This is a genomic window from Aureimonas sp. Leaf454 (genome assembly GCF_001424685.1).
In the GTDB taxonomy this organism is placed as follows: Bacteria; Pseudomonadota; Alphaproteobacteria; order Rhizobiales; family Rhizobiaceae; genus Plantimonas.
Window position 1 is genome coordinate 114,180 of record NZ_LMQT01000001.1, and the last position, 55,219, is coordinate 169,398.

The following is a 55,219-nucleotide window of genomic DNA, read 5'->3' on the forward strand; positions in this document are numbered from 1 at the left end:
CTCGCGCCGCGCGATCATCGCCGCCATCGCGGCCTTGCCGCCGCCGAAGCTCTTGGCGAGCGCGGTGACGTCGGGGATGACCCCGTGGCGCTCGAAGGCGTAGAACGTGCCGGTCCGACCGTAGCCGCACTGCACCTCGTCCGCGACCCACAGGACCTTGTGCTTGTCGCAGAGCGCGCGCACGCCCTGCCAGTAATCGGTCGAGGCCTCGATGATGCCGCCGCCGCCCTGCACCGTCTCGAGGACGACGACGCCGATCTCCGGATCGCTCTCGACGCAGCGGGTCAGGGCTTCGAGGTCCCCGAACGGCACCTTGTAGCGGTTCTCGACGAGCTTGAACTCACCCTGGTAGAGCGGCGAGTCGGTGATCGAGAGAACGCCCTTGGTCTTGCCGTGAAACGAATTCTCGGCATGGACGATCTTGCAGTTTTTCCTTCCCGAAGCGCGTTCGGCGACCTTGATGGCGGCCTCCATGGCTTCCGAGCCCGACGAGCCGAGAAAGACCATGTCGAGATCGCCGGGGCTGATCGTGGCGAGGTTCTTGGCGAGCGCGGCCGCATATTGCGACAGGAACGCGATCGCGATCTCATGGCGCTTCTCGTCCTGGAACTGCTTGCGCGCGCCGGTGATCCGCGGATGGTTGTGGCCGAAGGCCAGCGAGCCGAAACCGCCGAAGAAGTCGAGGATCTTCCGGCCGTTCTGGTCGATGTAGTACATGCCTTCGGCGCGCTCGACCTTGACCTTGTGGAAGCCGAGCAGCTTCATGAAGTGGAACTGGCCGGGATTGATGTGGTCCTTGAAGAGGTCCGCCATCGTCGTGACGTCCATGGCCTTGGCATCGTCGACGGTGAGAAGCGCCGGCTTGGCCGGGCCGTGGCGCACGCCGTCGTCGAGGCGCGGCGCAGAGAGGTTCGGGCGATCGAGCATGGCGTCGGTTCCTTATTCGGCGGCTTCGGCGAAGGCGGACGACGACACCGCCCCGTCCTTCATGGCCCGGTATTCGCGATAGGCGGCGATCAGCATGTCCTCGTCGCGGTGCTGCGGAACCCAGCCGAGCTGCAGCCTGCCCTTGGTGACGTCGAGGACGCAGTTCTCGTCGGCGATGAGATATTGCTCGGGATCCATCAGCGGCTTGTTCAGCGCATCGAGGAAGTCGAGCGTCTTCTTCACCGCCCAGCCCGGCGTCGGCAGGAGGATCGACTTCGAGCCGGCATGGCGGATGAGGTCGCCGAGGAGCTTTCGGACCGGCGGCGGATTCAGCGATCCGAGATTGTAGGCCTCGTTCGGAACGCCCGCCTTCCAGCCGAGACGCGCGGCCTCGGCGCAGTCGAAGACCGAGATGAACTGGTAGGGGTTCTTGCCCGAGCCGATCATCGGCACCGGCAGGTTCGCATCGATCAGCTTGAAGAGCTTCTCCAGAATGCCGAGGCGGCCGGGCCCGATGATCAGCCGGGGGCGGAAGAGCGAGATGTTCATGCCCCGCGCGCGCCAGTCGTGCGCCAGTTCCTCCGTCCGCCATTTCGACAGGCCGTACTCGCCGAGCGGAGCGACCGGGTGCTCCTCCGTCATGGGATAGACGACGGTGTGGCCGTAGATCATGTCGGTCGTGAAATGCACCAGCCGGTTCGCGCCGGCCTTGTCCATCGCCTCGATGATGTTCTTCGTTCCGTCGTAGTTCACGGGGAAGAAGAAGTCGTGGCGCTTGGCACGAACCTGCAGCGGCGACAGCATCTTGGCCGAGAGGTTGTAGACCATGTCCTCCGGGGCGATCGGCACGGCGCGGACGGCGGCGGGATCGGTGACGTCGGTCTGAATGTGACGGGCCTGCGCGTAATGCGGCAGCGGGCTCCGGGCGATGTCGGCCACGACGACCTCCTCGCCGTCGGACACGAGCCGGGCGGCCAGATGACGTCCGACGAAACCGTCGCCGCCGAAGATCACATGTTTCATCGGGAAACCTCACCGTTCGAGGGATGGAGCGAAGCGAGGTCGTCCTCGCCGTGGATCGTGGAGCCGCCCTGGGCGATGAACACCGTGCCGAGGCAGATCAGGGCGATGCCGCCGACGCGATAGGCGTTCAGATCCTCGTGGAAGAGGAAGTAGGCGAACGCCGCGACCGCGACGTAGGCGAGCGACAGGAAGGGATAGGCGTAGGACAGCTCGACCTTCGACAGCACGAAGAGATGCGAGGCCATCGAGATGACGAACGTGCAGAGCCCGAGGAAGACGAAGGGACTGAAGACGATCTGAAGGATCTTCAGCACCGGATTGACGCCCGCGAAGGACAGGGGTCCCAATTGCATCATGCCGTATTTCAGCATGATCTGGGCGGCCGCATTGGTGAAGACCGTGAAGAGGATGAAAGGCAGGAACTTCGACATGCGAGACCTCTCGAGGCGTCGGCGAGCTCATTTCGTCTACAGAGGAAAGGCGCGCATCGCGTGAATGGAGCCGACCTCCCGCCGCATCCGGCGGGAAAATCTGAGGGGACGGTAAAGCGGGTGCTAAGCGCCCCGCTCCACGTCGCGGGCATCGACCGGCTGAGACCTCGGCCGGTCCGGACGTCGGTCGGGTCAGACGACCGCCGCGACGCCGAAGAGGGCCACGCCGGCGGCGATCATCATCTGGCTGCGCCAATCGTGGAGGATGAAGACGACGGGGTCCTCGTGCATCTGGTTGCGGCGGGCGAGGATCCAGATCCGCGTGACGATGTACAGAACGAGCGGGCAGAGCGGCCAGAGCAGCCACGGCATGTCGTAGAGCTGCCGCACCTCCGCGCTGTCGATGTAGAGCGCCAAGACGAGAACCGATGCGAAACCCGAGGCGATGCCGGCCTGGCCGAGCATGTCGAGATCGACGTCGAGATAGCCCCGTCCCGTCTGCTGGCGCTCCGCGCCAGCGCCGAATTCGAGGAGTTCGGTGAAGCGCTTCACCAAGGCCAGCGACAGGAAGAAGAAGACGGAGAAGGCCATCAGCCAGAACGAGGCCTCGACATCGGCCGCCGCCGAACCCGCCACGATCCGCGTCGTGTAGAGGGCGGCCAGCATCAGGACGTCGATGAGCAGCATGCGCTTGAGGAAGAAGGAGTAGAGCGTCGTCGCGACCATGTAGCCGCCGAGCACCCAGCCGAACGGAAACGGCAAGGTCGCGGCGAGACCGAACGAGGCGGCTAGAAGACCGGCCCCGAGGAGGAGGCCCACCGGGATCGGGACCTGTCCCGAGGCGAAGGGCCGCCTGCGCTTGGTCTTGTGACGCCGATCGGCGGTCAGATCGAGAAGGTCGTTCAGAATGTAGACGGAGGACGCCGCGAAGGAGAAGGCGAAGAAGGCGATCAGGCCGTGGACGACCATGGCGAGGTCGAGAAACTCGTGCGTCAGGACGACCGGCACGAAGACGAGGACGTTTTTCGCCCACTGATGCAGCCGCATCGCCTTGAGGCAGCCCTTGAGGATGCCATGCGCCGGCGCCGGAACGAGCTGGGCACCGGTCCTGCGCTGCCACTTGCCGGCCAGGCGATCCGGCGCGACCACCGTTGCCTCCCGCGCCGCTTCGAGGAGGCACACATCCTCGTGCGAATTGCCGAAATACTCGAAACCGTCGACGTCCTGCGCCGCCACGATGCGGTCGAGCTTGCGCGATGCCGTGAGATTGACGTCGTCGCAACTCGCCATCACGCCGTCGAAGAGCCCGAGATGCTCGGCGATCGCGTGGGCGAACCGCTCGTTGGCGCCCGTCGCCAGAATGACGCGGCGACCGCTCGCCTTGGCCATTCTCAATTCGTGAACGACCTCCTCCCTGTAGGGAAGAAGGGAGGGATCGAGTTGCACGCGCTTGGCGATCTCGGCCTTCAGGCAGGCCTTGCCCCGCGCGGCCCAGAGGGGGACCTGCCAAAGCGAGCCCGGCGACTGCCGCGCCAGCAGGAACAGCGACTCCCAGAGCAGGTCGGTCTTGATCAGCGTTCCGTCGAGGTCGACGTAGATTGGCCGGTCGGCGTGTAAGACGCGGGCGTCCATCGATGGTTTCCTCCGCTGCGGCCTATCGGTAAGGCTGACCTTGCTTCAGGCGACCATGGCCGGCGCACGTTTAAACCTCCTAAAGCTCCCCGCCGTTGGGCCATGTGGAAAGCAAGTATCGGGCATCATGGTTATGCGTGCGTAAGGACCTCCGTTAAATGTCGAGACAAACGGGAGGGCTTGAGCCGCACCGGTTGCTTGCGGCCCCTGGAAAGCGCGCCGCCATCCGCTTCGGCGGCGGTTTCGCTCGCTCGAACGAATGTCGGACGTGACGTTCGGACAAGCCGGCCCGGCGGGTGGGCGGTTCTTGCCGCATCGGTATCGTCAGGGTCTTGCCTGCCACGCTTGCATTGACACCGTGCGCGCCGGCGGTTGATAGCTGCACCCATGAACCAAGGCTCGCTCCTGCAGCGGGCGCCTCGACGCGGGAGTCTGAGTTTGAAGGGCATCATCCTCGCCGGCGGAAGCGGCACGCGCCTGCATCCCATGACCTTGACGGCATCCAAGCAATTGCTGCCGGTCTACGACAAACCGATGATCTACTATCCTCTGTCGACGCTGATGCTGGCGGGGATCGACGACGTCCTCATCATCTCGACACCGCACGACCTGCCGCGCTTCCGCGCCCTGCTCGGCGACGGCCAGCGCTGGGGCATGCACTTCACCTATGCCGAACAGCCGACGCCCGATGGTCTGGCGCAGGCCTATCTCATCGGGGAGGAGTTCGTGAACGGAGAGCCTTCCGTCCTGATCCTCGGCGACAACCTCTTCTATGGTCATGGCCTGCCGGAAATGCTCCAGCGTGCGGCGAGCCGAACCGCGGGCGCCAGCGTCTTCGCCTATCATGTCAGCGATCCCGAACGGTATGGCGTCGTGTCCTTCGACAAGGACGGCATCGCCACCACGATCGAGGAAAAGCCGGTCAAGCCGGCGTCCAACTGGGCCGTGACCGGCCTCTATTTCTACGACGGTCGCGCCTCGGAGATCGCCCGGAGCCTCAAGCCCTCGCCGCGTGGCGAGCTCGAGATCACCGATCTCAACCGCGTCTATCTCGAGGCGGGAACGCTCAGCGTCGAGACCATGGGGCGCGGCTTCGCCTGGCTCGACACCGGCACGCCGGACTCGCTGCTGGAGGCCGCCGAATTCGTGCGCACGCTCGAACACCGGCAGGGCTTCAAGATCTCCTGCCCCGAAGAAATCGCCTTCAACCTCGGCTTCATCGACGCCGCCCAGCTGATGGATCTCGGCAAGACACTCGGAAAGAGCCAGTACGGTCTCTATCTCCAGAAGCTGGCCAGCGGCGACCTCTGACCGGCAGGGGCCGCACGAAGCGGGCCGAGGATCGGACGCCGGCGGGGACCTTCGGGTCGCGAGCCCTTGCCCGCGGCGCCGCGATTGCGCAAAAGGCGCTCCGACAGGACCAAAGGATCTCGCCCATGCTGGACGTCAGACCGCTCGACATTCCCGACGTCTTGGAGTTGATCCCGCGCCGCTTCGGCGACGATCGCGGATTCTTTTCCGAGACCTTCAAGCGCGAGCGCCTTCACGAGGCCGGCCTGACGCAGGACTGGATGCAGGACAACCAGTCCTATTCCAAGGATGTCTTCACGCTCCGGGGGCTGCATTACCAGGAGCCCCCCTTCGCGCAGGCCAAGCTCGTGCGCGTCCTGCGGGGCCGCATTCTCGACGTGGCGGTCGATATTCGTCGCGGCTCGCCCACCTTCGGACGCTGGGTGTCGCTGGAACTCTCCGCCGAGGCCTTCAATCAGATCCTCGTTCCCGTCGGCTTCGCCCATGGTTTCCTGACGTTGGAGCCGGACACCGAGGTCTTCTACAAGGTCTCCGCTCCCTATTCCGGCGCGCACGACCGCTCGATCCGCTACGACGATCCCGCCTTCGCCATCGACTGGCCGCTCGGCAAAGAAGAGCCGGTGCTCTCGGCCAAGGACAAGGCCGCCCCCTCGCTCGCCGAGGCCAATCCCCCCTTCGACTATGAGGAACCTGCCTCGTGAAGATCCTCGTCACCGGCGGCGCCGGCTTCATCGGCTCGGCCGTCTGCCGCCATCTCATCGCAAAGACCGAGCATTCCGTCGTCAATCTCGACAAGCTGACCTACGCGGCGAGCCTCACCTCGCTGGCCGACATCGAGGCCGATCCGCGCTATCGCTTCGTGAAGGGCGACATCCTCGACCGGCCCTTCGTCTCGGCTCTGCTGGCGGAGGAACAGCCGGACGCGATCATGCATCTGGCCGCAGAAAGCCATGTCGACCGGTCGATCGACGGGCCCGGCGACTTCATCCGCACCAACATCGTCGGCACCTACGAATTGCTGGAGGCCGCACGCGCCTATTGGATGGGGCTCGACGAGGCCGGCAAGGCGAGCTTCCGCTTCCACCACGTCTCGACGGACGAGGTGTTCGGCGACCTGCCGCTCGATTTCGGCCTCTTCACCGAAGACACGCCCTATGCGCCCTCCTCGCCCTATTCGGCGTCGAAGGCCGGCTCCGACCATTTGGCCATGGCCTGGTTCCACACCTATCACATGCCGGTCGTGCTCTCGAACTGCTCCAACAATTACGGCCCCTACCACTTTCCGGAAAAGCTGATTCCGCTGATCATTCTCAACGGCCTGGAGGGCAAGCGACTGCCGGTCTACGGCCGTGGCGAGAACGTGCGCGACTGGCTCTACGTGGACGATCACGCCCGCGCTCTGACATTGGTCGCGACCAAGGGCGAGCCCGGCCGGTCCTACAACATCGGCGGACGGAACGAGCGCTCCAATCTCGCGGTCGTCGAGACGATCTGCGACACGCTCGACCGGCTGTCGCCGATGGCGGACGGTCTGAAGCGCCGCTCGCTGATCGACTTCGTCACCGACCGCCCCGGGCACGACCTGCGCTATGCGATCGATGCGTCGCGGATCGAGACCGAACTCGGCTGGCGCGCGGAAGAAACCTTCGACAGCGGGTTGGAGAAGACCATCCGCTGGTATCTCGACAACGAGGCCTGGTGGGGACCGATCCGCGCCGAACGCTATGCGGGCCAGCGCCTCGGCGCCACGGGGAAGGCGTCGTGAAACTCCTGGTGACGGGACGGGACGGTCAGGTCGCCCGCTCCCTCCAGGCGCTTTCGGGTCCCGATATCGACGTCGTGGCGCTCGGACGCCCGCTCCTCGACATCACGGACCGCGCCAGCGTCGAACGCGCCATCGCCGAGCATCGGCCCGATGTCGTCGTGTCGGCGGCGGCCTATACGGCCGTCGACAAGGCTGAGAGCGATGTCGAAGCTGCCTTTGCCGTCAACCGCGACGGAGCGGCCCATGTCGCGGCGGTCGCAGCCGCGGCGAACCTGCCTCTCCTGCACCTGTCGACGGATTACGTCTTTCCCGGCATCAAGTCCGATCCCTATGTGGAATCCGACGCGACGGGGCCTAGCAGCATCTATGGACGCTCCAAGCTCGAAGGTGAGGAGGCGGTCCTTCGGGCCCATTCCGAGGCCGTCGTGCTGCGCACGGCCTGGGTCTACAGCCCCTACGGCAACAATTTCCTGAAGACCATGCTGCGTCTTGCCGGCGACCGCGACCGGCTGCGCGTCGTCGGCGACCAGATGGGAACGCCCACCTACGCGCCCGACATCGCGCAGGCCCTCGTCGTCGTCGCGCGACAGGTTCTCGCCCGTTCCGGCAGAGCCGCGGACGCCGGCATCTTTCACATGGTCGCGACGGGCGCGACGAACTGGGCGGGTTTTGCGACCGAGATCTTTCGCCAATCCGCCGAACGAGGTGGTCCGAGCGCCGAGGTCGAGGCGATCACGACCGCCGACTATCCGACGCCGGCACGGCGCCCCCCGAACTCGCGGCTCGACACCACGAAGTTCGAGACGACCTTCGCTCACGCGCTCCCGCACTGGCAGGACGGGATCCGTCGCTGCCTGGATGCGCTCGCCGCGTCGTGACGGCCGCGAGCTGAGCTCGGCCGTCGAAACGCCCCTCTCGCCGACGATGAGGACCGCATCGCCGGCAAGACGCGCCGCTCAGCCGTTGAGCACGGCCCGGACGGCGTCCAGTTCGTCCAAACGCGAGAAGGACCGGGGCCCGATCTGCTCGATGATCCGGCCGGCAGCGATCGCGCCGAGACGCGCGCTGACCTCATGCGAACGACCGGCCGTGTAGCCGCGCAGGAATCCGGCGGCGAAGAGGTCGCCGGCGCCCGTCGTGTCGACGACCGCGGAGACCGGATCGGCCGGAACCGCGATGCGGCGATCGCCCTCGACGACGATGCAGCCCTTCTCGCTGAGCGTCACCACGGCAAATCGCCGGGTTTCGGCGCCGATGCGAGAGAGGGCGTGGTCGAGATCCGCCGTCTCGTAGAGCGCCAGCGCCTCCGCCTCGTTGGCGAAGACGATGTCGACCGTGCCCGAGCGCAGGAGTTCGAGGAACTCGTCGCGATAGCGATGGACGCAGAAGCTGTCGGAGAGGCTCATGGCCACTTCGTGCCCGGCGCGATGGGTGATCTCGGCGGCGAGCCGGATCGCGTCCTTGGCGAGCGGCGGATCCCAGAGATAGCCCTCGAAATAGGTGACGCGCGCCGCCGCGACGAGGTCTTCGTCGATATCGGAAGGGGATAGCTCGACGCAGGCGCCGAGATAGGTGTTCATCGATCGCTCGCCGTCGGGCGTGACGAGGATCATGGAACGCGCGGTCGGCGGATCGCCGGCGAGAGGCGCCGTCCGGTAGACGACGCCGAGGGCCTGGATGTCGTGCGTGAAGATCGTGCCGAGCTGATCGTGCGAGACCTTGCCGATATAGGCGCTGGTGCCGCCGAGGCTGAGGACGCCGGCGGCCGTGTTCGCGGCGCTGCCTCCGGACATCTCGATGGCCGGCCCCATCGCGCCGTAGAGCGCCGTCGCCCGCGCGGTGTCGATCAGCGTCATCGAGCCCTTCTGGATGCCGGCCTCCGCCAGGAAGGCGTCGTCGGTCCGCGCGATGATGTCCACGATGGCATTGCCGATCGCCAGAACGTCGTACTCGGTCATGTCGGGATCTTTCGGGAGGAGAAGCCAGGAAGGCCGCTGCGCCGCCGAAGGGTCCGCGACCGACAGCCGATGCGTGGCGGTCGCGGTTCCAGCGATAGGGAAACCGCGACCTCGATGAACTCGGATCGAAGGGTCAGGCCGCTTTCGCGGGGCGGGCGGAAACGGCCGCCTTCAACTTGGCGACGAGGTCGGTCTTCTCCCAGGAGAACGAGCCGTCGCGACCGGGCTTGCGCCCGAAATGCCCGTAGGCGGAGGTCTGCGCGTAGATCGGCTTGGACAGGCCGAGATGCTCGCGGATGCCGCGCGGCGTCAGGCTCATCACCTCGCGCAGCGCCCCTTCGAGCGTCGCCTCGTCGACCTTGCCGGTATCGTGGAGATCGACATAGACCGAAAGCGGTTCGGCGACGCCGATCGCATAGGAGAGCTGGATCGAGCAACGGTCGGCGAGACCGGCTGCGACGACGTTCTTGGCGAGATAGCGGGCGGCATAGGCGGCGGAGCGGTCGACCTTCGTCGGGTCCTTGCCCGAGAACGCGCCCCCGCCATGCGCCGAGGCGCCGCCATAGGTGTCGACGATGATCTTGCGTCCGGTGAGGCCCGTGTCGCCGTCCGGTCCGCCGATGATGAACTTGCCGGTCGGATTGACGTGCCACTGGCATCCATCCTCGATCACGAGGCCGTCCAGCGCCTCGCGGATCACCGGCTCGACGATCTGGCGCACATCCGCCGAGGTCAGGCTTTCGTCGAGATGCTGCGTGGAAAGGACGATCTGCGTCACGCCGACCGGCTTGCCCTCGACATAGCGAACCGTCACCTGGCTCTTGGCATCGGGGCCGAGCACGCCGCAGCCCTTCTCGCCCGCCTTGCGATAGCGCGTGACGAGTTCGAGGATCTTGTGCGCGTAGTAGATTGGAGCCGGCATCAATTCCGGCGTCTCGCGGCAGGCATAGCCGAACATGATGCCCTGGTCGCCCGCGCCGACATCCTTGTTGCCGCTCTCGTCGACCCCGGCCGCGATGTCGACCGACTGGGGATGAAGGCGGATGTCGATCTTGGCGGTCTTCCAGTGGAAGCCCTCCTGCTCGTATCCGATATCGCGGATCGCGCGTCGCGCCGCCGACTTCACCTTGGAGCGCATGGACTTCTCGTCCAGCGACGTGCGCACTTCACCGGCGATGCAGACGTAATTCGTGGTGGCGAGCACCTCGGCCGCGACACGGACCTGCGAGGCGTCCATGCCGGACTTCTTGGCCTCTCGGAACAGCAGATCCACGATCTCGTCGGAGATCCGATCGCAGACCTTATCCGGATGGCCTTCCGAAACGCTCTCGCTCGTGAAGAAGTACTCGCTGCGCATTCTGCCAAGGCCTCTGTCATGGTCCGCCGGACCGCTTCTAGGCATAGGGCCTGTCGAGGGTCAAGGTACGGTTAACCTCGCGCCAGGACTTCTCTGCGACACCGAACTTGCCCGATTCCGACGAAATTCTGCTTGTTCGCGACTTGAAGATTAGATCCGGGCGTCGCTGTCCTCCACCGCAAGCACTTGCTTCATGTCGTAGAGAAGACCGTCCTCGCGCAGCCGGGACCGAAGGCCGGAAGCGCCCGCACGCCGGAAGGATTCGTGCCCGACGGCCAGAACGACGGCGTCGAAGGGCCCGTCCGGCATGTCCGTGCGAAGTCGGAGCCCGTAGGCCTCCTCCACCGCGACGGCGTCGGCCTCGGGATCGTGCACCACGACCTCGCCGACCACCGCGGCCAGCTCCGCCACGAGATCGGCGATCTTGGTGTTGCGGATGTCCGGACAATCCTCCTTGAAGGTGATGCCGAGAACGAGGACCCGCGCGGCCGACACGTCGATCTTTCGCCGCAACATGGCCTTGACGATGTCGAGGGCCACCCAGCCGGCCATGCGATCGTTGATGCGCCGTCCCGCCAGGATCATCTCGGGATGGAAGCCGATCGATTGGGCCTTGTGCGTGAGGTAATAGGGATCCACGCCGATGCAGTGACCGCCGACGAGTCCGGGCACATAGGGATGGAAGTTCCACTTCGTTCCGGCGGCGGCGAGAATGTCGCGCGTTTCGAGGCCCATGCGCTTGAAGAGCTGGGCCAGTTCGTTGACGAGCGCGATGTTGACGTCGCGCTGGATGTTCTCGATGACCTTGGCCGCTTCCGCGACCTTGATCGAGGCCGCCTTGTGCGTGCCAGCGGAAACGACACGCCGATAGATCGCATCCACGAGCTCCGCCGCTTCCGGCGTCGATCCCGACGTCACCTTCACGATGTCGGCGAATCCGCGCTGGCGGTCCCCGGGATTGATGCGCTCCGGCGAATAGCCCGCGAAGAAGTCGACGTTGAAGACGAGTCCGGAGACGCGCGCGAGGATCGGAACGCAGACATCCTCGGTCATGCCGGGATAGACGGTCGACTCGTAGACGACGAGGCTGCCCGGCCGCAGCGCCCGGCCGACCGTTTCCGAAGCGCGCTCGAGCGCCGTGAGATCCGGCTGCAAGGCGCCGTTGATCGGCGTCGGAACGGCGACGATGAAGACGCTGACCGCCTCGAGATCGGTCTCCGCGGCGGAAAACCGCAGGCGTGGCGTCGCGGCGAGACGCTCCGCCCTCACCTCTCCAGTCCGATCGAGCCCCGCCTCCAGTTCGCGGACCCGCCCGGCATCGATGTCGAAGGCGACGACGTCGAAGGCCTCGGACAGCGCCACGGCGAGCGGAAGGCCGACATAGCCGAGCCCGATCACGCCGATGCGGACGGCGTCCCATGCGATCAGGGCCATGGCGTCAGACTCCTCTGCGACGACTCTGCGGCGACGCCCGTCTCATGTTCGAACGCGAACGCCCTGGCAAGATCGCCCCGGCGAAGCGGGTCGACGTAGATCATTTCTGTTGATCGATGACATCAATCGATGGAATGGCGTCTTGCGTCGGCTTCTCCGCTATGAAACTGATCATACCCACGGATTGGTGATGGAAGAGGCGAACTGCGAGGATGCGGTTTGCTGGGGGCCTTCGACACGTCCGGATTTTCTCATTGGGGGTACCGCGCGGCTTCGTGATCCGAGCGCGCGGCGAAGCAAGGGCGCTTCATGGATACTTTTTTCCAACAGCTGATCAACGGCGTAACGCTGGGCTCGATCTACGGATTGATTGCGATCGGCTATACGATGGTCTTCGGCATCATCGGCATGGTGAACTTCTCCCATGGCGACGTGTTCATGGTGTCGTCCTTCTTCGCGCTGATCCTGTTCCTCGTGCTGACCACGTGGCTCGGGGTCTCCTCGGTGGCCCTGGCGCTGATCCTGGTCATGGTCGCGTCGATGATCCTCACCTCGATCCTCAGCTGGGCGATCGAGCGCGTGGCCTACAGGCCGCTGCGCGGATCGTTCCGCCTCGCGCCTCTGATCTCGGCGATCGGCATGTCCATCGTCCTCTCCAATTTCGTCCAGATCGCGCAGGGTCCGCGCAACAAGGCGACGCCGCCGATGCTGCGCGAGAGCTACGAGGTGTTCGGCGCGACGATCTCGCTGAAGCAGATCGTGATCTGGCTGGTGACCGCCGTGCTGCTGACCGTCTTCTGGTACATCGTGCAGAAGACCTCGCTCGGCCGGGCGCAGCGCGCCTGCGAGCAGGACCGCAAGATGGCGGGCCTTCTCGGCATCAATGTCGACTTCACGATCTCCCTGACCTTCGTGATGGGCGCCGCGCTCGCCGCCGTCGCCGGAACGCTCTTCCTCATGTATTACGGCGTCATCAACTTCGCGGACGGCTTCACGCCGGGCGTGAAGGCCTTCACGGCGGCGGTGCTCGGCGGCATCGGCTCGCTGCCGGGCGCCGTGATCGGCGGGCTGCTGATCGGCCTCATCGAGACCTTCTGGTCGCAATACGTCTCCGCCGACTACCAGAACGTCGCCGCCTTCTCGATCCTCATCGTGGTTCTGATCTTCATGCCGCAAGGCATCCTGGGTCGCCCGGAAATCGAGAAGGTCTGAGGATGACGGCACAGGTGACTTCACGGGCGGCGACGGCCTCCGGTCCCGATTTCGGCAGCGCCCTCAAGGATGCGGCCATCGCGGGGATCGTCGCACTCGCCATCTTCGGCCCCCTGGTCGGTCTGCGCACCAACCAGAACATGTCGAACGAGCTGATCGTCGAGAACAATTTCGGCGCGGCCCTGATCATGGTCGCGATGGTCGCGATCGGTCGTTTCGTTCTCTCCGCCTTCGTCTTCCCGGCGCTGGCGGCGCGCAAGGAACGCGGCAAGCCGGCGGCCGCCGTTCAAGTCGATGCCGAGGCGCGGCGCATCCGCCACCAGCGGATGTTCCGGACCGGCATTCTGCTTCTCCTCCTCTACCCCGTCATCGTCGTGCTCCTGACCGGCGTGCAGGGCTCGATCAAATGGGTCGACAATCTCGGCGTCCAGATCCTGATCTACGTGATGCTGGGCTGGGGTCTCAACATCGTGGTCGGCCTCGCCGGACTTCTCGATCTCGGCTACGTCGCCTTCTACGCGGTCGGCGCCTATAGCTACGCACTGCTGGCGATCAACTTCGATCTGTCCTTCTGGGTGCTGCTGCCCGTCGCCGGCATCCTGGCCGCGAGCTTCGGCATCATGCTCGGCTTCCCGGTCCTGCGACTGCGCGGCGACTACCTCGCCATCGTGACCCTCGCCTTCGGCGAGATCATCCGCCTCGTCCTCATCAACTGGCGCGAGTTCACGGGCGGCGCGGCGGGCATCTCCTCCATCCCGAAGGTGACGTTCTTCGGCCTCTACTCGTTCGACGTCGGCGCCGCGAACAACTTCGCCAAGGTCTTCGAACTTCCGATGTCCTCGGCCTATTACAAGATCTTCCTCTATTACCTGATCCTCGCCCTCGCCCTCCTCACCGCCTTCGTCACCGTCCGGCTGCGTCGTCTACCGATCGGCCGGGCCTGGGAAGCGCTCCGCGAAGACGAGGTCGCTTGCCGCTCCCTCGGCATCAACACCACGACGACGAAGCTGACCGCGTTTGCGATCGGCGCGATGTTCGCCGGCTTCGCCGGCTCCTTCTTCGCGGCCCGCCAGGGCTTCGTCTCGCCGGAATCCTTCGTCTTCCTGGAATCGGTGGTCATCGTCGCCATCGTCGTCCTCGGCGGCATGGGTTCGATGGTCGGCGTCGCGGTCGCGGCGGTCGTGATGATCGGCGGCTCCGAGATGCTGCGCGAGCTTTCCTTCCTCAAGGCCGTCTTCGGCAACGACTTCAACCCGGATCACTATCGCATGCTCATCTTCGGCCTCGTCATGGTCGCCATCATGCTCTGGCGTCCGCGCGGCTTCGTCTCCGCCCGCCAGCCGACCGCCTTCCTCAAGGAACGCAAGGCGATCTCGTCCGATCTCGTGACGGAAGGTCACGGCTGATGAGCAACGCCTGGGACAAGGACCCCGTCCTCAAGGTCGAACACGTGACCATGCGCTTCGGCGGGCTGACCGCGGTGAAGGACCTTTCCTTCGTCGCCGGCCGCGGCGAGGTGACCGCCCTGATCGGACCGAACGGAGCGGGAAAGACCACGGTCTTCAACTGCATCACCGGCTTCTACAAGCCGACGTCCGGCATGTTCGCGCTCCATCACAAGGATGGCACGAAGCATCTCCTGGAGCGGATGCCCGACTTCAAGATCGCGCGGGTCGCCAAGGTCGCCCGCACCTTCCAGAACATCCGGCTCTTCGGCGGCATGACGGTTCTCGAGAACCTTCTCGTCGCCCAGCACACGCCCCTCATGCGCGCTTCGGGCATGACCGTTCTCGGCATTCTCGGGTTCAAGGGCTATCGCCGGGCCGAGCGCGAGGCGGTGGAGCGGGCGAGCTACTGGCTGGAGCAGACGCGCCTGATCGACCGGGCCGACGACCCCGCGGCCGATCTCCCCTACGGTGCCCAGCGGCGTCTGGAAATCGCCCGCGCCATGTGCACCGAGCCGGCGCTTCTCTGCCTCGACGAGCCCGCCGCAGGCCTCAACCCGCGCGAATCGGCCGAGTTGAACACGCTCCTCCTCGGCATCCGCAAGGAGCACGGAACCTCGATCCTCCTGATCGAGCACGACATGTCCGTGGTCATGGAGATTTCCGACCATGTCGTCGTGCTCGAATATGGCACGAAGATCTCGGACGGAACGCCCAACGAGGTGAAGAACGATCCGCGCGTGATCGCCGCCTATCTCGGCGTCGACGACGAAGAGGTGGAACAGGTGGAGAAGCAGCTCGACGTCCTGACCGGGGAGGCCGTTCGATGAGCGCGGTGGCCGCAGCGCCCCTGCTCCAGGTCCGGGGCGTCAAGACCTTCTACGGCAAGATCATCGCGCTGAAGGGCATCGATGTCGACGTTCGGCCGGGCGAGATCGTCACCCTGATCGGCGCCAACGGCGCCGGCAAATCGACGCTGATGATGACGATCTTCGGCAACCCGCAGGCGCGCGAGGGCTCCATCGTCTACGACGGCGCCGACATAACCCGCATGCCGCCGCACGAGATCGCGCGGCTGCGCGTCGCGCAGTCTCCCGAGGGTCGGCGCATCTTCCCGCGCATGACCGTTCTCGAAAACCTGCAGATGGGCGCATCGCTCGACAACAACCGCTTCTTCGCCGAGGACGTGGAGAAGATGTTCACGCTCTTCCCGCGGCTGAAAGAACGGATCGGGCAGCGCGGCGGCACGCTGTCCGGCGGCGAGCAGCAGATGCTGGCGATCGCACGCGCCCTGATGGCGCGCCCCAAGCTCCTCATGCTGGACGAGCCCTCTCTCGGCCTCGCCCCGCTCATCGTGAAGCAGATCTTCGATGCGATCCGTCTGCTCAACAAGGAAGAAGGCTTGACCGTCTTCCTCGTGGAGCAGAACGCCTATCATGCGCTGAAGCTCGCCCATCGCGGCTACGTCATGGTGAACGGCGTCATCACCATGAGCGGAACGGGCCGCGAACTCCTGGAAAACCCCGAGGTCAGGGCAGCCTATCTCGAAGGCGGGCATCACTGAGGACCGATATGCAGGGATTGTTCTTCGAAGACTCGTCCATCATCCCGTTTCTGCTCGTCACCGTCGTTCTCGGCGGCGGCGCGGCGTGGATGACGGGACGCAGCTGCGCACTGACATGGCGACCGCTGGTCGTCCTTTTCTTCTACCTGCTGATTCTCGGACTCGCCGTGCGCTTCGTGCATGTGACGGTCCTGGGAGGAACGCTGGCGTCCTTCTACTACTATCTCACCGATACGATCGTGCTTCTGGTGATCGGCTTCATCGGCTTCCGGCATACGCGGACGACGCAGATGGTCAACCAGTATCACTGGCTGAACGAGCGGACGGGGCCGCTCTCCTGGCGCGAGATCGCCTAAGGAATCGCGCCGGATCGGCTGCGCTTCGGCGCGTGGGCCCGGCGTGTGACGGAGCCGGCGGCGATATCGCCGCCAGGCCGACGTCCGTTGAAACGACATCGAACGATAGGATGACGTTTCAGCAAAAGAATCAGGGTGACAAGGCCGGTAAAGTGATGAAATCTCACCTCCGGCAGCGTCGTCCGATAACCGGTTCCCGTCCGGCGGAACCAGCCTCCTCCTTCAACATCAGCGGAGTCCCGAATGCGTAAGTATCTTCTGTCCAGCGCGGCAATGATCGCCAGCGTTCTTCTCACCGGCTCCGCCCTCGCCGAGATCAAGCTCGGCGTCGCCGGCCCGCTGACCGGCCCGAACGCGGCTTTCGGCGCTCAGCTCCAGAAGGGTGCCGAGCAGGCCGTCGCCGACATCAACGCCGCCGGCGGCATCAACGGCGAGCAGATCGTCCTGACGCTCGGCGACGACGTCTCCGATCCCAAGCAGGGCGTCTCGGTGGCCAACAAGTTCGTCGGCGACGGCGTCACCTTCGTGGTCGGCAACTTCAACTCCTCCGTCTCGATCCCCTCCTCCGAGGTGTTCGCCGAGAACGGCATCCTGCAGGTCACCCCGGCCTCGACGAACCCCACCTTCACCGAGCGCAGCCTCTGGAACACGTTCCGCACCTGCGGCCGTGACGACCAGCAGGGTGCCGTCGCGGGCGGCTACATCGCCTCCAACCTGAAGGACAAGAAGGTCGCCGTCATTCACGACAAGACGACCTACGGCCAGGGCCTTGCGGACGAGACCAAGAAGGCGATGAACGCGGCCGGCGTGACGGAAGTCATGTACGAAGGTGTGAACGTCGGCGACAAGGACTTCTCGTCGCTGATCTCCAAGATGAAGGCGGCCGGAGTCGAGGTCGTCTACTGGGGCGGTCTTCACACTGAAGGCGGCCTGATCATCCGTCAGTCGGCCGACGCCGGCTTCAAGCCCGTCGTCATGTCCGGCGACGGCATCACCTCGGACGAGTTCGCCTCGATCGGCGGCCCGGCCGTCGAAGGCACGCTGATGACGTTCGGCCCGGATCCGCGCAAGAACCCCGCTTCGGCCGACGCCGTCGCGAAGTTCCGCGCCGCCGGTTTCGAGCCGGAAGCCTACACGCTCTATTCCTACGCGGCCGTCCAGGTCATCGCGGAAGGCATCAAGCGCGCCGGCTCCACGGATGCCCAGGCCGTTGCCGCCAAGCTCCACGAGGGTGAGCCGATCACCACCGTCATCGGATCGCTCGCCTACGACGCCAAGGGCGACCGTAAGGATGCCGACTACACGATGTATGTCTGGAAGCCGAACGCCGACGGCAAGATCACCTACGCCCAGATGGATTGATCCGCTTTCAGCGGATCGACCATTCGCCTAACGTCTCGCCCGCTCCGGACCATCCGGAGCGGGCGATTTCGTTCGAGAGACGACCCTGACGCATCGCACACGATGTGAGCCGCAGCCGCTTCTCGTGCGATCGGCCCCGATCCTGCAGCTTTCGCCGCTGAATGTCGCGCCGCGATGGCTCGCCCGACTGCCTCGACGGTCGAACCGGCTTCCCTCCGTCCGGACGGCGTCGTCGATAGGGTCGCGATGCTCCGGTCGACGTTTGCGCCTCGGGCTCTTCGTGGACAAGTGACAGCCGACGCTTCGCCCGTCGTCGGCAAGCGCAGGATCGCCTGCGATCGCGGCCAGCAGCGTCTTAGGGACCCGGAATCTTGTCGAATTCGACGACGGTCTTCAACTCGGCGGAATGGCCGGAATCGCAGTCGATCAGCGCCTGGATCTCGCGGCTCGGCACGAAATCGGGGATCGTCGACTTCAGGAGCCGCAGCGCCCTGGGAGCATCGCCAAGTTCGATCAGCCGCTTCATCTCGTCGATGATGCGCTGGAGCACAGCCCATTCGATCGTTCGGGGAAAGGCCGAGAAGATGCCGTCGACACGCGTCGGGGCGAGGCGCTCCTGTGTGTCGAACAGCTCCTCGTAGAGCTTTTCGCCGGGCCGAAGCCCCGTGAAGACGATCTGGATGTCAATTTCGGGTTTGAGGCCCGACAGCTTGATGACGTTGCGGGCGAGATCGATGATCTTCACCGGCTTGCCCATGTCGAGCACGAAGATCTGGCCTCGACCCCAGCCGTCGCTGAGACTGTGCGCGGCCGAATGGAGGATCAGGAGGCAGGCCTCCGGGATCGTCATGAAGTAGCGCTCGACGTCGGGATGGGTGACGGTGAGCGGCCCGCCGGCCTTCAACTGCTTCTCGAACAGCGGAATGACCGAGCCCGCCGAACCCAGCACGTTGCCGAAGCGCACGGTGACGAAATGGGTGCCGCCGGTCTCGTGGCTGAGATCCATCGTCTGGCAGCACATTTCGGCCAGCCGCTTGCTCGCGCCCATGACGTTGGTCGGGTTGACCGCCTTGTCGGTCGAAACCATGACCATCAGCTCGACCTTGGCGGCGACAGCCGCCTCGGCGACGTTCCGTGTGCCGATCGTGTTCGTGAACAGCCCTTCCAGCGGCTGAGCCTCCACGATCGGCACATGCTTCAACGCGGCCGCATGGAAGACGACGGAGGGTCGATGCGTCTGCATGATGCGCGAGACGCTGGCCTTCTCCCGCACGTTGCAAAGCGCGGCATGGAGGTCGAGCTCGGGATGGGCGCGACGCAGGTCGCTCTCGATCGTGTAGAGCAGGAACTCGCTGGCATCGACGAGCACCATCCGGGCGGGGCCGAGCTGCGCGATCTGCCGCGTCAGCTCCGAACCGATCGAGCCGCCCGCCCCGGTGATGAGCACGGTGTGCCCGCCGATGAGATGGGCGACGTCGTCCGTATCGAGCTTTCGCTCCTTGCGCTCGAGAAGATCCTCAAGCTCGATCGGCTGGAGATCCGAGACGGTGGTGATGTCGCGAAAGTCGAACATGTCGGGCAGCGAGAGCAGTTCCAGCCCCTGCTCGGCCGCCAGTTCCACCAGCTCGCCGAGCAGGGCGTGACGCGCGTAATCGTCCCGCGTGCGCGTCAGGATCAGCGCCTCCGGGCGCTTGCCGAGCGCCTCGTAGCGTTTCACCGTCTCGGCCAGCCGATCGAGCGTGCCGACGACGGGCACGCCGCGGATGAAGCGGCCGGAGCGCCGTCCGCGCTCGTCGATGATCGCGAGAACGTCGAAATTGCGTCGGTCGCGCTCCGCGACGGCCTTGATGAAGGCCTCCGCATTGTCCGTCGCGCCGACGAGGATCACCCGCCGGGCCGCATGCGTGTCCCCCGGCCGGCGGCGGCGGTCGCGGTGGTTGCGATAGGTGCGGTAGGCGGCGCGAGGGCCGGCGAGAAGAAAGACGAGGAACGACCATGCGATCACCGGCACCGAGCGGGGGATAAGATCGAGACGCGTGATCAGGAAGTTCGCGACGACGAAGAGACAGGCCGCGATGGTCGCCGTCTTGCAGATGTAGACGAAGTCCGGCAGCGAGGCGTAGCGCCAGACACCCTTGTTGGTGCCGATGAAATAGCCGACGACCCCGACGAGCAGGCCGAAAATGGCGGCGGCGGACAGATAGACGTCCGCATTCAAGGCGAAGAGATCGGTGTCGAGCCGCAGGAGCACGGCCAGCAGGAAGGCCGCGGAACCCATGAGGCTGTCATGGACCCAGACGGCCGTTCGGGAGATGAGGGCACGGAGGCGATCTCGAACCATGTTTCAGCCTTCGTCATTCGTCGTCAGCTGCGGCGGACCGCCGTTCGCAGCGGGCGGACCATAGCATTCAATGCTTGCCCTGCATCCCTCGGATGCGGTCATGCCCCTGGAAGCTCCACCCCGCTCACGTCCGGGCGACGGTCCGCAGAATGAGCGCGAGATCGCCGAAGAAGCTGCGTTCTGCGACATAGGCGGCGTCGATCTCGGCGAGCCGCTCGGGCTCGGTCATGTCGACGCCCATCACCTGCGCCTTGCCCGTGATGCCCGGCCGGACGGCCAGCACGCCACGCCGACGCCGCGCCTCGACCAGCGCGGTCTGCACGGGCAGGCAGGGACGCGGTCCCACAAGGCTCATCTCGCCCTTCAGCACGTTCCACAATTGCGGAAGCTCGTCGAGCTTGGAGCGTCGCAGAAATCGTCCGAGACCGGTGATGTGCGCGGCGCCGGAATGCTCGTGCGTTCCGACGACGGCCGTCCCCACAAACATGGTGCGCAGCTTGTAGCAGACGAAGACGCGCCCCTCCCGGCCGACGCGCTGCTGCGCGAGAATGCCCGGCCCCGGCGAATTGCGCCGCACCGCGATCGCGATAAGGACGATCAGCCAGCCGAGGAGAACCAGCCCGGCCAAGCTCGCCACGAGGTCGAAGATGCGCTTCATCTCGAACGTGCTATGCGCGGGAAGCGCCGATCGCGGCGCGCAGATGAGGACGACAGCATGCGGATCTTGGTCACGGGCGCCAGCGGGTTCGTCGGGCGGCATCTCGTAGCGAGTTTGCGCGGCGAAGACAAATCCGTGATGGTCCTGTCGCGCGGCGGTGGCGAAGGGTCGGACGCCACGACCGTCGTCGGGCCGGCCGATCTCGCCGACATCGCGGCGGGACCGCCTTGGCCGACCGGGATCGACGCGGTCGTCCATCTCGCCGCCGTCAATCCCGGCCGCGGCGGTCCCGTGGACGGAGACGCGATGCGACGGGCGAACGTGGATGGGACCGCGGCGCTCGCGCGCAAGGCCGTCAGCGAGGGCGTGCGCCGCATGATCTTCGTCTCGACGGCGAACGTCCATGGCGCCGGCCCATCGACGGTCCGTGAGGCGGACGACCTCCATCCCGGCAGTGCCTATGCCCGCTCGAAGGCCGAAGCCGAACGCGCCTTTCGCCGGACGCTCGAAGGCACCGGCATGCAGGGCTGCATTCTCCGGCCGGCGCCCGTGTTCGGGCAAGGCGGCCGCGGCAACGTCGCCTCGCTGGCGAGGCTCGCCCGGCTGCCCGTCCCGCTGCCGATCGCGGGTCTGGGGGGACGGCGAAGCCTGGTCTCGATCGATACGCTCGTCGAGGTCATCGGCCTCTGCCTGCGATCGGACGGCGCGGACGGCCAGACGTTTCTCGTCGCCGATGACGGCCCCGTCACGCCAGCCGAGATCGTGCGGGCCCTGCGGCGCGGCTGGCGACGGCGGGAGGGCGTCTTCACGCTGCCGGCCGGCCTCCGATCCCCCCTGTCGAAGGCTCTGGCCGACCGGGGCCCGATGGCCGATTTCGCGCTGGACACCGGCCATCTCGTCCGGTGCACCGGCTGGAGGCCCGGCCCGGGCAGCGAACGTCGATTGGAGGACATGGCGGCGGCCGGACGTCTCTGAGACGCGGCACGATTCGATGAACCGCCCCGCCGGCTTCGGCCGATAAACTAAACCGCCGCCGACAGCGTCGCGCGTGTTCCGATGGCGAGCGGCTCGTAGACGATTTCGGTCTTCAGGCTGTGCGCCATCGCGCCCATGAGGCGGCGGCCGAGCCCGGTTCCCCTCGCCGGCGCTGCCGACACGAATCCGCAGCCGTCGTCCTCCACCACGAGGCGGAAACGGTCGGCATCCTCTCGCCGCAACGAGATGCGGATCTCGCCGGCTTCGCTCGGCGCATAGGCGTATTTGCAGGCGTTGCTGACGAGCTCGTTGACGATGACGCCGAGCGACACCGCGCGGTCGGTGTCGAGCCGGATCGGATCGGACTCGAGGCGCAGGGAGCGGGGAGCGACCGGCGTCGACCAGGTCTCCTCCAGTTCGGCGATCAGCGCGGCGAGATAATCGGTCATGTCGACGAGGTCGACATCGTCCGACGTGTAGAGACGACGATGGACCTGGGCGATGGCGAGGATGCGCCGCTGCGTGTCGCGCAGCGCGACGCGCGCGCTCTCGTCGGAGACCGTTCCGGCCTGCAGCTGCACGAAGCTCGAAACTAGCTGCAGACTGTTGGCGACGCGGTGATTCACCTCTTTCAGCAAAGCCTGCAGCCGACCGTTCGATTCGCGCAGGGCGCGCTCGGCGTCCTCCTTGTCGCGGCGGAGTTGGCGGCGCTCGAGCGCCTGGTGCAGACTGCCGGCGAGAAGATCGAAGAAGTCGTCGCCGATCGATTTCACGACGTAGTCGCTGGCGCCGGCCTTCATCGCCGCGATGGCGATGCGGCTCTCCTCCGAACCGGTCACGTAGACGACCGGCGGCGCGTCGACGCGTTGCAGAAGATGCGTCAGCGTCTCCAGCCCGTCCTGGCCGGGCATATAATGGTCGACCGCGACCACATCGAACCGTCCGCGAACCGCAGCGGAGACGCCCTCGCCGCCCGAAGCCGCCGTCACGACCTCGAATCCACGTCGCGCGAGCGCGCGCGACGTCAGTCGGCACAGACCCTCGTCGTCGTCGATGTAGAGAACGCGCGGCGCCGGTGTCATCCGGCTTCGTCCTCGACGTCCGGCACCTGGATCACGCTGAGGAACAGGCCGAGCTGCCGGATCGCCTGGGCGAAGCTCTCGTAGTTGACCGGCTTGGTGATGTAGACGTTGGCCCCGAGATCGTAGCAGCGCTGGATCTCGACCTTGTCGTCGGTCGTTGTGAGAACCACGACGGGCGTGCGCTTCAGCGGACCCTCGCTCTTCATGCGCGCGAGAATATCGGTGCCGCTCATGTCGGGAAGGTTGAGATCGAGGAGCACCAGCGCCGGACCATTCTTGGCGGGCCCTTCCGGCGCGTTGAACAGATAGTCCATCGCCGAGGTGCCATCGGTGAAATGGCGGATGGCGTTCGTGACGCCCGCGCGCCGAATGTTCTTCTCGATCAGGCGGGCATGACCCTCGTCGTCCTCGATCATGACGATGTTCACGGTCTGATGCGCGCTCATCGGCTCTGCTCCTTGTTCGCAAGGTATCGCGGCGGCATGAGAATGCCGAACGTCGCCCCTTGATCCAGCTGCGACTCGCAGCTGACCATACCCCCCAGCCTGTAAGCCAGCGCGCGCACGTGAGCCAGCCCGATCCCCTCGCCCGGCTGGTCCTGCGTGCCCGATCGACGGAAGAGATCGAAGATGCGCTCGTGGTCCTTCGGATCGATTCCGCGTCCGTTGTCCACGATCTCGTAGAGGAGGCGCCCGCCTTGCTTGCGCCCGCGCACGACGATGCGGCCCGGCCGGCCGGGTTTCAGGTACTTCACCGCATTCTCCACGAGGTTGGAGAAGATCTGCTCGACGGCGACCCGATCGCTGACGAGGGCCGGCAAGGGACGCACCACCTCGACCTCCGCGCCGATCTCGTCGAGCCGGTGGCGCAGGCTGTCGACGATTCCGTCGACCATCTCGCCGACGTCGAGCGGCTCCGGCGTGATGATGCGGCGCCCCTCGCGCGACAGGCGAAGGATCGCGTTGATCAGCCGGTCCATCTTCTGCGTCGAGGACCGGATGAAGCCGATCGCCTCCGGGAGGTCCTCGCGGACGGCAAGCCGGGCGTCCGGCGAGACGAGCGCCGGCGCCTCGGCCTCGACGCGGTCGAGCATGTCGGCTAGCGGTTTCGTCGCCGCGTCGAGTTCGGAGGTGAAGCCCATGACGTTGACGAGCGGCGAGCGCAGGTCATGGCTCACGATATAGGCGAAGCGCTGGATCTCGTCGTTGGCGCGCTGGAGATCGGCCGTGCGGGCGGCGACGGCGCCTTCGAGATTCTCGTTGAGGCCGCGAAGCGTGTCGCGGGAACGCTTGAGGTCGCGCAGGTTGCGTCGGATCGCCCAGACCGTGCCGGCGGCGAGACAGACCACGAGCACGCCGCAGGCGGCGAGGATGACATAGGCCGTCCGGACGCTCGCCTCCTGGTGTTCGCGCCGTTCGGCGAGAAGCCGTTGCTCTTCCAGGGTCATGCGCCGCGCCGCGTCGCGAATGTCGCGCACGACGTCGGCGCTCCCGCTTTCGACGAAATGCAATCGCGCCGCTTCGGCATCGTCCTGTCGGCGCAGAGCGATCGATCGCTCGACATTGGCGATCTGCAGGCCGCTGAGGCGGCGCAGTTCGACGATATGGGGCGCCTGCGCGGGGTTGTCGCTCGTGAGCCGGGCGATGTGGTCGACCGTCCGGGTCGCGGCTTCGGCCGTCTGCTTCGCGCCCTGGACGAAGCGCTCGTCCGGCTGGAGCAGGAAACCCCGGCGGGCGGTCTCGATCCGTTCGGTCAGGCCCCGGAATTCGGCCAGCGACAGTTCCACCTCGAGCGTGTGCGCGACGAGATCGCCGATCTCGAAGGAGCGCACCACCCCCCAGACGGCCGCGCCGCCGCCGAGGCCGACCCCGAGAAAGCCCAGCACGATTCCCAGAACGATGAACCGGTCGAAGAAACGATCGGAAATGGTCATCGCCAGCGTTCGTCCTTTCGCCACGTCCAGACGCGACCGCACACCGTCCGCGCCGTGGCTTCGGACGGGCATCGGCACCGTTCCGCCGGATGCCTCCGACGACGCCCGCAAGCATCAGCCGCAAGCCATCCTCGGCACCCTTCGCCGATCGTTCTGCTACATGGCTTTTCTGCCGACGGCCATCGCGAAATGTGTCGCCGGATCCGATCAGGCGAGCGCGGATCGAATGGCGGGGTAGAGCGCGCGATAACGCCGATATGCCGCCTCGAAAGCCTCGGCATGCTCGTTCTCGGGCTGGAACGCGCGGGCGGCCGGCGGCTCGCCCATGACCTCGACCGGATCGGCGCCGGTGGCGGCGCAGAGACCGAGACGCGCCGCGCCGAGCGCCGCGCCGAAATCACCGGCGGCCGGCAGCACGATCTCGGCGCCGAGAACGGTCGCCATCCTCTGCAGCCAGGCCGGGGACCGCGAGCCGGCGCCGACCGCGATGAGCCTCGAAATTCCCCCGCGCCCGACGCCCGCTTCCAGGCAGTCGCGCATCGAGAAGGCAACGCCCTCCATCACGGCGCGCACCATCGCCGTCCGGTCGCTGCTGGCTTCGAGGCCGACGAAGGCGCCACGCATGGCGGCATCGTTGTGCGGCGTGCGCTCGCCGGAAAGATACGGCAGGAAGAGCAGCCGCCCCGGCCCGCCTGTCGTCTCGCCGACCGAGCCGGCCAGCGCGGCCGGCGTCTCTCCGACGACGGAGGACAGCCATTCGAGCGAACCGGCCGCCGACAGGGTCACGCCCATCTGGTGCCAGTTGCCGGGAATGGCGTGGCAGAAGGTGTGGAGCGCCGTCTCCGGGCGCGGCGCGTAGCTTTCGGCCGCCGTGAAGAGGACGCCGGACGTGCCGAGCGAGAGAAATCCCGTGCCGGGCGCGGCGACGCCGACGCCGCAGGCCGACGCCGCGTTGTCGCCGCCGCCACCGGCCACCACCACGCCGGCGGGAAGGCCGAACATGTCCGCGAGTTCCGCGCGCAGAACGCCACCGGCTTCGGTACCCTCGACGAGGCGGGGCATGTGTTCGCGCGTCAGCTTCGTGCGCGCCAGCATCGTGTCGGACCAGTCCCGTGCACCGGTGTCCAGCCAGGACGTGCCGGCCGAATCGGACATGTCCGAAACCGCCTCTCCGGTCAGCCAGAGACGAAGATAATCCTTCGGGAGGAGTACGCGGCGGACACGCTCGAAGATCGCCGGCTCGTTGCGCGCGACCCAGAGCAGCTTCGGCGCGGTGAAGCCGGGGAAGACGATGTTGCCGGTGATGGCGCGCGCCTCCTCATCGTCGAGCTCGGCCGCCTCTTCGTGGCTGCGCGTGTCGTTCCAGAGGATGCAGGGCCGAAGCGGCCGCTCGTCCGCGCCGATCAAGGTGGCGCCATGCATATGGCCGGACAGACCGATCCCCCGGACGGCGGCCAGCGCCGCGCCGTGGCTGGCCTTCAACTGTTCGAGCGCGCTGCGGCAGGCGGCGATCCAGCTGTCGGGATCCTGTTCCGACCATCCGAAATGCGGCCGCTCCACGCTCAGGGGCACGCTGACGGTCGCGATCGGCGTCTGGTCCTCTCCGATGATCAGCGCTTTCAGGGACGATGTCCCGAGGTCGAGACCCAGCGTGTTCGGCATGTCCGTTCTCCCTGACGAGGCCGCGAGCCCCCTCGCCGCAGCCTGAGGTACGTAGCGCAATGCCGGAAGGCCGAGCAAGCGGGATCGGCGTCGCCTCTCGCTTCCCGCAACGCGATCGGCTAGCGATCCGACCATCGGGATCTCGAGGGAGAGCGTCATGAGCCGCATCGTCTACGTCAATGGCGACTTCGTGCCGGAGGCCGACGCGAAGGTCTCGGTCTTCGATCGCGGCTTCCTCATGGCCGACGGCGTCTACGAGGTGACGACGGTCGTCGGCGGAAGGCTGATCGACTTCGCGGGCCACGCGGCGCGCCTGGAGCGATCGCTTCGCGCGCTGGACATGACGAGCCCGATGGGGACGGAGGCGTTGCTCGCCGTCCATCGCGACCTCGTTTCGCGAAACGGCCTCGAGGAGGGCCTCGTCTATCTCCAGGTGACGCGCGGCGTCGCCGACCGCGATTTCGCCTATCCCGCCAAGGGCACCGCACCGACGCTCGTCCTCTTCACGCAGAGCCTCGCCGTCCTCGAACGCGAGAGCGTGAAGCGCGGCATCAAGGTCGCGAGCGTGCCCGATCTTCGCTGGGCGCGGCGCGATATCAAGACGGTGCAACTCCTCTATCCCTCGATGGCCAAGATGGCGGCCAAGGCGCAAGGCGCCGACGATGCCTGGATGGTCGACGAGGACGGTCACGTCACCGAAGGCTCGTCCAACAACGCCTATATCGTGACGAGCGCCGGGACGATCGTCACGAGGCCCCTCAACCACGCCATCCTGCACGGCATCACGCGTTCGGCGGTTCTGCGCCTTGCCGCAGAGACCGGTCTCGGCGTCGAGGAACGGCCTTTCCTGCTGGCGGAAGCGAAGGTCGCCGCTGAAGCCTTCATCACCTCGGCATCGGCCTTCGTCACGCCGGTCGTCGAGATCGACGGCACCGCGCTCGGCGACGGTCGCCCGGGCGCCGTCACGCGGCGCTTGCGCGAGATCTACATCGAGGAATGCCTCGCGAAGGCCGTCTGACGCCGAAGAGGCTGCCTTTCGGTTCGGCCGTTCGGGCGGGGCGAAATGGGTTTCGCTTTTCACGGACGAGGTTTCGCTTTACACCGGATCGACGATCCAATCCGGGATGATGCGAGCATGCTCTCCGAACGGCAGATGCAGATCCTCGAAACGGCCAAGAGGTCCGGCCGCGTGCAGGTGGAGGACCTGTCGCAACGCTACGAGGTCAGCGTGCAGACGATCCGCAAGGATCTGAACGATCTCTGCGACCAGCGCCTCCTCTCCCGCGTCCATGGCGGCGCCGTTCTCTCGTCCGGCGTCGAGAATGTCGGCTACGACGCGCGGAGAGCCATCGCATCGACGGAGAAGGCAGCGATCGGGCGGGCCGTCGCCGACCTCATCCCCGATCGGGCCTCTCTCTTCGTCAACATCGGAACGACGACGGAGGCGGCCGCACAGGCCCTCCTTCGCCACGCCGGCTTGATGGTGATCACCAACAACATCAACGTCGCGACCGCGATGCGCCCCTATCCCGAGATCGAGGTGGTGATCGCCGGCGGCGTCGTGCGCCGGTCGGACGGCGGCATCGTGGGCGAGGCCGCCGTGGACTTCATCCGGCAGTTCCGCGTCGATTTCGCCGTGATCGGCGCGTCCGCCATCGACGCGGACGGCTCGCTTCTCGATTACGACTATCGCGAAGTGCGCGTGGCGCAGGCCATCATCTCGAACGCACGCCATGTGATCCTCGCCGCCGACGCGACGAAGTTCGAGCGCAGCGCCCCCGTTCGAATCGGCCATCTCAGCCAGATCGACACCTTCGTCACCGATCGCTGCCCGCTTCCGTCGATCCGCACCGTCTGCGCCGAGAAAAGCGTCACGCTCATCGAAACAGAGGCTCACTGACAAGCTCGCTTGACTTTCGGTTTGTTTTCGCCAATCCTTCGATGAGTTTCGCAAGCGCAATCAAAATGCTGCAATGCGAAAAGGGCGGGACATGACGCATTTCGACGTCTTCATCATCGGCGGCGGCATCAACGGCTGCGGCATCGCGCGGGATGCGGCCGGACGCGGCTATAGCGTCGGCCTTGCCGAGATGAACGATCTCGCGTCCGGCACCTCGTCCTGGTCGACCAAGCTCATTCACGGCGGCCTGCGCTATCTCGAACACTACGAGTTTCGCCTGGTGCGCGAATCGCTGATGGAGCGCGAAGTGCTCTGGCGCATCGCGCCTCACATCATCCGCCCGCTCCGTTTCGTGCTGCCGCACGCCAAGGGACTTCGGCCGGCCTGGATGCTGCGCCTCGGCCTCTTCATGTACGACCATCTCGGCGGCCGGAAGGATCTGGCCGCGACGACGACCGTGGACCTCTCCAAGGGGCCGCTGGGCGCGCCGTTGAAGAAGGTCTTCTCGCGCGGCTTCGAATATTCAGACGCGCGGGTCGACGACGCCCGGCTGGTGGTTCTCAACGCCCGGGACGCGGCGGCGCGCGGTGCGGACATCCGCGTGCGCACCGAGGTGACGGAAGCGCGGCGCGAGGGAAAGAGCTGGCGCATTTCGCTTCGCGAACGCGACGGCGGAGCGACGCGGATCGTGACGGCGGACTTCCTCGTCAACGTCGCGGGACCCTGGGTCGACCGGGTCATCCAGGCGGCGATGGGCCGGAACGAGGCGCATCACATCCGCCTCGTCCAAGGCTCGCACATCGTGACGAAGCGCCTCTTCGATCACGATCGGGCGTACATCTTCCAGAACGCCGACAACCGCATCATCTTCGCGATTCCCTACGAGGACGACTTCACCCTCGTCGGGACCACCGACCAGGACTATCAGGGCGAGCCCGGCGCAGCGAAGATCACCGAGGGTGAGATCGACTATCTCCTCTCGGCTGCCAGCGAGTATTTCGAGAAGCCGCTGGCGCGCGCCGACATCGTCTGGACCTTCTCCGGCGTGCGCCCGCTCTACGACGACGGAGCCTCGAAGGCGCAGGAGGCAACCCGCGACTACGTCCTGAAGGTGGAAGGCGACAAGTCCGCCGGTGAGCCGGCCGTGCTCAACGCCTTCGGCGGAAAGATCACGACCTACCGCAAGCTCGCCGAGGAAGTTCTGGAACGGATCGGCGAGCGGATCGGAAGCCGTGGCGCTTCCTGGACGGGGAGCCAGGCGCTGCCGGGCGGTGCCTTCCCGATCGATGGCGTCGGCGGGCTGGAGGCGCAGGTCGCCACGCTCGCGCCGAAGCTCGATCCGCGCACCGTTCGCCGGCTCGTCCGGTCCTACGGCCTCGATGCCCTGGCGTTCCTGCGATCGGCCGAACTCGGGCAGGCGTTCGGACACGGGCTCTTTGCCGCCGAGGTCGACTGGCTGATCGGGCACGAATGGGCCGTCACCGCGGACGACGTGCTCTGGCGACGGTCCAAGCTCGGCCTTCGCTTTGCCAGGGACGAGGTCGAGCGTCTCGATCTCTACATGCGCGAACACGCCCGCAGCGGGCGTCTCGCAGCCGAATAGCTTGAAACGAGCGACGACGCGCCGGCCTTCGAACGAGGTGGCACGACGTCGAGACTGCAGGAACGACCTGGGGAGGGTTGCGGTGCTGGAACTGATCGACGTCGGCAGGACCGTCGGAGCGGAGACGCACATCGCCGATGTGTCGTTAAAGCTCGAACGCGGCTCGCTGAACGTGCTGCTCGGACCGACGCTCTCGGGCAAGACGAGCCTGATGCGCCTGATGGCCGGGCTGGATCGTCCGACCACGGGCCGCATCCTCATGGACGGGCGCGACGTCACCGGCGTCGCCGTGGCCAAGCGCAACATCGCGATGGTCTACCAGCAGTTCATCAACTACCCCGCGATGACGGTCTACGAGAACATCGCCTCCCCTCTTCGCATCCAGGGGAAATCCTCGGCGGAGATCGATGCCGCGGTCACGAAGGCCGCGACGCTGATGAAGCTGACGCCCTATCTCCAGCGCACGCCGCTGAACCTCTCGGGCGGGCAGCAGCAGCGCACGGCGCTCGCCCGGGCCCTCGTCAAGAACGCCGAACTCGTTCTTCTCGACGAGCCGCTCGCCAATCTCGACTACAAGCTGCGCGAGGAACTGCGCGAGGAACTGCCGCGACTCTTCGCCGAGACCGGCGCGGTCTTCGTCTACGCCACGACCGAACCGACCGAAGCCCTCCTCCTCGGCGGCAACACCGCGACGCTGAACGAAGGCCGCATCACGCAGTTCGGCCGCACGCCCGAGATCTACCGCCGGCCGGCCGATCTCGTGACCGCGCGCACCTTCTCCGATCCTCCCTTGAACGTCCTCGACCTCGTGAAGTCGGGCGCGAGCCTCACATCCGCGTCCGGTCTGAACGTTCCCGTTCCCGAGCATCATCGCGCGCTGCCGGACGGCGCCTACCAAGTCGGTCTTCGCCCGCACCATCTCTCGCTCGGAACGAGCGTGTCCGGCGGGATCCGGCTGACGGGGCGTGTCGTCATCTCGGAGGTGACGGGTTCGGAAAGCTTCGTTCACGCCGATTGCGACGAGACGCGAATCGTCGCTCTGGTGCGCGGCATCCATCGCGTTTCACCGGGCGACGCCGTCGAACTCCAGTTCGAGCCCGCCGACATGCTGCTCTTCGATCCGGCTGGCCGCGCCATGGCGCCGGCTCACCCGATGGCGGCGTAAGGGACAGACCATGGCTCGCATTCGCCTCGACCACATCCGCCACGCCTACACGCCGGAGCTCGCACGGGCCGGCCATTATGCCCTGCGCGAGATCGACCACACGTTCGACGACGGCGGCGCCTATGCGCTGCTCGGGCCATCCGGCTGCGGGAAGACGACGCTCCTCAACATCATCTCGGGCCTCCTCACGCCCTCCGAGGGGCATGTTCGCTTCGACGAGCGGGACGTGACGGAACTCTCGCCGGAACTGCGCAACATCGCGCAAGTGTTCCAGTTTCCGGTCGTCTACGACACGATGACCGTTCGCGAGAACCTCGCCTTCCCGCTGAAGAACCGGAAGGTGCCGAAAGCCGAGATCGACACGCGCGTCGCCGACATGCTCCGCCGCATCGGGCTCGACGCCAAGGCCGACCGCAAGGCGCAGGGGCTGACAGCCGACGAGAAGCAGAAGATTTCGCTCGGCCGCGGCCTCGTGCGCCCGGACGTCAACGCGATCCTCTTCGACGAGCCGCTGACGGTCATCGACCCCCATATGAAGTGGCAGTTGCGCTCACAGTTGAAGGAGCTTCACCGCCAGTTCAAGATGACGATGGTTTACGTCACCCACGACCAGACCGAAGCCCTGACATTCGCCGACAAGGTCGTCGTCATGTACGATGGCGAAGTGGTGCAGATCGGCACGCCCGAGGAACTGTTCGAGCGACCGCGCCACACCTTCGTCGGCTATTTCATCGGCTCCCCCGGCATGAACGTTCTCGACTGCCAGGTCGACGGAACCGACGCGATCGTGGGAGCCGCGCGCATCGCCATTCCCGGCGGAGCGCGGCAGGCCGCCGCCGGCGCAAAGACCGAACTCGGCATCCGTCCGGAATTCGTGCGGATCGTGCCGCGCGGCCAAGGCCTTCCGGTCACCATCGACCGGGTGGAGGATGTCGGCTCGGAGCGCATCGTGCGCGCTTCGCTCTATGGCCAGAAGCTCGTCTCCGTCATCGCCGAAGGCGCCGGCCTTCCCGCGGAGGCGGATGCCGTCCTCGAACCCGGTGCGCTCAATCTCTATGCCGACTCGTGGCTCGTCGAGCGGAGGCCGTCATGAACAAAGCCTATGACAACAAGGCATGGTTCTTCGTCCTGCCGGTGCTGCTCCTGGTGGCGTTCTCCGCCGTCATCCCGCTGATGACGGTCGTGAACTATTCGGTTCAGGACAGTTTCGGAAACAACCAGTTCTTCTGGGCCGGGACGGAATGGTTCGTGGAGACGCTGACCTCGGAGCGCTTCCACCAGGCGCTGATGCGCAACCTCTTCTTCTCTGCGATCATCCTCGCGATCGAGGTTCCGCTCGGCATCCTCGTCGCGCTCGCCATGCCGAAGAAGGGCATCTGGGTTCCCGTCTGCCTCGTCCTGATGGCGCTGCCGCTGCTCATTCCGTGGAACGTGGTCGGCACCATCTGGCAGGTCTTCGGCCGCACCGACATCGGCCTGCTCGGTCACACGCTGTCGGGCCTCGGCATCGAGTACAACTACGTCCAGAACACGTTCGACGCCTGGGCGACGCTCATCGTCATGGATGTCTGGCACTGGACGAGCCTCGTCGTCCTCCTCTGCTATGCCGGCCTCGTCTCCATCCCGGACGCCTATTACCAGGCCGCCAAGATCGACGGCGCCTCGCGCTGGGCCGTCTTCCGCTACATCCAGTTGCCGAAGATGGGCCGCGTCCTGTTGATCGCCGTGCTGCTGCGCTTCATGGACAGCTTCATGATCTACACCGAGCCTTTCGTCGTCACCGGCGGCGGCCCCGGCAATTCCACGACCTTCCTCTCGATCGATCTCGTGAAGATGGCGGTCGGCCAGTTCGACATCGGCCCGGCTGCCGCGATGAGCCTGATCTACTTCCTGATCATCCTTCTCCTCTCTTGGATCTTCTACACCGTCATGGAAAATGCCGGGCGGGATCGCGCGGTGAAGGAGCCGGTGGAATGAGCGCCCCGACCATGGTCAATCCTCGTTTGTCCGCGGACGGCATTCCCGCCGCCGCCCATTCGGAAACCGCGCTGAAGGCCCGTGCGCGTCGCCGCTCCGGCTCGTTCAAGCCGAAGGCGCTCATCCCGATCGTCTACATCGTCTTTCTGCTCCTGCCGATCTACTGGCTCGTCAACATGAGCTTCAAGACCAATGTCGAGATCACCAACGCCTTCACGCTCTGGCCGGCGGAGCCGACGCTTCGCAACTACACGGTCATCTTCACCGACCCGTCCTGGTACAACGGCTACATCAACTCGATCATCTACGTCGTCATGAACATGGTGATCTCGGTCGCCGTCGCGCTGCCGGCCGCCTACGCCTTCTCGCGCTACCGCTTCCTCGGCGACAAGCACCTGTTCTTCTGGCTTCTGACGAACCGCATGGCCCCGCCCGCCGTGTTCGCCTTGCCGTTCTTCCAGCTCTACTCGGCCTTCGGTCTCATCGACACGCATATCGCGGTGGCGCTCGCGCATTGTCTGTTCAACGTGCCGCTGGCGGTCTGGATTCTCGAAGGCTTCATGTCGGGCGTGCCCAAGGAGATCGACGAGACGGCCTACATCGACGGCTATTCCTTCCCGCGCTTCTTCTTCAAGATCTTCACGCCCCTCATCGCGAGCGGCATCGGCGTGGCGGCCTTCTTCTGCTTCATGTTCTCCTGGGTCGAACTCCTCATTGCGCGCACGCTGACCGTGACGGACGCCAAGCCCATCTCGGCCATCATGACGCGCACCGTTTCGGCCTCGGGCATGGACTGGGGCGTCCTTGCCGCAGCCGGCGTCCTCACGATCATTCCCGGCGCGATCGTCATCTGGTTCGTGCGCAACTATATCGCCAAGGGCTTTGCCCTGGGGAGGGTCTGACCATGCCCGATCTGTCCTGGATGGCCTGGACCTGGCCGACCGCGATCTTCTTCCTCTGCATCTTCGGCCTGATCGCGCTGATGGGCGTGTGGGAATACGTTTCGCCCGGCGGACATCCGCGCTTCGGCATCCTGCGCTTCGAGACGACCCGCGGCGATCGGCTCTTTCTCACGCTGCTCGGCTCGGCCTTCATCTGCCTCGGCTGGCTGGCCTCGACCGAACTGCCGCTCTGGTACGCGCTGATCGTCTGCGCCGCCTATGCGGTCCTGGTTTTCCGCCTCGTCTGAGGCAACCCCCTTCGCCCCGATGACCGGGGCGGGATATGGCGCGCGCGACCTCGGCCGGTCGACGCGGAACGCGCCTCTACGGCGACCGGCCCGAATGCTCTGGGAGGAGACATCTCATGAAGAAACAATGGCTACTGTCCTGCGCGGCGGTGACGCTGGCGCTCGGCGCGAGCCCGGCCTTCGCCGGGATGGACGAGGCGAAGGCCTTCCTCGACGCCGAGATCAAGGACCTCTCCACCCTGCCCCGCGCGGATCAGGAAAAGGAGATGCAGTGGTACATCGATGCCGCCAAGCCCTTCGCCGGCATGAACATCAAGGTCGTCTCCGAGACGATCACCACGCATGAATACGAATCGAAGGTTCTGGCTCCGGCCTTCACCGCCATCACCGGCATCAAGATCACCCACGATCTGATCGGCGAGGGCGACGTCGTCGAGAAGCTCCAGACGCAGATGCAGTCGGGCGAAAACATCTACGACGCCTACGTCAACGACAGCGATCTGATCGGCACCCACTGGCGCTACAACCAGGTCCGCAACCTCACCGACTGGATGGCCGGCGAAGGCAAGGACGCGACCTCGCCGACGCTGGATCTGGCCGACTACATCGGCACCGATTTCACGACGGCGCCGGACAAGAAGCTCTACCAGCTTCCCGACCAGCAGTTCGCGAACCTCTACTGGTTCCGCTACGACTGGTTCAACGACGAGAAGAACAAGGCCGACTTCAAGGCGAAGTACGGCTACGACCTCGGCGTTCCCGTGAACTGGTCCGCCTATGAGGACATCGCCGAATTCTTCACCGGTCGCGAGATCGACGGGAAGAAGGTCTATGGCCACATGGACTACGGCAAGAAGGATCCCTCGCTCGGCTGGCGCTTCACCGATGCCTGGCTGTCCATGGCCGGCAACGGCGACAAGGGCCTGCCGAACGGCGTGCCGGTCGACGAATGGGGCATCCGCGTCAACGAGCAGTCCCAGCCGGTCGGCTCCTGCGTGGCGCGCGGCGGCGACACGAACGGCCCCGCGGCCGTCTACTCCATCCAGAAGTATCTCGACTGGATGAAGGCCTACGCACCGCCGGCCGCACAGGGCATGACCTTCTCGGAATCCGGCCCGGTTCCGGCACAGGGCGAGATCGCGCAGCAGATCTTCTGGTACACGGCCTTCACCGCCGATGCCGTGAAGGCCGGCCTGCCCGTCGTCAACGAGGACGGCACGCCGAAGTGGCGCATGGCTCCCTCGCCGCACGGCGTTTACTGGAAGGACGGCATGAAGCTCGGCTACCAGGACGTGGGCTCCTGGACCCTGATGCAGTCGACCCCGGTCGACCGCGCCAAGGCCGCCTGGCTCTACGCGCAGTTCGTCTCCTCCAAGACGGTCGACGTGAAGAAGAGCCATTACGGTCTGACCTTCGTCCGCGAATCCACCATCCGCGACAAGAGCTTCACCGATCGCGCCAAGGATCTCGGCGGTCTCGTCGAGTTCTACCGCTCGCCGGCCCGCAAGCAGTGGTCGCCGACCGGCACGAACGTTCCGGACTATCCGAAGCTGGCTCAGCTCTGGTGGCAGGCGATCGGCGACGCGGCCGCCGGCAACAAGACCCCGCAGGAGGCCATGGACTCGCTCTGCGCCGAGCAGGAAAAGGTCATGCAGCGCCTGGAGCGCGCCGGCGTCCAGGGCGACAAGGGCCCCAAGCTGAACGACGAGCAGGACATGGCCTACTGGGTCGAGCAGGCCAAGGCGAACGGCACGCTCGCGCCGCAGCCCAAGGTCGAGAACGAGAAGGAAAAGCCGGTCACCGTCAATTACGACGAGCTGGTGAAGGGCTGGGCCGACGCGAACGCGTCCGCGATGCCGGCGGCGACGCCCGCTTCGGCGCCCGCGCAGTAAGCGGACCGGAACCGACCGAAACGACGGAAAGGCCGGGCCATCCCCGGCCTTTCCCATGTCCATCTCCGAGCATCGACACATCAGTGGGAAGGCTAGCGCTCATGTCCGGCTACATCCTCGCGATCGACCAGGGCACGACGTCGACGCGCGCCATCGTCTTCGACGACGGCTTCCGCATCGTCGGCGTCGGGCAACAGGAATTCGCGCAGGTCTTTCCGCAGTCGGGCTGGGTCGAGCACGATGCCGAGGAGATCTGGAAGACGGTGCTGGCGACGATCCGCACCGCGCTGGCCGACGCCTCCCTGTCGGCCGCCGACATCGCCGCCATCGGCATCACCAACCAGCGCGAGACGACGGTCGTCTGGGAGCGCGACACGGGCAAGCCGATCCACAACGCGATCGTCTGGCAGGACCGGCGGACCGCCGCCTTCTGCCGCCGCCTCGTGGCCGACGGCGCGGAGCCGATGGTCACCGAGAAGACCGGCCTCATCGTGGATTCCTACTTTTCCGGCACCAAGCTTCGCTGGCTGCTCGACCATGTGGACGGCGCGCGCGCCGCCGCCGAGGCCGGCAGGCTCGCCTTCGGCACGATCGACAGTTTCCTTCTCTGGCGCCTGACCGGCGGCCGCGTCCACGCGACGGACGCCACCAATGCCAGCCGCACCATGCTCTTCGACATCCAGGCCAACCGCTGGGACGACGAGCTTCTCGCCCTCCTGGACATTCCCGCCTCGCTCCTGCCGGAGGTCATGGACTGCGCGGCCCGTTTCGGCGAGACCGATCCGGGTCTCTTCGGCGTCGCGATCCCGATCCTCGGCATGGCAGGAGACCAGCATGCCGCGACCGTCGGCCAGGCCTGTTTCCAGCCCGGCATGATGAAGGCGACCTACGGAACCGGCTGCTTCGCCGTCCTCAACACGGGCTCGGAAAAGGTCACCTCGAAGAACCGCCTCCTGTCGACGGTCGCCTATCGCCTCGACGGCGTCACGACCTACGCGCTGGAGGGCTCGATCTTCATCGCGGGCGCGGCGGTCCAGTGGCTGCGCGACGGGCTGAAGATCGTCGAGCGCTCCGACAGGTCCGGTCCGATGGCGGCGGCCGCGAGTGAAACGGAGGAGGTCTATCTCGTTCCAGCCTTCACCGGGCTCGGCGCACCCTGGTGGGATGCCGATGCCCGCGGCGCGATCTACGGCCTCACGCGCAACACCGGCCCGAACGAGATCGCGCGCGCCGCACTCGAAGCCGTCTGTTTCCAGACCGCCGATCTTCTCGACGCCATGCGCCGGGACGGTGCGGCGAGCGGCGAGACGGTGCTGCGCGTCGACGGCGGCATGGTCGCCTCGGACTGGACGATGCAGCGCCTCGCCGACCTTCTCGCCGCTCCGGTCGACCGGCCGGTTGTCCTCGAGACGACGGCGCTCGGCGCCGCCTGGCTCGCCGGGCACAAGGCCGGCGTCTGGCCCGACCGCGACGGCTTTTCGGCCCGCTGGCGTCTGGAGCGCCGCTTCGAGCCGGAGATGGACGCCGTCACGCGCGGACGCAAGCTTTCAGGCTGGCAGGACGCGGTGCGCCGGACGCTTTCCAAGGCCGGCTGACGACGACGGTGCGGTCCCGCAAGCGCCGCCGCCGCCGGCTGCGCCGCGCTGCATCGTCTTGCCTTCGCATCCTGCGAGCGGCATGATGCGGGGCACAACAACAGAATCATCGAAGGCCCGACCGATGCAGAGCAACGCCGCCACACCTCTCGCCCAGCGTCTCTGGCCGACCTCCAACTCGACCGACAAGGCCGTCCGCGGCGTCGCCCTGGCTCTTCTGGGAACACTCGTCCTCTTCGTCTCGGCCAAGGTGCAGGTGCCGTTCTGGCCGGTGCCGGCGACCCTGCAGAGCCTTTGCGTCGTCATGATCGGCGCGACCTTCGGCGCCCGCCTCGGGGCGGCGACGCTCGCCCTCTACCTTCTCGAAGGCGCGATGGGCCTGCCGGTCTTCGCCGGAACCCCCGAGCGCGGCATCGGGCTCGCCTACATGGTCGGCCCCACCGGCGGCTACCTCCTCGGCTTCCTCGCCGCGGCCTTCGTCGTCGGGCGTCTCGTGGAGACGGGTTTCGCCCGTTCCTTGCCGACGATCGCTCTCTCGGTTCTCGCCGCGCACGCCGCGATCCACGGTCTCGGCCTTCTGTGGCTCGGCAGCGCGATCGGGTTCGATAAGGCGTTCACCGTCGCCTTCCTCCCCTTCGTCCCGGCCGATCTCGTCAAGATGGCGCTGTCGACGGCCGTGATCTGGGGTGTGGGCCGCAAGTCGGCGGCGTGATCGAGCGCCGTTCGAACGTCGTCTTCGCCGCATGAGTTTCAGGGGCCGCCGTCTCGCGACGGCGGCCTTTGTCATGCTATCTTGCCGACGGGCGCCGAAGCAGCGGAATCGGGAGGAACGCATGGGTTTCGGATGGAGGACGGCGTCGCTCGCCGTGGCGATCACGCTCGCGGGCAGCTTCGGCTCGTTGGCGGCCGAGATCGTGCGCGTCGGTGTCCTGAAGTTCGGCACCGTGAACTGGGAGCTCGATGCGATGAAGCGCAACGGGCTGGATGCCAAGCACGGGATCTCCATCGAGGTGCAGCCCTTCGCCGGCGAGGAGGCGACGGCCGTCGCGCTGCAGGGCGGCGCGGTCGACATGATCGTCTCCGACTGGCTCTGGGTCTCGCGCATGCGGGCGGAGGGCACGCCCTACGTCTTCGCGCCCTACTCCACCTCGGTCGGCTCGATCATGGTGCCGAAGGACAGCGCGATCCGGTCTCTCGGCGACCTCAAGGGCAAGGTGCTCGGCGTCGCCGGTGGTCCGCTGGACAAGAACTGGCTGCTCATCCAGGCGCTGGCCCGGCGCGAGGCGAAGATCGATCTCGCCGAAGAGGCCGAGATCGCCTATGCCGCGCCGCCGCTTCTCGCGGAAAAAGCCAGGCAGGGCGAGCTCGACGCCGTCCTCATCTTCTGGAACTACGCCGCCCGCCTCGAAGCCGCGGGTTTCCGCGAACTCGTCTCGGGGGAGGAAGCCGCGGGCGCCGCCGGCGCGTCCGGCCCGGTCGCCGCCATCGGCTATGTCTTTCCCGAAGCCTGGGCGAGGGAGCATTCCGCCGCCGTCGAGGGCTTTCTCGCGGCCTCGCGCGAGACCAAGCAGCTTCTCGCCACGTCCGACAGCGAATGGACCGCGCTCGCGCCCCTCATCAAGGCCGAAGACGAGACGACGCTGAACGTCATGCGGGATCGCTATCGTCGGGGCATTCCCCACCGCGCGGTGACGGAAGAGGTGAAGGATGCGGAGCGGCTGTACCGCGTGCTTCGCGATATCGGCGGGGAGAAGCTCGTCGGGCCGGGTCTCACGCTCGACTCGGGAACCTACTGGGCCGGCCTGAAGAATGCATCCTGACGCCGGGACCGGTGCGAAGGGTTCGCTTGCCCGTCTCGCCACCCTCGTCCTGTCCGTTCTGGTTCTCCTCGCCGTCTGGTGGATCGGCGCGGACCTCGCCCATTCGCGCCTCGTGCCGACGCCGGCCGCGGTGCTGGCGGCGGGCTGGGCCGACACGCGCACCGGGGAACTGCCCTTCCACCTCGCCATGACGCTCCTGCGGGTGGTCGCGGCCTTCGTCGTCGCCATGGCGATCGGCGCCGCGATCGGCATCGCGCTCGGCATGAACCGCGCGGCCAACCGGTTCTTCGATCCCTGGCTGATCCTCTTCCTCAATATCCCCGCGCTCGTCGTGATCGTGCTGGCCTATCTCTGGATCGGATTGAACGAGACGGCCGCGATCGGGGCGATCGCGGTCAACAAGATCCCGAACGTCGTCGTGACCTTCCGGGAGGGCGCCCGGGCGCTCGACCGGCCGCTGGCGGAAATGGCCCGGATCTACCGATTCGGCTTCGTGGACCGTCTGCGCCATCTGGTGCTGCCGCAGCTTCAGCCCTATGCGGCGGCGGCGGCGCGCTCGGGACTGTCGCTGATCTGGAAGATCGCGCTCGTCGTGGAACTGCTCGGCCGCTCGAACGGCGTCGGTTTCCAGATCAACCTCTACTTCTCTCTTGCCGACGTCGCCGCGATCCTCGCCTACACGCTGGCGTTCGTCGCGGTGATGCTGGCCATCGAGATCCTCGTCCTCCAACCGCTGGAACGCCGCGCGACGCGCTGGCGGGGCCGTCATGCTTGACGTCCCGAAGCCGATGAAGACGGACGGGCTGGCGGTCGCCATCGAGGAGAAGTCGTTCCTCTCGGCGAACGGCCGGCGCATCCTCGCGGTCAGCGGCCTTTCCTTCACCGCTCAGGCCGGCGCCTTCACGACGCTGATCGGTCCGTCCGGCTGCGGCAAGACGACGACACTGCGTCTCGTGCTCGGCCTCGACACGGATTTTCGCGGACAGATCCAGCGCCCGGCCGGAGCGAGCCGCGTCGCCGCCGTCTTTCAGGAACCACGACTCCTGCCCTGGCGCGACGTCGAAACGAATGTCCGCCTCGCCTTGCCCCAGGCGCTCCGCAGGCGGGATCTTCGGCCGCTTTTCGAAACGCTCGGACTGTCCGGCCTCGAACGTCACTTCCCCGCCGAACTCTCGCTCGGGCTCGCCCGGCGCGCGGCGCTGGCGCGCGCCTTCGCGATCGAACCCTCGCTCCTGGTGCTGGACGAGCCGTTCGTCTCGCTCGACGAGGAGACCGCGACGCGCCTGCGCACGCTTCTCATCGACGTCTGGTCGACCCGTCCCACGACGGCGCTGATGGTGACGCACAATCTGCGCGAGGCGGTGGAGCTGTCGGACCGGATCGTGTTCCTGTCGGAGCGCCCGGCGAAGGTCCGCGGCATGGAGGACATCGCGACGCCGCGAGCCGACCGCGATGCGGCCTGGCGAGCCCGGATCCTGGAACGGCTCGATGCGCTCTATCCCGGCGTCCTCTGATCCGGCGCGTCTCGGCCGCCTTTCGCGAGGGTGCGGCTTGACCTCCGCGGCGCAGCATCCGACCTTGGCTACATGAACACGATTCGATCCGTCTGCGTCTATTGCGGCTCCTCATCCGGCCGGGACGCTTCTCATCTCGCGGCGGCGGAAACGCTCGGGACCGCCATCGGCCAAGCCGGCATCCGCCTCGTCTACGGGGGCGGCACCAAAGGCATCATGGGTGCCGTCGCCGATGCGGTGATCCGCGCAGGCGGTCAGGTGACCGGCGTCATCCCCCGCTTCCTCATCGACATGGAGGCGACGGAGCGGGAGTTGAAGCGCCTGGACGAGCTGATCGTCACCGAGGACATGCACCAGCGCAAGCACATCATGTTCGAGCGCTCCGATGCCTTCGTCGCCCTTCCCGGCGGCATCGGCACGCTGGAGGAACTGATCGAGATCATGACCTGGGGCCAGCTCGGCCGTCATCGCAAGCCCGTCGTCATCGCCAATGTCGGAGGCTTCTGGGATCCCCTCTCGGCGCTCCTCGACCATATGCGGGCGGAGGGCTACATCCACACCGCCCATCAGGTGCGCCCGCTCGTGATCGACCGGGCGGAGGACATCGTGCCGAGCCTCAGATCCTCGGCCGCCCAAACGGCGAAGGTCTCCTCCGGCGATCTCGCGGTGATCGAGAAGCTCTGATCGCCGAAGGCACCGGCGGCGGGCGGTTACGCGCAGGGCGGCACGGTCTCGAGATCGGCCCGCTCCGCGCGTCGGCGTGCGCGCCGCTCGTTGAGAAGGGACGCGACGTAGATCGCGACCGCCATCCAGATGAGGGCGAAAGCGACGAGCTGCCAGCCCGAGAACGGTTCGCCGAAGACGAAGACCGCCGTCAGGAAGAGCAGCGTCGGCGAGAGATACTGCATCATCCCGATCGTGGAATAGTCGAGGAGCTTCGCCCCCGCCGCGAAGAGGATCATCGGGATCGCGACGAGCGGTCCCGAGACGACGAGCAGGATCGCGGTCGGCATGTCCGCCGTGAAATGGCTCGGCTCGCGGGCGGCGAGGACGAGGAGCAGGACGCCCGCGGGGCCGATGAGGATCAGCATTTCCACGAAGAAACCTTCGATCGGGCCGACCGGAATGACCTTGCGGAGCAGACCGTAGACGCCGAAGGACATGGACAGGACGAGGGCGATCCAGGGCAGGCCACCCGCCAGGATCGTCAGGATCGCGACGGCGAGGGTGGCGAGGGCGAGCGCGAGGCTCTGCGCGCGCGTCGGCCTTTCGCCGAGGAAAAGCGCGCCGAGAAGAACGTTGATCAGCGGGTTGATGTAGTAGCCGAGCGCGGCGTCGATCGCGTGACCGGCCGTGAGCGCATAGATGTAGACGCCGAAATTGACCGAGATGATCGTGGCGGTCGCGGCGAGCACGCCGAGATCGCGCGGCGAACGGAAGATCGCGGCGACGGTCCCGAAGAGACCGCGCCACCAGATGACCAGCAGCGTGAACGGCAGCGCCCAGACGATGCGCTGGGCGACGATCTCCAGCGGCGGCACATGGGCGAGCTGCTTCATGTACATGGGAACGATCAGTCCCCAGATGAGATAGGCGCCGAGCGCGAAGCCGAGGCCCCGCGAGGTCGCCGACGGGTCACGCTGCATGGATCGAGCTTCCCGGGAGGATCGCGGCCTCGAAGGATCGACGCGCCGCCGCTCCGGTGGGGATAGGCTTCGCCGGTTGCGAAGACAAGACGCCGTGCGAACCGCTCCCCGGCGGATCAGACAACGGGCCTCCCGTCGACGCATTCGCGATGCGTCCCGGCAGCCGCGCACGGGATCACGCAGAGAAGCCACAAGGGGCGGGATCGAAGCGGCGGCGGTGATCCGGCCTCGCGCGAGGACCAGAACCGGGGCCGCCCCACATGACGATGGCCGGCCAAAAGCCGGGCGTTCCGACCCCTTCGCGCTTCACGTCATGCCGGTCGCCGCCGTCGCAATGACCGGCGGCCTTCAAGGTCCATGCCGGGATGGAGGCCACACGCTTCGCTCATGGCTTCGGTTTCCAGTCGGCATCGGTTTCGTGGTCCGGATGCTGGTTGGAGACGAGATCGTCGAGGAAGGGGGCATCCGCCGTATCGTCCGCCGTCCCGCGCGCGGGCAGCTGGTGCAGGCGATCGACATAGGCGAGCTTGGCTTCGGTCCCGAACTGCAGGATCGGTGCGACGGTGGACGGATCGTCGAAGGCGCCGATCGCCAGGGCCAGACCGTCCGGCGCCTCGTAGGTCAACGGCGTCCCGCAGGCGGAACAGAAACCGCGGCGCACGAGATCGGACGACGCGAACCGCGAAGGCTCTCCCCGCGTCCATCGAATCGTGTCGTCGTCGACATTGACGAGCGGAGCGTAGAAGGCGCCGAACGCCTTCTGGCACATCCGGCAATGGCAGATGGATGCACGTCCGAGCGCGCCCTCGACGCGGAACCGGACAGCACCGCACTGGCAGCCGCCGGTATAGACCGGCTTGTTGTCGAGAGACATGGATCGATCCCTTCCCCTAACGTTCAGAATTCAGAGTTCAGAGTTCAGCGAAACGATCGGTGGCGGCGAGAAGTTCGGCCAGAACGCCCGGCTCCGAGAAGGCGTGGCCGGCACCCTCCACCATCCGATAATCCGAGCCCGGCCAGCCCTTGTGCAGCGCATGGCTCGTCGCAGCCGGCGTGACCACATCGTAGCGTCCCTGAACGATGATGCCGGGAATGCCGGCCAGCCGCGAGACGTCTCGAAGGATCTGCCCTTCCTCCAGCCAAAGATCGTGGATGAAGTAGTGGTTCTCGATTCGGGAAAAGGCGATGGTCGCCTCGCTCACGCCGGCGGCACCGTGCGGGGCGGGAAAGGGACGCCCGTTGTCGCGTCTCAGCGTCACCGTTCCGGCCTCCCAGGCGGACCAGGCTCCGGCGGCCTCGGCCCGCACGCGCCGATCCTGGCTCGTGAGGCGATCCCGATAGGCGCGAAGCGGCGACTCGCGCTCCGCCTCGGAGAGCGGGGCGAGGAACCGCTCCCAGAGGTCCGGAAACAGTCGATTGGCCCCGTCGCGGAAGAACCAGTCGAGCTCGCACGCCCGGCCGGTGAAGACGCCCCGGAGAATCAAGGCGCGAACGCGCTCCGGATGGCGTTCGGCATAGGCGAGCGCCAACGTCGCTCCCCAGGATCCGCCGAACAGCATCCAACGCTCGACGCCCATCATCTGACGGAAACGCTCGAGATCGGAGACAAGGTGCCAGGTCGTGTTCGCCTCCAGCTCGCCCTGCGGCATTGATCGCCCGGCGCCCCGCTGGTCGAAGAGAAGGATGTGGTAGCGCGCGGGATCGAAGAGCCGTCGATGATGCGAACCGAAGCCGCTTCCCGGCCCCCCATGGAGGAACACGACGGGCTTTCCGTGGGGGTTGCCACAGAGCTCATAGTAAAGCGTGTGGCCATCGCCGACGTCGAGACGACCGACGCGATAGGGCTCGATCGGGGGATAGGGCTTGCCGGTTTCGGACATGGGACTCTGGAATGTGGGGCACGAGGCCGGCGAACCGTCGGGAGGCTGCGCGCGAAAGCTCGTGCGGTTCGATCGAAGAGAACCGTCGTCTCCGACGACGCGACACGGAGACGAGCGAAGGCGATACGTCCGCGCTCGTCGCATTCTCTCAGCGAAAGCCGAACGACGCCAGCTTCAGGGACGTCGGCCGAGCCGAAGAAAAGGGCGCCGTTTTCCGGCCCCGTCGTTTCCGATTGTGGCGGTGCGCGCCGGCCAATGCAACAGCGCTCTCTTCGGTCGGGCTTCGGGGATCACGTCGAGCGCGGCGCGCGACACCTCGGATCCGCCCCCGGATGGTCGAACCCGCCGCGATCCGCCCGGCCCCGTCCGCGACGTTCTCAGGGCGCTCCGGTCTTCGGCCGAGACCTGCTATTTGGCGGTTTCGGTCCCGCTCTCGGCCTCACCGTCATCGTCGAACATCGTGCGGATGAAGGCCATGTGGCGCTCGTCATCCCCGACGGTCTTCTCGTCGGTGCTCCAGTTCGGTTCGACCCAGGCCTCTTCCGTCCGGGGCATGTCGGCGCTCAGCTGCGTGACCTTGACCATCGGCCGGCCGGCCTTGACGATCACGAAGGGCCGGCCGGCCGCCGCCTCGTCGACAAGCCTCGACAAATTCATCTTCGCCTCCTGCAGTCTCACCTCGCGCATACCTTATCCTCGGAACCGAAATGTCAGCTTCCTATCGTGGCCAAAAAACGGGTCACGTCTACCGCTTGACCTCCCACGTGGTGAATCGCTCGCCCGAGACGTTGTCCTTCCCGTCCTTCAGCTGGATGCCCTTGCCGAGAAGCTCGTCGCGGATCCGGTCGGCCTGCGCGAAGTCTCGGGCCCGAAGGAATTCGAGGCGCTGCTGAATGCGAGCCTCGACATCGGCTTCGACCTCTCCCCCGACGGCGGCGGACGCATCGGCTTCCGCCGGCAAGCGATCGAAACCGAGGAACGAGAGCGCGCTCCGCAAGGCGACCTTCGCGCCATCCTCGTTCCGTTCGGCCGATTTCACCATCCGGTCCAGGACGACGCGGGTTCCAGCGAAGTTCAGATCGTCGAGGAGCGGCTTCAGGATGGCCGGATCGATCGCCGCGGCCTCTGCCTCCACGCCGGCGACGGCCTTCGCCCAACGAACCAGCATGCCCTCGGCCTCTTCCAGTCGCCGCAGCGAGAAGTCGATCGGCTCACGATAATGCGTCATCAGCATCGCAAGCCGCAGCACCTCGCCCGGCCACGTCCGGGCCCCGAAGGTCCCCGTCGAGAGGAGATCGTCGATCGTGACGAAGTTGCCGTCCGACTTCGACATCTTCCGGCCCTCCACCTGGAGGAAGCCGTTGTGCATCCAGATCTCGGCCATCCCGTCGGTGCCGTGGGCGCAGCGAGACTGGGCGATTTCGTTCTCGTGGTGCGGAAAGATCAGATCCAGCCCGCCGCCGTGGATGTCGAAGATCGCGCCGAGATAGGCCTCGCTCATCACCGAGCACTCGATGTGCCAGCCCGGCCGGCCGCGGCCCCAGGGGCTGTCCCAGCCGGGTTCCTCCACGGAGGATAGCTTCCAGAGGACGAAGTCGCCGGGATGGCGCTTGTGGGCATCGACGGCGACGCGGGCGCCCGCCTGCTGTTCGTCGAGCCTGCGGTTGGAGAGCCGACCGTAATCGGCCATGGAGGTGACGTCGAAGAGCACCTCCCCGCCGGCCTCGTAGGCGTGCCCCCGGGCGATCAGGGCCTCGATCATCGAGATCATGTCGGGTCGGCCATCCCCGCGAGGGGTGACGAAGTCGGTCGCGCGCGGTTGGACGCTCGGCGCGAGGCAACCCAGAGCCTCGGCGTCCTTCTGGAACTGCGCCGCCGTCGGCTCGGTCACGCGCCGGATCGCCTCGTTCAGCGGCAGGCCGGGAAAATCGCGAGCCGCCCGCGCGTTGATCTTGTCGTCGACATCCGTGATGTTGCGCACATAGGTGACATGATCCACGCCATAGAGATGGCGAAGCAGCCGGAAGAGCAGATCGAAGACGATCACCGGCCTCGCATTGCCGATATGGGCGAAGTCGTAGACCGTCGGGCCGCAGACGTAGAGGCGCACGCGCCGTTCCGACGGCGCCACACCGCTTCCCTCCCGCCAGTCGAGAGGACGAAGGTCTTCCTTCGATCGCGTCATCGTGTTGGTGAGGCGCAAGCCCCTGAAGCCGTCGTCCTGCATGATCCGTCCTCGGCCGATCCGTCCTGCCGAGGCGATAGAGGCTCGAGAGGAACGGGGCAACCGTCCAGCGGCTCGCCCACGGGTCCGGCACCGGACCCGGTGTGTCCGCAGCGCCACTTAACGTCTTCAAGTCATGAAGAAAGAATTCGTGTTTAAGGTTCGGTTATCACTCGCCTCTAATCTGTCTCAATCGCAGCCGCTTTTGGGGCTGCACGAGCCGGAACCGGCCGAACCCTTGGAAAAGAGACATGAACCAGAGCGTTGTGAAGTTTCGTTCGAAGAGCGAACGCGAGCAGGACGTCAACCTCCTCGCACAGTATGGCGAAATCGGCATTGCGGCGATCGCCGCCGCCAACCAGGCCTTCCGCGGCAAGCAGAAGCAGCAGCAGCAGGGCGACGCGCCGCGCCGCACCGCCGTGGTCGGCTACTCCGACTGATCGCACACAATCGAAGCGCTCGACGCAACGACGTCGGCGAACCGAAGAGCCGGTTCGCGAAAACCCTGCCGGCGGCGTGACCGACGCCGGCAGAACGAGGACCGGCGCGACGATCCCCCCTCAAAAGAGGCTGCCCTGTGCCGGGCCCTCTGGCCCCTCGCCCGTCGCATCGGCGCTCTCCTCGATCGGCACCTGAAGCTCCGGTCCCATGTGAGCAGCCGAGTTCACGAGGTCGGACACTGCGAAAGCCTCGTAAACCGCCTCTGCGGCCGGTGCGAGGAGGTCTGCGATCTCGCGGGGCTCGAACTGCCGGCAATCCAGCCAGCGCGCGACCTCCGCAGGTGCGATCGTGACCGGCATCCGCGCGTGAATCGCGGCGAGGGTCGCATTGGCCTTTGTGGTCAGGATCGCAGCCGTGTCGATCTCCGAACCGTCTGCGGCATGCCACGTTTCCATGATGCCGGCGAAGGCGACGGGCCGGCCGGACCGGGGCCGCACGAAATAGGGCTGGCTCTTCGACGTCCCGGCACCGCGCCGCCATTCGTAGAAGCCGCTGGCGGGCACGAGGCACCGGCGGTGGCGCATCGCGCCGCGAAAGCTCGGCTTCTGCGCCGCCGTCTCGGCTCGGGCGTTGAAGGTGAGCGAGGCGCTGGTCGGATCCTTCAGCCAGCCCGGCAGGAAGCCCCAGCGCACGAGCCGTCCCTCCCGCGCCTCGCGGGATGCCTCCGGCCGCACGTCGCGCCCGCCGAGCACGATGAGGATCGGCTGGGTCGGCGCGATGTTGTAGCGCGGTGGAAAGCCGTCGAGGTCGTCGAGGTCGAGCATCGCAGCCACCTCGGCCGGCGTCGCGGTGAGCGTGTATCGTCCGCACATGCGGGCCCTTGAGCCTCAGGCGCGACCGTCCGTCAAGCACCTGGCCCTTGCCGGGCGGCGCCTTCCCATCTACGTCCCCATGCCATGAGCCACCTTGTCCACAACTCCGATCCCCGCCCTCCCGTCGTCGGCGTTTCAGCCTGCATCTTTCGCGCCAGAAAGGTGCTTCTCGTGAAGCGCGCCCGCGGTCCCTACGAGGGGCTCTGGAGCCTTCCCGGCGGCCGGGTCTCGTTCGGAGAGCGGCTGGAAGCGGCCGTGCGTCGCGAGGTGGAGGAGGAGACCGGCATCAACCTTCCCCGCTACGCCTTCTACTGCCTTCACGAGGCGATCGAGGCCGCGGCCGGGATCCATGCCGTCATCGCGGTGCATCGCGCGGCGCAGGAACTGCCCGTCGGAATCGAGCCCGATGCCGGCGACGACGCACGCGCCGCCGTGTTCCACGATGTGGACAAGCTCGCGGCCATGGATGCGGACAAACGGCTGACGGGGGGACTGGCGGAAATCGTCGCGTCCGCGCATCGTTCGCACCTGCTCGGCCTCTGACCCGACCTGACCTCGCCGCCGATGTTGCCCGAATGGCGCAGTTGCGCGGCAATGCGGATCGAGATTTCCGGCTTCCTTGCAAAAGCCTTAACGAGGCTTCAGATCGTCCGTCATGAACAAATGTCGCTCCGTCTCGCGCGTGGTGCCGCCGCTGCTCATCGCGGTCGCCCTTGTCAGCGGCGGGTCGACATGGGCGCAGGAACCGCCGGCGTCCCCGGACGTGCCGCCTGCCGCGACCGGCTCCGCGCCCGGCGCATCCAAGGGCGAGGCCACGGGCGCGGCCGCGCCGGAGGCATCGGGCGTCGCTCCTTCGGATGCGGCGTTCATGAAGCCGCTCGGACGATTGTCCTCCATCCTCGGATCCATCCATTTCCTGCGCACGCTCTGCGGTGACCCCGGCGCGGGTCAATGGCGCGAGACGATGAACGAGCTGATCGACGCGCAGTCGCCCAACGAAGCCGACCGCAAGATTTTGATCGCGAGCTTCAACAGCGGCTATCGCGCCTTCGAATCGACGTATCGCAAATGCACGCCGGCAGCGCGGCTCGCCGTGTCGCGCTATCAAAGCGAAGGCGCAACACTCAGTCGGGAAATCAGTGCCCGCTACGGAAATTAACGCTTCGCTTACGATCTCTCAAAGTTGGGCGCGCGTTGCCCCCGGGATCGTGTAGGACCTTAACGAGCGGTGAAGCCGGAAGGCTCAATGAGAGGGATCGGGATGATCGACTTGCAGAATGCCGAACTCGACGCGATGATCGAAGCCGAGAAGAAGCAGGTCGCCTTCGAGTACCATCACGAAGCCTGGGCCGATGGAATTTCGGACGGGATCGAAGCCGAGATCCTGGCGGAAACCGCCATCTCGACCGCCTTGACCGAGCTGGTTCGCCTGCACGGCGAGGACGAGGTCCTCGACATCCTGGAGCGCCTGCGCCAGCGGATCGAATTCGGCGAGTTTCGTGCAGACCGGAACCTCCAATAGGCGCGCTCGCCGCCGGATGTTCGAGATCCCCGGCATGACCTCATTCCTCCCCGACGGAAAGACCGGCATCGTGCGTTCTGCGATGGCGTTCTGGATGGTCTTGGCTCTTTCGCACGGTGCCGCGGCCTTCTCGCAGATCGGCACGAAGGACGGTGCGGCGCCGCAGCGCGAGGGCATCGTTTCGGTACCCCTCCCCCCGCTGGCCGGCTCGGCTTCTCCGGCCGAACCCACGGTCGCGCCGTCGGAACCGACGAGGCCGAGCGCTCCTGCCCTGCCGGGCGGCGAGCCGGCGAGCCCGGCCGCGCCGACGGGGTCGACGCAGGCCTCGCCGCCTGTGTCATCGACGGAACCGGTGTCCCCGCCGGCCGGAGAGGCGGTCCCGTCCGAGGATGCGACGCCTCCGGAGGATGCCGGGCCGACGGGCGAAACGCCTCTCGACGGCGCGGCGTCCGAAAGCGGCGTGCCGCCGGGTGCCGCTGCCACGGTCCAGGAAGACCGTGGACCACCGCCCGCCATCGCTTATGGCGATGACGGCCTGCCGCAGCCGGTGCGCGATCTTCGCGCCCGGCTGATCGAGATCGCAAAGGCCGGCGAGATCGAGGCGCTTCGCCCTTACATCCAAACGGGCGAGGACGGCACGCTGTTGTCGTTCGGCGGGGCCGAGGGCGATCCGATCGCCTATCTCAAGACCACGTCCGGCGACGGCGACGGCGTCGAAGTCCTCGCCATTCTCCTGGAAGTTCTCGAGGCCGGTCACGTTCGCAGCGAGCCCGACAGCGACAACGAAATCTACATCTGGCCCTATTTCACGGCCGTCTCGGTGGACAAGCTGACCAAGCCGCAGAAGGTGGAGCTCTTCGAACTCGTCACCGCCGGCGACTATCAGGAAATGCTGGGTTTCGGCGCATACAACTTCTATCGCGTCGGCATCTCGCCCGATGGGAAGCTGCAGTTCTTCGTCGCGGGCGACTAAGGCCGGGCCCGTCCCTCACACTGGAGTGACGACGCGAACCGTCCGGCTTCCGGCGCTTGCCGCCGGCATTCTCCCTGCCATCGGCTCGTCCGTTGGACGACACGATGCGCGGATGAGCGGATCCGGACCGTTCTCCGAGCGCCCTTTCGGAAGCACGGCTCGCTAGCCGAGCGACTCCGCGAAGCGGACGGGCTTGCCAAGCCCCGGTGCCACGATATCGCCGTCCCACATCACGCGCTGCCCGCGCACCACGGTGCCGACCGGCCATCCCGTCACCGATACGCCGTCATACGGCGTCCACTGCGATGTCGAGCCGATCCAGCCGTTGCGGATGGTCTCCCGGCGCTTCAGGTCGACGATGGTGAAATCGGCGTCGTAGCCGCAGGCGATGCGGCCCTTTCCGGCGATGCCGAAGATCCGCTGCGGCCCGGCGGAGGTGAGATCGACGAAACGCGCGAGCGACAGCCGGCCGTTGGCCACGTGGTCGAGCATGATCGGAACGAGCGTCTGCACGCCTGTCATGCCCGATGGCGACTGCGGATACGGCTTGGCCTTTTCCTCCAGCGTGTGCGGCGCGTGGTCGGAGCCGAGGACGTCGATGATCCCGTCCGCGATGCCGCGCCAGATGCCGTCGCGGTGATGCGCGTCCCGCACCGGCGGATTCATCTGCAGGAGCGTTCCGAGGCGGGCGTAGTCCTTGGAGCTCATCGTGAGGTGGTGCGGGGTCGCCTCCGCCGTCACGAGATCCTTGTGATCGCGCAGAAACGCGATCTCCTCCTCGGTGGAAATGTGGAGGACGTGGATGCGCGCGCGCGCCGCTTCCGCGATGGCGACGAGCCGCTGCGTGCACCGCAGGGCCGCCACGGCATCGCGCCAGACCGGATGCGACGCGGCATCGCCGGGCACCCGCTCGCCCAGCCGCTCGCGCAGGCGGAACTCGTCCTCGGAGTGGAAGGCGGCGCGGCGGCGCGTGCGCTTCAGGATCTCCGACACGCCCTCGTCATCCTCCACGAGGAGGCTCCCCGTGGAAGAGCCCATGAAGACCTTGATCCCGGCTGCACCCGGAAGGCGTTCGAGGTCGGCGACGTCGGCCGCGTTCTCGCGCGTACCGCCCACCCAGAAGGCATGGTCGCAATGCATGCGGCCCCTGGCGCGGGAGAGCTTGTCGGCGAGGGCGGCTTCGCTGGTCGTCAGAGGATCGGTGTTGGGCATCTCGAAGACCGCGGTGACGCCGCCGAGAACGGCCGCGCGCGACCCCGATTGCAGGTCCTCCTTGTGCGTCGGGCCGGGTTCGCGAAAATGAACCTGGCTGTCGATGACGCCGGGCAGGACGTGAAGGCCACGACAATCCACCACCTCGCCGGCGGCGGAGGCATCGATCGAGCCGATCGCCGCGATGCGCCCGTCCCGCAAGCCGACGTCCCGGAGGCCTTCGCCGTCGTGATTGACGACAGTGCCGCCCTTGAGAACGAGATCGTAGCGGTTCGACACGAGGGGCGGCTCCTTGCTTGTCCCGGCGGGCTCGCACGTCTACCTAACGCAGGAACCGCATCGAAGCGAGCCGCCATGCCCTTTGTCCGACTCCTCGACCGCAGCCTTCTTCTCGTCACGGGGGAAGCGGCGCCCGCCTTTCTTCAGAATCTGGTGACCTCGGACGTCGATGCCCTCTCCGTCGACGAGGTTCGCCCCTCCGCGCTGCTGACACCGCAAGGCAAGATCCTCTTCGACTTCCTCCTCAGCCGGATCGAGGACGGCATCCGGATCGACGTGGCGGCCATCGCCCGCGCCGATCTGCTGAAACGCCTGACGCTCTACCGGCTTCGCGCGCCGATCGTCTTTCAGACGCCGGACACCGAGGTCTTCGCGCTCTGGGACGAGACGGCGGGTCTCGTGGATCGACGATTTCCCGAAGCGGCGGTCCGGCGTCTGTACGGACGCTCGCCCGAAGGCCTCGACGAGCGTCCGGCCGCCGAGTTCGACGCCCTGCGCATCCGCGCCGGCGTGGCCGAGGCCGAACGCGACTTCCCCGCCTCGGACGTCTTTCCCCACGACGTGCTGCTCGACCAGAATGCCGGCGTCTCGTTCCGGAAGGGCTGCTATGTCGGGCAGGAGGTCGTGTCCCGCATGCAGCACCGCGGCACGGCGCGGCGCAGACTGGTGCTGATCGATGCCGATGGTCATCTGACGCCGGGCTCCGAGATCCGCGCCGGCGAGCGGGTCATCGGCACGGTTCTCTCGGCGACGGATGCGACCGGCATGGCGCTGGTGCGGATCGACCGGCTCGCTTCGGCCTTGGCGAGCGGCGAAACTCTGTCCGCCGACGGCGTCCCGGTGGAGGCGAGCATTCCACCCTGGGCTGGTTACGCGCTGCCGGAACCGGCAGCCGGCGCCGAAGCTGCGGACACCGCTTCGTGAGCGGCACCAAGCCGCCGCGCGTCTGGCAACGAATGCTGTCCGGACGGCGTCTCGACCTTCTCGACCCATCTCCGCTCGACATCGAAATCGAGGATATCGCGCATGGCCTTGCGCGCGTCGCGCGCTGGAACGGGCAGACGCGCGGCGAACACGCGTTTTCCGTCGCCCAGCATTCGCTGATCGTGGAGGCGTCCGTGCGGTTTGCCGACGACGATCCCCGCTGGCGGCTGGCGGCGCTTCTCCACGATGGTCCCGAATATGTGATCGGGGACATGATCTCGCCCTTCAAGAGCGTCGTCGGTGGCGACTATCGGCTCGTCGAAGAGCGCCTCCAGCGCGCGATCCATCTGCGCTTCGGCCTTCCCGCCACTCTGCCGCCGGCGATCCTGAAGGCGATCAAGACCGCAGACCGCTTGTCGGCCTTTCACGAAGCGACCCGGCTCGCCGGATTTTCGACCGAGGAGGCCGGCGCCTTCTTCGGACGTCCGGCGGAGGGCGCGGTCTCTGCCACCAGCCTGGAGCCGAAGCCGGCCGAGGTCGTCGGGCGCCTGTTCCTCGCCCGGTTTCGCGAACTCGACGCGGGGACGGTCGCAGCCGGCAGACCGGCCACGGGAGGCAAGACCTGAATGCCCTATCTCGTCGTCTCGTCCCTCGCCGATCTTCCCGCGACCGTCGCCGAACATGGCGCTCTCGACATGGTGACGCTCATCAACGCGGCGACGGTGATGGAGCGTCCTGCGGCCATCGCGGCCGAGCGCCATCTCTTTCTCGGCATGAACGACATCGTCGACCCGGCGGATGGCCTGATCCTGCCGGCAGACGATCATCTGGACCGGCTCCTGGCCTTCGGCCGCGCATGGGACCGACGAAGGCCGCTGATGATCCACTGCTATGCCGGGATCAGCCGCTCGACGGCCGCGGCCTATATCCTCGCGCTCGCGATCGATCCCGGCATCGACGAGGCGATGCTCGCCGCCGAACTCCGGCGGCGCGCGCCCTCGGCAACGCCGAACGCCCGTCTGATCGCGCTCGCCGACGCGCGGCTCGGTCGCGAGGGGCGGATGATCCGCGCCATCGCCGGTATCGGGCGCGGCGCGGACGCGTTTTCCGGCACGCCCTTCGTGCTGCCGCTGTCGCTGTCCTGACGAAGTGTCGGGTCAGTTCTTCGGCTGGTAGACGTTGTCCGGGCCGGGGAAACTGCGGTCGCGCACGGCCTGCGCATAGGACGCGATGGCCTCGGCCGCGTGGTCGGCGAGCGCGCCGTAGCGATGGACGAAGCGCGGAACGCGCGGCGACAGGCCGAGCATGTCCTCGAGCACGAGGATCTGGCCATCGCAGGTCGCCGATGCGCCGATGCCGATCGTCGGGATGTCGAGCGTCTCGGTGATCCGCGCGGCAAGCGGCTCCACGACGCCCTCCAGCACGACGGCATAGGCACCGGCCTCCGCGACGGCTTGGGCATCTCGCTCGATCGCCTCCCACTCCGCCCGCTCGCGGCCCTGCGTCTTGAAGCCGCCGAAGCTCATGACGGCCTGGGGCGTCAAACCGACATGAGCCATGACCGGGATGCCCCGGCCCGTCAGGAAGCCGATCGTCTCGGCCATGCGGGCACCGCCTTCCAGCTTCACCGCGCCGCAGCCGGTCTCGGCCATCAGCCGCGCCGCGTTGCGAAAGGCGACCGCGGGGCTTTCCTCGTAGGAGCCGAAGGGGAGATCCACCACCACCTGCGCCCTGGCCGAGCCGCGAACCACGCTCGCCCCGTGCAGGATCATCATGTCGAGGGTCGCGCCGAGCGTGGAGGGCAGCCCGTGCTCGACCATGGCGAGGCTGTCGCCGACGAGGATCAGGTCGGCAACGGCATCGACGAGGCGCGCCGTCAACGCGCTGTAGGCGGTGAGCGCGACGATCGGCACTCCGCCCTTGCGGGCCCGGATCGCGGGCGCACTCTGGCGCTTGACCTGGACTTCGACGCTCATGGCCGCACTTCCCTTCGAATCATGCCCGCATCGGGGCTCGAGACCTCGCGCTGGTCGATGAGCAGCACGTCGCCGAAACGGACGGTGACGAGAACGACGGCCCGCTCGACGCTCCGTATCTCAGATAGGTCGTCCGCATCTCGAACGTCCACCGACCGGATGTCGGCGCGCGGCTCGGCCTGGATCA

55 protein-coding genes and 1 pseudogene (2 of these 56 only partly in view) are annotated in these 55,219 nt (G+C 66.7%); 34 read left to right on the top strand and 22 right to left on the bottom strand.

Annotation, left to right across the window (positions count from 1 at the left end; translation table 11 throughout):
• The 4 genes from ASG43_RS00500 to ASG43_RS00515 all read right to left on the bottom strand — a co-directional run.
• Positions 1 to 927 carry the 5' portion of an aspartate aminotransferase family protein gene (locus ASG43_RS00500; protein WP_056499039.1) on the bottom strand. Its footprint begins 528 nt before the window's first position, so only the first 927 of its 1,455 coding nucleotides appear in the window; it begins with the start codon at positions 925 to 927; the stop codon falls past the left edge of the window.
• Between the two features lie 12 nt (positions 928 to 939).
• Positions 940 to 1,950: an NAD(P)-dependent oxidoreductase gene (locus tag ASG43_RS00505; RefSeq protein ID WP_056499041.1), complete on the bottom strand. Its 1,011-nt coding sequence runs from the start codon at positions 1,948 to 1,950 to the stop codon at positions 940 to 942.
• Positions 1,947 to 2,381, bottom strand: a complete 435-nt coding sequence (locus ASG43_RS00510; RefSeq protein WP_056499044.1) for a transporter — start codon at positions 2,379 to 2,381, stop codon at positions 1,947 to 1,949. The genes ASG43_RS00505 and ASG43_RS00510 overlap by 4 nt, the downstream gene beginning before the upstream one ends.
• Positions 2,382 to 2,573: 192 nt before the next feature.
• Positions 2,574 to 4,013: a UbiA family prenyltransferase gene (locus ASG43_RS00515; RefSeq protein WP_056499047.1), complete on the bottom strand. Its 1,440-nt coding sequence runs from the start codon at positions 4,011 to 4,013 to the stop codon at positions 2,574 to 2,576.
• A gap of 438 nt (positions 4,014 to 4,451) precedes the next feature.
• Between ASG43_RS00515 and rfbA the strand changes: the two genes are divergently transcribed.
• From rfbA to rfbD, 4 genes are all read left to right on the top strand, one after another.
• Entirely contained in the window at positions 4,452 to 5,324 is an 873-nt protein-coding gene (gene rfbA / locus ASG43_RS00520) for a glucose-1-phosphate thymidylyltransferase RfbA (RefSeq protein WP_056499049.1), read from the top strand.
• A gap of 125 nt (positions 5,325 to 5,449) precedes the next feature.
• Positions 5,450 to 6,025, top strand: a complete 576-nt coding sequence (rfbC, locus tag ASG43_RS00525) for a dTDP-4-dehydrorhamnose 3,5-epimerase (RefSeq protein ID WP_056499052.1) — start codon at positions 5,450 to 5,452, stop codon at positions 6,023 to 6,025.
• Positions 6,022 to 7,089, top strand: a complete 1,068-nt coding sequence (rfbB, locus tag ASG43_RS00530) for a dTDP-glucose 4,6-dehydratase (RefSeq protein WP_056499059.1) — start codon at positions 6,022 to 6,024, stop codon at positions 7,087 to 7,089. Before rfbC ends, rfbB begins: the two co-directional genes overlap by 4 nt.
• Positions 7,086 to 7,967: a dTDP-4-dehydrorhamnose reductase gene (gene rfbD / locus ASG43_RS00535; protein ID WP_056499061.1), complete on the top strand. Its 882-nt coding sequence runs from the start codon at positions 7,086 to 7,088 to the stop codon at positions 7,965 to 7,967. The genes rfbB and rfbD overlap by 4 nt, the downstream gene beginning before the upstream one ends.
• 78 nt (positions 7,968 to 8,045) lie before the next feature.
• On the opposite strand, the gene ASG43_RS00540 is transcribed toward rfbD, so the two are convergent.
• The 3 genes from ASG43_RS00540 to ASG43_RS00550 form a co-directional block, all read right to left on the bottom strand.
• Entirely contained in the window at positions 8,046 to 9,047 is a 1,002-nt protein-coding gene (locus tag ASG43_RS00540) for an adenosine kinase (RefSeq protein ID WP_056499064.1), read from the bottom strand.
• Between the two features lie 133 nt (positions 9,048 to 9,180).
• A complete protein-coding gene (gene metK, locus ASG43_RS00545) occupies positions 9,181 to 10,404 on the bottom strand; it encodes a methionine adenosyltransferase (RefSeq protein WP_056499065.1) in 1,224 nt (407 codons plus the stop codon).
• Between the two features lie 150 nt (positions 10,405 to 10,554).
• Complete coding sequence (locus tag ASG43_RS00550; RefSeq protein WP_056499066.1) at positions 10,555 to 11,838, bottom strand: nucleotide sugar dehydrogenase; 1,284 nt, start codon at positions 11,836 to 11,838, stop codon at positions 10,555 to 10,557.
• A gap of 309 nt (positions 11,839 to 12,147) precedes the next feature.
• On the opposite strand from ASG43_RS00550, the gene ASG43_RS00555 reads away from it, so the two are divergent.
• The 6 genes and pseudogenes from ASG43_RS00555 to ASG43_RS00580 all read left to right on the top strand — a co-directional run bounded on the left by ASG43_RS00555 (position 12,148) and on the right by ASG43_RS00580 (position 17,777).
• Complete coding sequence (locus ASG43_RS00555) at positions 12,148 to 13,050, top strand: branched-chain amino acid ABC transporter permease (RefSeq protein ID WP_056499069.1); 903 nt, start codon at positions 12,148 to 12,150, stop codon at positions 13,048 to 13,050.
• A gap of 2 nt (positions 13,051 to 13,052) precedes the next feature.
• Entirely contained in the window at positions 13,053 to 14,456 is a 1,404-nt protein-coding gene (gene livM, locus ASG43_RS00560) for a high-affinity branched-chain amino acid ABC transporter permease LivM (RefSeq protein WP_056499072.1), read from the top strand.
• A pseudogene (locus ASG43_RS00565) lies at positions 14,456 to 15,274 on the top strand (ABC transporter ATP-binding protein); the annotation flags it as partial. The gene livM and the pseudogene ASG43_RS00565, both read left to right, overlap by 1 nt.
• Before the next feature lie 47 nt (positions 15,275 to 15,321).
• Complete coding sequence (locus ASG43_RS00570) at positions 15,322 to 16,059, top strand: ABC transporter ATP-binding protein (protein WP_056499080.1); 738 nt, start codon at positions 15,322 to 15,324, stop codon at positions 16,057 to 16,059.
• A gap of 8 nt (positions 16,060 to 16,067) precedes the next feature.
• Entirely contained in the window at positions 16,068 to 16,415 is a 348-nt protein-coding gene (locus tag ASG43_RS00575) for a DUF6867 family protein (protein WP_056499083.1), read from the top strand.
• A gap of 243 nt (positions 16,416 to 16,658) precedes the next feature.
• Entirely contained in the window at positions 16,659 to 17,777 is a 1,119-nt protein-coding gene (locus ASG43_RS00580) for a branched-chain amino acid ABC transporter substrate-binding protein (RefSeq protein WP_056499084.1), read from the top strand.
• 355 nt (positions 17,778 to 18,132) lie between these two features.
• Here ASG43_RS00580 and ASG43_RS00585 read toward each other — a convergent pair whose 3' ends face one another.
• Positions 18,133 to 20,118: a nucleoside-diphosphate sugar epimerase/dehydratase gene (locus ASG43_RS00585; RefSeq protein ID WP_056499089.1), complete on the bottom strand. Its 1,986-nt coding sequence runs from the start codon at positions 20,116 to 20,118 to the stop codon at positions 18,133 to 18,135.
• A gap of 124 nt (positions 20,119 to 20,242) precedes the next feature.
• On the bottom strand, positions 20,243 to 20,776 hold the full coding sequence (locus ASG43_RS00590; RefSeq protein ID WP_056499090.1) for a sugar transferase: 534 nt from the start codon (positions 20,774 to 20,776) through the stop codon (positions 20,243 to 20,245).
• 57 nt (positions 20,777 to 20,833) lie between these two features.
• Here ASG43_RS00590 and ASG43_RS00595 point away from each other — a divergent pair, with 57 nt between their 5' ends.
• Positions 20,834 to 21,751 (top strand): NAD-dependent epimerase/dehydratase family protein, encoded by a 918-nt coding sequence (locus tag ASG43_RS00595; protein ID WP_162244654.1) that lies wholly within the window; start codon positions 20,834 to 20,836, stop codon positions 21,749 to 21,751.
• 47 nt (positions 21,752 to 21,798) lie between these two features.
• Here ASG43_RS00595 and ASG43_RS00600 read toward each other — a convergent pair whose 3' ends face one another.
• The 4 genes from ASG43_RS00600 to xylB all read right to left on the bottom strand — a co-directional run bounded on the left by ASG43_RS00600 (position 21,799) and on the right by xylB (position 26,428).
• Positions 21,799 to 22,833, bottom strand: coding sequence for a histidine kinase dimerization/phosphoacceptor domain -containing protein (locus ASG43_RS00600; protein WP_056499096.1), 1,035 nt, complete (start codon positions 22,831 to 22,833; stop codon positions 21,799 to 21,801).
• The gene (locus ASG43_RS00605) at positions 22,830 to 23,279 is read right to left on the bottom strand and encodes a response regulator (protein WP_056499099.1); all 450 of its coding nucleotides are present in this window, start codon (positions 23,277 to 23,279) and stop codon (positions 22,830 to 22,832) included. The genes ASG43_RS00600 and ASG43_RS00605 overlap by 4 nt, the downstream gene beginning before the upstream one ends.
• Positions 23,276 to 24,766: a sensor histidine kinase gene (locus ASG43_RS00610; RefSeq protein ID WP_056499102.1), complete on the bottom strand. Its 1,491-nt coding sequence runs from the start codon at positions 24,764 to 24,766 to the stop codon at positions 23,276 to 23,278. Before ASG43_RS00610 ends, ASG43_RS00605 begins: the two co-directional genes overlap by 4 nt.
• A 207-nt stretch (positions 24,767 to 24,973) precedes the next feature.
• Entirely contained in the window at positions 24,974 to 26,428 is a 1,455-nt protein-coding gene (gene xylB / locus ASG43_RS00620; RefSeq protein WP_056499108.1) for a xylulokinase, read from the bottom strand.
• 157 nt (positions 26,429 to 26,585) lie between these two features.
• On the opposite strand from xylB, the gene ASG43_RS00625 reads away from it, so the two are divergent.
• The 15 genes from ASG43_RS00625 to ASG43_RS00695 all read left to right on the top strand — a co-directional run bounded on the left by ASG43_RS00625 (position 26,586) and on the right by ASG43_RS00695 (position 41,767).
• On the top strand, positions 26,586 to 27,446 hold the full coding sequence (locus ASG43_RS00625) for a D-amino-acid transaminase (protein WP_056499111.1): 861 nt from the start codon (positions 26,586 to 26,588) through the stop codon (positions 27,444 to 27,446).
• A 117-nt stretch (positions 27,447 to 27,563) separates the two neighbouring features.
• Entirely contained in the window at positions 27,564 to 28,328 is a 765-nt protein-coding gene (locus tag ASG43_RS00630; protein ID WP_056499113.1) for a DeoR/GlpR family DNA-binding transcription regulator, read from the top strand.
• 91 nt (positions 28,329 to 28,419) lie between these two features.
• Positions 28,420 to 29,931, top strand: a complete 1,512-nt coding sequence (gene glpD, locus ASG43_RS00635) for a glycerol-3-phosphate dehydrogenase (RefSeq protein WP_056499115.1) — start codon at positions 28,420 to 28,422, stop codon at positions 29,929 to 29,931.
• A gap of 82 nt (positions 29,932 to 30,013) precedes the next feature.
• Positions 30,014 to 31,096 (top strand): ABC transporter ATP-binding protein, encoded by a 1,083-nt coding sequence (locus ASG43_RS00640; protein WP_056499118.1) that lies wholly within the window; start codon positions 30,014 to 30,016, stop codon positions 31,094 to 31,096.
• 10 nt (positions 31,097 to 31,106) lie between these two features.
• Complete coding sequence (locus ASG43_RS00645; RefSeq protein ID WP_056499121.1) at positions 31,107 to 32,189, top strand: ABC transporter ATP-binding protein; 1,083 nt, start codon at positions 31,107 to 31,109, stop codon at positions 32,187 to 32,189.
• Positions 32,186 to 33,073, top strand: coding sequence for a sugar ABC transporter permease (locus tag ASG43_RS00650; protein ID WP_056499123.1), 888 nt, complete (start codon positions 32,186 to 32,188; stop codon positions 33,071 to 33,073). The genes ASG43_RS00645 and ASG43_RS00650 overlap by 4 nt, the downstream gene beginning before the upstream one ends.
• Before the next feature lie 11 nt (positions 33,074 to 33,084).
• Positions 33,085 to 33,975: a carbohydrate ABC transporter permease gene (locus tag ASG43_RS00655; protein ID WP_156386432.1), complete on the top strand. Its 891-nt coding sequence runs from the start codon at positions 33,085 to 33,087 to the stop codon at positions 33,973 to 33,975.
• A 2-nt stretch (positions 33,976 to 33,977) separates the two neighbouring features.
• Complete coding sequence (locus ASG43_RS00660; protein WP_056499127.1) at positions 33,978 to 34,262, top strand: DUF2160 domain-containing protein; 285 nt, start codon at positions 33,978 to 33,980, stop codon at positions 34,260 to 34,262.
• A 116-nt stretch (positions 34,263 to 34,378) separates the two neighbouring features.
• A complete protein-coding gene (locus ASG43_RS00665; protein WP_056499129.1) occupies positions 34,379 to 36,154 on the top strand; it encodes an ABC transporter substrate-binding protein in 1,776 nt (591 codons plus the stop codon).
• A gap of 101 nt (positions 36,155 to 36,255) precedes the next feature.
• Entirely contained in the window at positions 36,256 to 37,749 is a 1,494-nt protein-coding gene (glpK, locus tag ASG43_RS00670; RefSeq protein WP_056499132.1) for a glycerol kinase GlpK, read from the top strand.
• Between the two features lie 124 nt (positions 37,750 to 37,873).
• Positions 37,874 to 38,461 (top strand): biotin transporter BioY, encoded by a 588-nt coding sequence (locus ASG43_RS00675; RefSeq protein WP_056499135.1) that lies wholly within the window; start codon positions 37,874 to 37,876, stop codon positions 38,459 to 38,461.
• A 121-nt stretch (positions 38,462 to 38,582) separates the two neighbouring features.
• Positions 38,583 to 39,569: an ABC transporter substrate-binding protein gene (locus ASG43_RS00680; protein ID WP_056499137.1), complete on the top strand. Its 987-nt coding sequence runs from the start codon at positions 38,583 to 38,585 to the stop codon at positions 39,567 to 39,569.
• Positions 39,559 to 40,344 carry an ABC transporter permease subunit gene (locus ASG43_RS00685; RefSeq protein WP_056499141.1) on the top strand — a complete coding sequence of 262 codons (786 nt, stop codon included), beginning with the start codon at positions 39,559 to 39,561 and terminating at the stop codon, positions 40,342 to 40,344. The genes ASG43_RS00680 and ASG43_RS00685 overlap by 11 nt, the downstream gene beginning before the upstream one ends.
• On the top strand, positions 40,337 to 41,083 hold the full coding sequence (locus ASG43_RS00690) for an ATP-binding cassette domain-containing protein (protein WP_244487938.1): 747 nt from the start codon (positions 40,337 to 40,339) through the stop codon (positions 41,081 to 41,083). Before ASG43_RS00685 ends, ASG43_RS00690 begins: the two co-directional genes overlap by 8 nt.
• A 72-nt stretch (positions 41,084 to 41,155) precedes the next feature.
• A complete protein-coding gene (locus ASG43_RS00695) occupies positions 41,156 to 41,767 on the top strand; it encodes a TIGR00730 family Rossman fold protein (protein WP_056499144.1) in 612 nt (203 codons plus the stop codon).
• Between the two features lie 26 nt (positions 41,768 to 41,793).
• On the opposite strand, the gene rarD is transcribed toward ASG43_RS00695, so the two are convergent.
• The 5 genes from rarD to cysS all read right to left on the bottom strand — a co-directional run bounded on the left by rarD (position 41,794) and on the right by cysS (position 46,836).
• Positions 41,794 to 42,729, bottom strand: coding sequence for an EamA family transporter RarD (gene rarD, locus ASG43_RS00700; protein ID WP_056499147.1), 936 nt, complete (start codon positions 42,727 to 42,729; stop codon positions 41,794 to 41,796).
• Between the two features lie 385 nt (positions 42,730 to 43,114).
• The gene (locus ASG43_RS00705; protein ID WP_056499152.1) at positions 43,115 to 43,603 is read right to left on the bottom strand and encodes a GFA family protein; all 489 of its coding nucleotides are present in this window, start codon (positions 43,601 to 43,603) and stop codon (positions 43,115 to 43,117) included.
• 37 nt (positions 43,604 to 43,640) lie between these two features.
• Positions 43,641 to 44,609, bottom strand: coding sequence for a prolyl aminopeptidase (gene pip / locus ASG43_RS00710; RefSeq protein WP_056499155.1), 969 nt, complete (start codon positions 44,607 to 44,609; stop codon positions 43,641 to 43,643).
• Between the two features lie 408 nt (positions 44,610 to 45,017).
• Positions 45,018 to 45,296: a type II toxin-antitoxin system prevent-host-death family antitoxin gene (locus ASG43_RS00715; protein ID WP_056499157.1), complete on the bottom strand. Its 279-nt coding sequence runs from the start codon at positions 45,294 to 45,296 to the stop codon at positions 45,018 to 45,020.
• A 58-nt stretch (positions 45,297 to 45,354) separates the two neighbouring features.
• A complete protein-coding gene (gene cysS, locus ASG43_RS00720) occupies positions 45,355 to 46,836 on the bottom strand; it encodes a cysteine--tRNA ligase (RefSeq protein ID WP_056499158.1) in 1,482 nt (493 codons plus the stop codon).
• Between the two features lie 248 nt (positions 46,837 to 47,084).
• On the opposite strand from cysS, the gene ASG43_RS00725 reads away from it, so the two are divergent.
• Complete coding sequence (locus ASG43_RS00725) at positions 47,085 to 47,273, top strand: hypothetical protein (protein WP_056499161.1); 189 nt, start codon at positions 47,085 to 47,087, stop codon at positions 47,271 to 47,273.
• A 120-nt stretch (positions 47,274 to 47,393) separates the two neighbouring features.
• Here the strand turns inward: ASG43_RS00725 and ASG43_RS00730 are convergent, their stop codons facing one another.
• Positions 47,394 to 48,146 carry an SOS response-associated peptidase gene (locus ASG43_RS00730; RefSeq protein WP_056499164.1) on the bottom strand — a complete coding sequence of 251 codons (753 nt, stop codon included), beginning with the start codon at positions 48,144 to 48,146 and terminating at the stop codon, positions 47,394 to 47,396.
• 84 nt (positions 48,147 to 48,230) lie between these two features.
• On the opposite strand from ASG43_RS00730, the gene ASG43_RS00735 reads away from it, so the two are divergent.
• The 4 genes from ASG43_RS00735 (at position 48,231) to ASG43_RS00755 (ending at position 50,641) form a co-directional block, all read left to right on the top strand.
• Positions 48,231 to 48,689, top strand: coding sequence for an NUDIX domain-containing protein (locus tag ASG43_RS00735; protein WP_056499166.1), 459 nt, complete (start codon positions 48,231 to 48,233; stop codon positions 48,687 to 48,689).
• Between the two features lie 139 nt (positions 48,690 to 48,828).
• The gene (locus ASG43_RS21915) at positions 48,829 to 49,305 is read left to right on the top strand and encodes a TIGR02301 family protein (RefSeq protein ID WP_244487940.1); all 477 of its coding nucleotides are present in this window, start codon (positions 48,829 to 48,831) and stop codon (positions 49,303 to 49,305) included.
• A 102-nt stretch (positions 49,306 to 49,407) separates the two neighbouring features.
• Complete coding sequence (locus ASG43_RS00750; protein ID WP_156386316.1) at positions 49,408 to 49,668, top strand: hypothetical protein; 261 nt, start codon at positions 49,408 to 49,410, stop codon at positions 49,666 to 49,668.
• 34 nt (positions 49,669 to 49,702) lie between these two features.
• A complete protein-coding gene (locus tag ASG43_RS00755) occupies positions 49,703 to 50,641 on the top strand; it encodes a hypothetical protein (RefSeq protein WP_156386317.1) in 939 nt (312 codons plus the stop codon).
• 162 nt (positions 50,642 to 50,803) lie between these two features.
• Here ASG43_RS00755 and ASG43_RS00760 read toward each other — a convergent pair whose 3' ends face one another.
• The gene (locus tag ASG43_RS00760; protein ID WP_056499179.1) at positions 50,804 to 52,132 is read right to left on the bottom strand and encodes a dihydroorotase; all 1,329 of its coding nucleotides are present in this window, start codon (positions 52,130 to 52,132) and stop codon (positions 50,804 to 50,806) included.
• Positions 52,133 to 52,207: 75 nt separating this feature from the next.
• Between ASG43_RS00760 and ASG43_RS00765 the strand changes: the two genes are divergently transcribed.
• Genes ASG43_RS00765 through ASG43_RS00775 form a run of 3 tightly spaced genes read left to right on the top strand, consistent with a single transcriptional unit; the run spans position 52,208 to position 54,201 of the window.
• Positions 52,208 to 53,056, top strand: coding sequence for a folate-binding protein YgfZ (locus tag ASG43_RS00765; RefSeq protein WP_056499181.1), 849 nt, complete (start codon positions 52,208 to 52,210; stop codon positions 53,054 to 53,056).
• Between the two features lie 32 nt (positions 53,057 to 53,088).
• Positions 53,089 to 53,682, top strand: a complete 594-nt coding sequence (locus ASG43_RS00770; protein ID WP_156386434.1) for an HD family hydrolase — start codon at positions 53,089 to 53,091, stop codon at positions 53,680 to 53,682.
• Positions 53,683 to 54,201 carry a hypothetical protein gene (locus ASG43_RS00775; RefSeq protein ID WP_056499186.1) on the top strand — a complete coding sequence of 173 codons (519 nt, stop codon included), beginning with the start codon at positions 53,683 to 53,685 and terminating at the stop codon, positions 54,199 to 54,201. It begins immediately after the preceding gene.
• Between the two features lie 12 nt (positions 54,202 to 54,213).
• Here ASG43_RS00775 and panB read toward each other — a convergent pair whose 3' ends face one another.
• On the bottom strand, positions 54,214 to 55,032 hold the full coding sequence (gene panB / locus ASG43_RS00780; protein WP_056499187.1) for a 3-methyl-2-oxobutanoate hydroxymethyltransferase: 819 nt from the start codon (positions 55,030 to 55,032) through the stop codon (positions 54,214 to 54,216).
• A protein-coding gene (gene panC / locus ASG43_RS00785; RefSeq protein WP_056499189.1) for a pantoate--beta-alanine ligase crosses the window boundary here: on the bottom strand, positions 55,029 to 55,219 show its 3' portion. The gene runs 697 nt beyond the window's last position; the window shows 191 of its 888 coding nt (coding positions 698–888); its start codon lies off the right edge, out of view — the gene reads right to left on this strand; the stop codon is at positions 55,029 to 55,031. Before panC ends, panB begins: the two co-directional genes overlap by 4 nt.

What these genes read in the sequence shown, in the direction of transcription:
- ASG43_RS00505 (WP_056499041.1), bottom strand. Translation starts at nt 1,950, where the DNA reads ATGAAACATGTGATCTTCGGCGGCGACGGTTTCGTCGGACGTCATCTG.
- ASG43_RS00510 (WP_056499044.1), bottom strand. Translation starts at nt 2,381, where the DNA reads ATGTCGAAGTTCCTGCCTTTCATCCTCTTCACGGTCTTCACCAATGCG.
- ASG43_RS00515 (WP_056499047.1), bottom strand. Translation starts at nt 4,013, where the DNA reads ATGGACGCCCGCGTCTTACACGCCGACCGGCCAATCTACGTCGACCTC.
- rfbC (WP_056499052.1), top strand. Translation starts at nt 5,450, where the DNA reads ATGCTGGACGTCAGACCGCTCGACATTCCCGACGTCTTGGAGTTGATC.
- ASG43_RS00540 (WP_056499064.1), bottom strand. Translation starts at nt 9,047, where the DNA reads ATGACCGAGTACGACGTTCTGGCGATCGGCAATGCCATCGTGGACATC.
- metK (WP_056499065.1), bottom strand. Translation starts at nt 10,404, where the DNA reads ATGCGCAGCGAGTACTTCTTCACGAGCGAGAGCGTTTCGGAAGGCCAT.
- ASG43_RS00550 (WP_056499066.1), bottom strand. Translation starts at nt 11,838, where the DNA reads ATGGCCCTGATCGCATGGGACGCCGTCCGCATCGGCGTGATCGGGCTC.
- ASG43_RS00555 (WP_056499069.1), top strand. Translation starts at nt 12,148, where the DNA reads ATGGATACTTTTTTCCAACAGCTGATCAACGGCGTAACGCTGGGCTCG.
- livM (WP_056499072.1), top strand. Translation starts at nt 13,053, where the DNA reads ATGACGGCACAGGTGACTTCACGGGCGGCGACGGCCTCCGGTCCCGAT.
- ASG43_RS00570 (WP_056499080.1), top strand. Translation starts at nt 15,322, where the DNA reads ATGAGCGCGGTGGCCGCAGCGCCCCTGCTCCAGGTCCGGGGCGTCAAG.
- ASG43_RS00575 (WP_056499083.1), top strand. Translation starts at nt 16,068, where the DNA reads ATGCAGGGATTGTTCTTCGAAGACTCGTCCATCATCCCGTTTCTGCTC.
- ASG43_RS00580 (WP_056499084.1), top strand. Translation starts at nt 16,659, where the DNA reads ATGCGTAAGTATCTTCTGTCCAGCGCGGCAATGATCGCCAGCGTTCTT.
- ASG43_RS00585 (WP_056499089.1), bottom strand. Translation starts at nt 20,118, where the DNA reads ATGGTTCGAGATCGCCTCCGTGCCCTCATCTCCCGAACGGCCGTCTGG.
- ASG43_RS00590 (WP_056499090.1), bottom strand. Translation starts at nt 20,776, where the DNA reads ATGAAGCGCATCTTCGACCTCGTGGCGAGCTTGGCCGGGCTGGTTCTC.
- ASG43_RS00595 (WP_162244654.1), top strand. Translation starts at nt 20,834, where the DNA reads ATGCGGATCTTGGTCACGGGCGCCAGCGGGTTCGTCGGGCGGCATCTC.
- ASG43_RS00600 (WP_056499096.1), bottom strand. Translation starts at nt 22,833, where the DNA reads ATGACACCGGCGCCGCGCGTTCTCTACATCGACGACGACGAGGGTCTG.
- ASG43_RS00605 (WP_056499099.1), bottom strand. Translation starts at nt 23,279, where the DNA reads ATGAGCGCGCATCAGACCGTGAACATCGTCATGATCGAGGACGACGAG.
- ASG43_RS00610 (WP_056499102.1), bottom strand. Translation starts at nt 24,766, where the DNA reads ATGACCATTTCCGATCGTTTCTTCGACCGGTTCATCGTTCTGGGAATC.
- xylB (WP_056499108.1), bottom strand. Translation starts at nt 26,428, where the DNA reads ATGCCGAACACGCTGGGTCTCGACCTCGGGACATCGTCCCTGAAAGCG.
- ASG43_RS00625 (WP_056499111.1), top strand. Translation starts at nt 26,586, where the DNA reads ATGAGCCGCATCGTCTACGTCAATGGCGACTTCGTGCCGGAGGCCGAC.
- ASG43_RS00630 (WP_056499113.1), top strand. Translation starts at nt 27,564, where the DNA reads ATGCTCTCCGAACGGCAGATGCAGATCCTCGAAACGGCCAAGAGGTCC.
- glpD (WP_056499115.1), top strand. Translation starts at nt 28,420, where the DNA reads ATGACGCATTTCGACGTCTTCATCATCGGCGGCGGCATCAACGGCTGC.
- ASG43_RS00645 (WP_056499121.1), top strand. Translation starts at nt 31,107, where the DNA reads ATGGCTCGCATTCGCCTCGACCACATCCGCCACGCCTACACGCCGGAG.
- ASG43_RS00650 (WP_056499123.1), top strand. Translation starts at nt 32,186, where the DNA reads ATGAACAAAGCCTATGACAACAAGGCATGGTTCTTCGTCCTGCCGGTG.
- ASG43_RS00655 (WP_156386432.1), top strand. Translation starts at nt 33,085, where the DNA reads ATGGTCAATCCTCGTTTGTCCGCGGACGGCATTCCCGCCGCCGCCCAT.
- ASG43_RS00660 (WP_056499127.1), top strand. Translation starts at nt 33,978, where the DNA reads ATGCCCGATCTGTCCTGGATGGCCTGGACCTGGCCGACCGCGATCTTC.
- ASG43_RS00665 (WP_056499129.1), top strand. Translation starts at nt 34,379, where the DNA reads ATGAAGAAACAATGGCTACTGTCCTGCGCGGCGGTGACGCTGGCGCTC.
- glpK (WP_056499132.1), top strand. Translation starts at nt 36,256, where the DNA reads ATGTCCGGCTACATCCTCGCGATCGACCAGGGCACGACGTCGACGCGC.
- ASG43_RS00675 (WP_056499135.1), top strand. Translation starts at nt 37,874, where the DNA reads ATGCAGAGCAACGCCGCCACACCTCTCGCCCAGCGTCTCTGGCCGACC.
- ASG43_RS00680 (WP_056499137.1), top strand. Translation starts at nt 38,583, where the DNA reads ATGGGTTTCGGATGGAGGACGGCGTCGCTCGCCGTGGCGATCACGCTC.
- ASG43_RS00685 (WP_056499141.1), top strand. Translation starts at nt 39,559, where the DNA reads ATGCATCCTGACGCCGGGACCGGTGCGAAGGGTTCGCTTGCCCGTCTC.
- ASG43_RS00690 (WP_244487938.1), top strand. Translation starts at nt 40,337, where the DNA reads ATGCTTGACGTCCCGAAGCCGATGAAGACGGACGGGCTGGCGGTCGCC.
- ASG43_RS00695 (WP_056499144.1), top strand. Translation starts at nt 41,156, where the DNA reads ATGAACACGATTCGATCCGTCTGCGTCTATTGCGGCTCCTCATCCGGC.
- rarD (WP_056499147.1), bottom strand. Translation starts at nt 42,729, where the DNA reads ATGCAGCGTGACCCGTCGGCGACCTCGCGGGGCCTCGGCTTCGCGCTC.
- ASG43_RS00705 (WP_056499152.1), bottom strand. Translation starts at nt 43,603, where the DNA reads ATGTCTCTCGACAACAAGCCGGTCTATACCGGCGGCTGCCAGTGCGGT.
- pip (WP_056499155.1), bottom strand. Translation starts at nt 44,609, where the DNA reads ATGTCCGAAACCGGCAAGCCCTATCCCCCGATCGAGCCCTATCGCGTC.
- ASG43_RS00715 (WP_056499157.1), bottom strand. Translation starts at nt 45,296, where the DNA reads ATGCGCGAGGTGAGACTGCAGGAGGCGAAGATGAATTTGTCGAGGCTT.
- cysS (WP_056499158.1), bottom strand. Translation starts at nt 46,836, where the DNA reads ATGCAGGACGACGGCTTCAGGGGCTTGCGCCTCACCAACACGATGACG.
- ASG43_RS00725 (WP_056499161.1), top strand. Translation starts at nt 47,085, where the DNA reads ATGAACCAGAGCGTTGTGAAGTTTCGTTCGAAGAGCGAACGCGAGCAG.
- ASG43_RS00730 (WP_056499164.1), bottom strand. Translation starts at nt 48,146, where the DNA reads ATGTGCGGACGATACACGCTCACCGCGACGCCGGCCGAGGTGGCTGCG.
- ASG43_RS00735 (WP_056499166.1), top strand. Translation starts at nt 48,231, where the DNA reads ATGAGCCACCTTGTCCACAACTCCGATCCCCGCCCTCCCGTCGTCGGC.
- ASG43_RS00750 (WP_156386316.1), top strand. Translation starts at nt 49,408, where the DNA reads ATGATCGACTTGCAGAATGCCGAACTCGACGCGATGATCGAAGCCGAG.
- ASG43_RS00755 (WP_156386317.1), top strand. Translation starts at nt 49,703, where the DNA reads ATGACCTCATTCCTCCCCGACGGAAAGACCGGCATCGTGCGTTCTGCG.
- ASG43_RS00765 (WP_056499181.1), top strand. Translation starts at nt 52,208, where the DNA reads ATGCCCTTTGTCCGACTCCTCGACCGCAGCCTTCTTCTCGTCACGGGG.
- ASG43_RS00770 (WP_156386434.1), top strand. Translation starts at nt 53,089, where the DNA reads ATGCTGTCCGGACGGCGTCTCGACCTTCTCGACCCATCTCCGCTCGAC.
- ASG43_RS00775 (WP_056499186.1), top strand. Translation starts at nt 53,683, where the DNA reads ATGCCCTATCTCGTCGTCTCGTCCCTCGCCGATCTTCCCGCGACCGTC.
- panB (WP_056499187.1), bottom strand. Translation starts at nt 55,032, where the DNA reads ATGAGCGTCGAAGTCCAGGTCAAGCGCCAGAGTGCGCCCGCGATCCGG.